Origin of the sequence: Corynebacterium sp. A21 (genome assembly GCF_052266655.1) — a bacterium.
Classification (GTDB): Bacteria; Actinomycetota; Actinomycetes; order Mycobacteriales; family Mycobacteriaceae; genus Corynebacterium.
In genome coordinates, this window is record NZ_JBQPQY010000001.1 from 1 (window position 1) to 57671 (window position 57671).

At 62.5% G+C, this 57671-nt stretch carries 47 protein-coding genes and 1 tRNA gene; 28 read left to right on the forward strand and 20 right to left on the reverse strand.

The genetic code is table 11. From position 1 onward, the window contains the following. Window positions 1–262 precede the first annotated feature (262 nt). The 4 genes from ACTU46_RS00005 (at window position 263) to ACTU46_RS00020 (ending at window position 3245) form a co-directional block, all read left to right on the forward strand. A tRNA-Pro gene (locus ACTU46_RS00005) sits at window positions 263–336 on the forward strand. Window positions 337–394: 58 nt separating this feature from the next. Further along, window positions 395–1750 carry a trigger factor gene (tig, locus tag ACTU46_RS00010; RefSeq protein ID WP_443377870.1) on the forward strand — a complete coding sequence of 452 codons (1356 nt, stop codon included), beginning with the start codon at window positions 395–397 and terminating at the stop codon, window positions 1748–1750. Between the two features lie 237 nt (window positions 1751–1987). Next, window positions 1988–2587 (forward strand): ATP-dependent Clp protease proteolytic subunit, encoded by a 600-nt coding sequence (locus tag ACTU46_RS00015; protein ID WP_443377871.1) that lies wholly within the window; start codon window positions 1988–1990, stop codon window positions 2585–2587. A gap of 31 nt (window positions 2588–2618) precedes the next feature. Next, window positions 2619–3245: an ATP-dependent Clp protease proteolytic subunit gene (locus ACTU46_RS00020; protein WP_443377872.1), complete on the forward strand. Its 627-nt coding sequence runs from the start codon at window positions 2619–2621 to the stop codon at window positions 3243–3245. Between the two features lie 96 nt (window positions 3246–3341). Here ACTU46_RS00020 and ACTU46_RS00025 read toward each other — a convergent pair whose 3' ends face one another. From ACTU46_RS00025 to benA, 5 genes are all read right to left on the reverse strand, one after another. Beyond that, a complete protein-coding gene (locus ACTU46_RS00025) occupies window positions 3342–6026 on the reverse strand; it encodes a LuxR C-terminal-related transcriptional regulator (protein ID WP_443377873.1) in 2685 nt (894 codons plus the stop codon). A 161-nt stretch (window positions 6027–6187) separates the two neighbouring features. Continuing rightward, complete coding sequence (locus ACTU46_RS00030; RefSeq protein ID WP_443377874.1) at window positions 6188–7018, reverse strand: 1,6-dihydroxycyclohexa-2,4-diene-1-carboxylate dehydrogenase; 831 nt, start codon at window positions 7016–7018, stop codon at window positions 6188–6190. Beyond that, on the reverse strand, window positions 7015–8610 hold the full coding sequence (gene benC, locus ACTU46_RS00035; protein WP_443377875.1) for a benzoate 1,2-dioxygenase electron transfer component BenC: 1596 nt from the start codon (window positions 8608–8610) through the stop codon (window positions 7015–7017). Before benC ends, ACTU46_RS00030 begins: the two co-directional genes overlap by 4 nt. A 26-nt stretch (window positions 8611–8636) precedes the next feature. Further along, the gene (benB, locus tag ACTU46_RS00040) at window positions 8637–9146 is read right to left on the reverse strand and encodes a benzoate 1,2-dioxygenase small subunit (RefSeq protein WP_443377876.1); all 510 of its coding nucleotides are present in this window, start codon (window positions 9144–9146) and stop codon (window positions 8637–8639) included. Window positions 9147–9189: 43 nt separating this feature from the next. Continuing rightward, entirely contained in the window at window positions 9190–10674 is a 1485-nt protein-coding gene (benA, locus tag ACTU46_RS00045) for a benzoate 1,2-dioxygenase large subunit (RefSeq protein WP_443377877.1), read from the reverse strand. Window positions 10675–11512: 838 nt separating this feature from the next. On the opposite strand from benA, the gene catA reads away from it, so the two are divergent. The 4 genes from catA (at window position 11513) to ACTU46_RS00065 (ending at window position 14391) form a co-directional block, all read left to right on the forward strand. Next, complete coding sequence (gene catA / locus ACTU46_RS00050; RefSeq protein WP_443377878.1) at window positions 11513–12367, forward strand: catechol 1,2-dioxygenase; 855 nt, start codon at window positions 11513–11515, stop codon at window positions 12365–12367. 184 nt (window positions 12368–12551) lie between these two features. Continuing rightward, a complete protein-coding gene (locus ACTU46_RS00055) occupies window positions 12552–13673 on the forward strand; it encodes a muconate/chloromuconate family cycloisomerase (RefSeq protein WP_443377879.1) in 1122 nt (373 codons plus the stop codon). A gap of 18 nt (window positions 13674–13691) precedes the next feature. After that, window positions 13692–13988, forward strand: coding sequence for a muconolactone Delta-isomerase (gene catC / locus ACTU46_RS00060; protein WP_443377880.1), 297 nt, complete (start codon window positions 13692–13694; stop codon window positions 13986–13988). 124 nt (window positions 13989–14112) lie between these two features. After that, the gene (locus ACTU46_RS00065; protein ID WP_443377881.1) at window positions 14113–14391 is read left to right on the forward strand and encodes a muconolactone Delta-isomerase; all 279 of its coding nucleotides are present in this window, start codon (window positions 14113–14115) and stop codon (window positions 14389–14391) included. An 81-nt stretch (window positions 14392–14472) separates the two neighbouring features. On the opposite strand, the gene ACTU46_RS00070 is transcribed toward ACTU46_RS00065, so the two are convergent. After that, complete coding sequence (locus ACTU46_RS00070; RefSeq protein ID WP_443377882.1) at window positions 14473–15801, reverse strand: MFS transporter; 1329 nt, start codon at window positions 15799–15801, stop codon at window positions 14473–14475. A 485-nt stretch (window positions 15802–16286) separates the two neighbouring features. Between ACTU46_RS00070 and pcaH the strand changes: the two genes are divergently transcribed. The 5 genes from pcaH to ACTU46_RS00095 all read left to right on the forward strand — a co-directional run bounded on the left by pcaH (window position 16287) and on the right by ACTU46_RS00095 (window position 20486). Further along, window positions 16287–16979: a protocatechuate 3,4-dioxygenase subunit beta gene (pcaH, locus tag ACTU46_RS00075; RefSeq protein ID WP_443377883.1), complete on the forward strand. Its 693-nt coding sequence runs from the start codon at window positions 16287–16289 to the stop codon at window positions 16977–16979. A 60-nt stretch (window positions 16980–17039) separates the two neighbouring features. Then, complete coding sequence (gene pcaG, locus ACTU46_RS00080; RefSeq protein ID WP_443377884.1) at window positions 17040–17660, forward strand: protocatechuate 3,4-dioxygenase subunit alpha; 621 nt, start codon at window positions 17040–17042, stop codon at window positions 17658–17660. Window positions 17661–17671: 11 nt separating this feature from the next. After that, window positions 17672–18805: a lyase family protein gene (locus ACTU46_RS00085; protein ID WP_443377885.1), complete on the forward strand. Its 1134-nt coding sequence runs from the start codon at window positions 17672–17674 to the stop codon at window positions 18803–18805. 22 nt (window positions 18806–18827) lie between these two features. Then, complete coding sequence (gene pcaC / locus ACTU46_RS00090; RefSeq protein ID WP_443377886.1) at window positions 18828–19223, forward strand: 4-carboxymuconolactone decarboxylase; 396 nt, start codon at window positions 18828–18830, stop codon at window positions 19221–19223. Window positions 19224–19292: 69 nt separating this feature from the next. After that, window positions 19293–20486 carry a 4-hydroxybenzoate 3-monooxygenase gene (locus ACTU46_RS00095; protein WP_443377887.1) on the forward strand — a complete coding sequence of 398 codons (1194 nt, stop codon included), beginning with the start codon at window positions 19293–19295 and terminating at the stop codon, window positions 20484–20486. 91 nt (window positions 20487–20577) lie between these two features. Here ACTU46_RS00095 and ACTU46_RS00100 read toward each other — a convergent pair whose 3' ends face one another. The 6 genes from ACTU46_RS00100 to ACTU46_RS00125 form a co-directional block, all read right to left on the reverse strand. Beyond that, on the reverse strand, window positions 20578–24171 hold the full coding sequence (locus ACTU46_RS00100) for an AAA family ATPase (protein WP_443377888.1): 3594 nt from the start codon (window positions 24169–24171) through the stop codon (window positions 20578–20580). A 296-nt stretch (window positions 24172–24467) separates the two neighbouring features. Continuing rightward, window positions 24468–26699, reverse strand: a complete 2232-nt coding sequence (locus tag ACTU46_RS00105) for a LuxR C-terminal-related transcriptional regulator (RefSeq protein WP_443377889.1) — start codon at window positions 26697–26699, stop codon at window positions 24468–24470. A gap of 93 nt (window positions 26700–26792) precedes the next feature. Next, window positions 26793–28103, reverse strand: a complete 1311-nt coding sequence (locus ACTU46_RS00110; RefSeq protein ID WP_443377890.1) for a benzoate/H(+) symporter BenE family transporter — start codon at window positions 28101–28103, stop codon at window positions 26793–26795. A 44-nt stretch (window positions 28104–28147) separates the two neighbouring features. Next, the gene (pcaD, locus tag ACTU46_RS00115; RefSeq protein ID WP_443377891.1) at window positions 28148–28906 is read right to left on the reverse strand and encodes a 3-oxoadipate enol-lactonase; all 759 of its coding nucleotides are present in this window, start codon (window positions 28904–28906) and stop codon (window positions 28148–28150) included. A 6-nt stretch (window positions 28907–28912) separates the two neighbouring features. After that, entirely contained in the window at window positions 28913–30151 is a 1239-nt protein-coding gene (locus ACTU46_RS00120; RefSeq protein ID WP_443377892.1) for an acetyl-CoA C-acetyltransferase, read from the reverse strand. Between the two features lie 26 nt (window positions 30152–30177). After that, window positions 30178–30954, reverse strand: coding sequence for an IclR family transcriptional regulator domain-containing protein (locus ACTU46_RS00125; RefSeq protein WP_443377893.1), 777 nt, complete (start codon window positions 30952–30954; stop codon window positions 30178–30180). A 118-nt stretch (window positions 30955–31072) separates the two neighbouring features. Between ACTU46_RS00125 and ACTU46_RS00130 the strand changes: the two genes are divergently transcribed. Further along, window positions 31073–31816, forward strand: coding sequence for a CoA transferase subunit A (locus ACTU46_RS00130; RefSeq protein ID WP_443377894.1), 744 nt, complete (start codon window positions 31073–31075; stop codon window positions 31814–31816). Further along, window positions 31816–32466 carry a CoA transferase subunit B gene (locus tag ACTU46_RS00135; RefSeq protein ID WP_443377895.1) on the forward strand — a complete coding sequence of 217 codons (651 nt, stop codon included), beginning with the start codon at window positions 31816–31818 and terminating at the stop codon, window positions 32464–32466. Before ACTU46_RS00130 ends, ACTU46_RS00135 begins: the two co-directional genes overlap by 1 nt. Window positions 32467–32621: 155 nt before the next feature. Here the strand turns inward: ACTU46_RS00135 and ACTU46_RS00140 are convergent, their stop codons facing one another. The 3 genes from ACTU46_RS00140 to ACTU46_RS00150 are packed head-to-tail and all read right to left on the reverse strand — an operon-like array spanning window position 32622 to window position 36138. After that, entirely contained in the window at window positions 32622–33998 is a 1377-nt protein-coding gene (locus tag ACTU46_RS00140; protein WP_443377896.1) for an MFS transporter, read from the reverse strand. Window positions 33999–34009: 11 nt separating this feature from the next. After that, window positions 34010–35008: a PDR/VanB family oxidoreductase gene (locus tag ACTU46_RS00145; RefSeq protein WP_443377897.1), complete on the reverse strand. Its 999-nt coding sequence runs from the start codon at window positions 35006–35008 to the stop codon at window positions 34010–34012. A gap of 2 nt (window positions 35009–35010) precedes the next feature. Beyond that, a complete protein-coding gene (locus tag ACTU46_RS00150) occupies window positions 35011–36138 on the reverse strand; it encodes an aromatic ring-hydroxylating dioxygenase subunit alpha (protein WP_443377898.1) in 1128 nt (375 codons plus the stop codon). A 293-nt stretch (window positions 36139–36431) separates the two neighbouring features. Here ACTU46_RS00150 and ACTU46_RS00155 point away from each other — a divergent pair, with 293 nt between their 5' ends. Together ACTU46_RS00155 and clpX are read left to right on the forward strand one after the other, a co-directional pair. After that, entirely contained in the window at window positions 36432–37016 is a 585-nt protein-coding gene (locus tag ACTU46_RS00155) for a PadR family transcriptional regulator (protein ID WP_443377899.1), read from the forward strand. Between the two features lie 291 nt (window positions 37017–37307). Further along, entirely contained in the window at window positions 37308–38582 is a 1275-nt protein-coding gene (gene clpX / locus ACTU46_RS00160; RefSeq protein WP_443377900.1) for an ATP-dependent Clp protease ATP-binding subunit ClpX, read from the forward strand. Window positions 38583–38705: 123 nt separating this feature from the next. On the opposite strand, the gene ACTU46_RS00165 is transcribed toward clpX, so the two are convergent. Then, a complete protein-coding gene (locus tag ACTU46_RS00165) occupies window positions 38706–39458 on the reverse strand; it encodes a TetR/AcrR family transcriptional regulator (RefSeq protein ID WP_443377901.1) in 753 nt (250 codons plus the stop codon). Window positions 39459–39887: 429 nt separating this feature from the next. Between ACTU46_RS00165 and ACTU46_RS00170 the strand changes: the two genes are divergently transcribed. The 6 genes from ACTU46_RS00170 to ACTU46_RS00195 all read left to right on the forward strand — a co-directional run bounded on the left by ACTU46_RS00170 (window position 39888) and on the right by ACTU46_RS00195 (window position 47999). After that, entirely contained in the window at window positions 39888–40862 is a 975-nt protein-coding gene (locus ACTU46_RS00170; RefSeq protein WP_443377902.1) for a malate dehydrogenase, read from the forward strand. 118 nt (window positions 40863–40980) lie between these two features. After that, the gene (locus ACTU46_RS00175) at window positions 40981–42510 is read left to right on the forward strand and encodes an Hsp70 family protein (protein WP_443377903.1); all 1530 of its coding nucleotides are present in this window, start codon (window positions 40981–40983) and stop codon (window positions 42508–42510) included. A gap of 65 nt (window positions 42511–42575) precedes the next feature. Then, window positions 42576–45308, forward strand: a complete 2733-nt coding sequence (locus ACTU46_RS00180; RefSeq protein WP_443377904.1) for a valine--tRNA ligase — start codon at window positions 42576–42578, stop codon at window positions 45306–45308. Then, complete coding sequence (gene folC, locus ACTU46_RS00185; RefSeq protein ID WP_443377905.1) at window positions 45308–46879, forward strand: bifunctional tetrahydrofolate synthase/dihydrofolate synthase; 1572 nt, start codon at window positions 45308–45310, stop codon at window positions 46877–46879. The genes ACTU46_RS00180 and folC overlap by 1 nt, the downstream gene beginning before the upstream one ends. Beyond that, entirely contained in the window at window positions 46876–47298 is a 423-nt protein-coding gene (locus tag ACTU46_RS00190) for a DUF4233 domain-containing protein (RefSeq protein ID WP_443377906.1), read from the forward strand. Before folC ends, ACTU46_RS00190 begins: the two co-directional genes overlap by 4 nt. Window positions 47299–47411: 113 nt before the next feature. After that, a complete protein-coding gene (locus ACTU46_RS00195) occupies window positions 47412–47999 on the forward strand; it encodes a hypothetical protein (RefSeq protein WP_443377907.1) in 588 nt (195 codons plus the stop codon). Window positions 48000–48736: 737 nt separating this feature from the next. Here ACTU46_RS00195 and ACTU46_RS00200 read toward each other — a convergent pair. Genes ACTU46_RS00200 through ACTU46_RS00210 form a run of 3 tightly spaced genes read right to left on the reverse strand, consistent with a single transcriptional unit; the run spans window position 48737 to window position 50601 of the window. Beyond that, window positions 48737–49207 (reverse strand): carboxymuconolactone decarboxylase family protein, encoded by a 471-nt coding sequence (locus tag ACTU46_RS00200; RefSeq protein ID WP_443377908.1) that lies wholly within the window; start codon window positions 49205–49207, stop codon window positions 48737–48739. Further along, window positions 49208–49564: a GNAT family N-acetyltransferase gene (locus ACTU46_RS00205; protein WP_443377909.1), complete on the reverse strand. Its 357-nt coding sequence runs from the start codon at window positions 49562–49564 to the stop codon at window positions 49208–49210. A 2-nt stretch (window positions 49565–49566) separates the two neighbouring features. After that, on the reverse strand, window positions 49567–50601 hold the full coding sequence (locus tag ACTU46_RS00210; protein WP_443377910.1) for a pirin family protein: 1035 nt from the start codon (window positions 50599–50601) through the stop codon (window positions 49567–49569). 120 nt (window positions 50602–50721) lie between these two features. On the opposite strand from ACTU46_RS00210, the gene ACTU46_RS00215 reads away from it, so the two are divergent. Both ACTU46_RS00215 and ndk read left to right on the forward strand, forming a co-directional pair. Continuing rightward, window positions 50722–51039: a hypothetical protein gene (locus ACTU46_RS00215; protein ID WP_443377911.1), complete on the forward strand. Its 318-nt coding sequence runs from the start codon at window positions 50722–50724 to the stop codon at window positions 51037–51039. 80 nt (window positions 51040–51119) lie between these two features. Next, complete coding sequence (gene ndk, locus ACTU46_RS00220) at window positions 51120–51530, forward strand: nucleoside-diphosphate kinase (RefSeq protein WP_443377912.1); 411 nt, start codon at window positions 51120–51122, stop codon at window positions 51528–51530. 165 nt (window positions 51531–51695) lie between these two features. On the opposite strand, the gene ACTU46_RS00225 is transcribed toward ndk, so the two are convergent. Then, a complete protein-coding gene (locus ACTU46_RS00225; protein ID WP_443377913.1) occupies window positions 51696–52436 on the reverse strand; it encodes a hypothetical protein in 741 nt (246 codons plus the stop codon). A 234-nt stretch (window positions 52437–52670) separates the two neighbouring features. Between ACTU46_RS00225 and ACTU46_RS00230 the strand changes: the two genes are divergently transcribed. The 3 genes from ACTU46_RS00230 (at window position 52671) to rpmA (ending at window position 57497) form a co-directional block, all read left to right on the forward strand. Next, window positions 52671–56669: a translation initiation factor IF-2 N-terminal domain-containing protein gene (locus ACTU46_RS00230; RefSeq protein ID WP_443377914.1), complete on the forward strand. Its 3999-nt coding sequence runs from the start codon at window positions 52671–52673 to the stop codon at window positions 56667–56669. A gap of 195 nt (window positions 56670–56864) precedes the next feature. After that, complete coding sequence (gene rplU / locus ACTU46_RS00235) at window positions 56865–57170, forward strand: 50S ribosomal protein L21 (protein WP_443377915.1); 306 nt, start codon at window positions 56865–56867, stop codon at window positions 57168–57170. A gap of 45 nt (window positions 57171–57215) precedes the next feature. Beyond that, window positions 57216–57497, forward strand: a complete 282-nt coding sequence (gene rpmA / locus ACTU46_RS00240) for a 50S ribosomal protein L27 (RefSeq protein ID WP_443377916.1) — start codon at window positions 57216–57218, stop codon at window positions 57495–57497. Window positions 57498–57671 lie beyond the last annotated feature (174 nt).

A 57671-nucleotide genomic window follows, 5' to 3' on the forward strand; every position in this document is an offset into this window, starting at 1 on the left:
TGTACACTTTACCTCAGCCTTCCAAGCTGAAGACGCGGGTTCGATTCCCGTCATTCCCTCCAAATTTAAAGACAGGCACCTCAAACGACCACCGTTTGAGGTGCCTGTCTCTTTTGCTTCTCGGCTTCATTCTGAATTTGGAATCATAATGCCAGCTCAAGGGGGTTGCGGGGGCCTTAGTGTGCCCCGGTGTAACCATGCTTTTCCATGGCCCGCTAAACTGACATCTCGTATCCACCTCTGCGGAACAGCAGAGTGAATACGGGGCGTGGCGCAGCTTGGTAGCGCACCTGCTTTGGGAGCAGGGGGTCGCAGGTTCGAATCCTGTCGCCCCGACGTATGGGCCACCCGGTCCTAGCTGAGGGAAATCAATAAGTATCCAGGAGAGTGACTCGTGAAGAGTTCCGTCGAGAAGCTGAGCGACACCCGCGTGAAGCTCACGGTTGAGGTCCCGTTCGAGGAGCTCGGCGTCGAGATTGAACAGGCTTATGCCGCACTTGCACAGCAGGTGTCCATCCCCGGTTTCCGTAAGGGGAAGGCGCCTCGCCAGCTTATCGACGCCCGCGTCGGCCGCGGTGCGATCCTGGAGCAGGTCGTTAACGACATGCTGCCTAGCCGTTACGAGCGTGCCTGCCAGGAGAACGAGCTTACCGTTCTCGGGCAGCCGAATATCGAGATCAGCAAGATCGAGGACAACAAGCTCGTCGAATTCACCGCTGAGGTTGATATTCGTCCCGAGTTTGAGGTTCCGGACTTCGCTGCACTGTCCGTCGAGGTTCCGGCCGTCAAGGTCGACGAAGAGGCCATCGACGAAGAGCTGGGCAGTCTCCGTGCCCGCTTCGGTGAGCTCAAGGACACCAAGCGCAAGATGAAGACCGGCGATTTCGCCATTATCGATATCAAGGCCACCGTCGACGGCGAGGTCGTCGAGGAGGCTTCCACCGAGGGGCTTTCCTACGAGATCGGTGCCGGCGATCTCATCGACGGTCTGGATACCGCACTGCGCGGTCTGAAGACCGACGAGGATGCCGAGTTCGCCAGCACCATGGCCGGCGGCGAGCAGCAGGGCAAGGAAGCCACCATTAACGTCCACGTGGTGCAGACCAAGGAGCGCAAGCTGCCGGAGCTCGACGACGAGTTCGCTCAGCTGGCTTCTGAGTTCGACACCATCGAGGAACTCCGCGAGTCCACCAAGGCTCAGGTGGAGGAGTCCAAGAAGAACCAGCAGGCGGCCGCCATCCGCGACGCCGTCCTGGAGCAGGCCCTCGGCGAGGCTGAGTTCGAGCTGCCGGAAACCATCGTTGATGAGCAGGTCCACGCCCAGCTGCACCAGCTGCTCGGCCAGATGGCTCATGATGATTCCGCACTGGATTCGATCCTGGCGGAACAGGGCACCACCCGCGAGGAGTTCGACGCTCAGACCCGCAAGGATGCTGAGAAGGCCGTGCGCACCCAGCTGTTCCTGGACACCCTGGCGGAGCAGGAGAACCCGGAGGTTTCCCAGCAGGAGCTGACCGACCACATCCTGTTCACCGCCCAGAGCTACGGCATGGATCCGAACCAGTTCGTCCAGCAGCTGCAGCAGTCCGGCCAGATCGCGAACCTCTTCGCTGATGTGCGCCGTGGCAAGGCTCTCGCCTCCGCCATCTGCCGCGTTTCCGTCAAGGATGACGAGGGCAACGAGATCGACCCGAAGGAATTCTTCGGCGAGGTCGAGGCAGAGGACAACGCAGAGAACACCGAGGATTAATTTCCGGTTGTCATGATGTTGAAGGGAGGGTCCGGCACTGTTGCCGGGCCCTCCCTTCGGCGTCGCCGTGACGGATCCCGCAGGCTTTGCGCCGAGGGATCCGGGATGGAAAACACCAGTTGGTGGCACCTTCCGGAGGCCGTTCGACGCTGACAGCGAACAGAGCGGCATTCGCGGTTAACCGGCAGGTAACCTTGAGATCATCGATCAAAAAGAAGAATCTAGGAGTTGTATTTCATGACTGATCAGATCCAGATGACGTCCCCGGGAGCCGGGGCCGGATTCGGCAGCGACATCTACGACCGCCTGCTCCGTGAGCGGATCATCTTTCTCGGCAGCCAGGTTGACGATGAAATCGCCAACAAGCTCTGCGCCCAGATTCTCCTGCTCTCCGCGGAGGATCCGACCCGCGATATTTCGCTCTACATCAACTCCCCGGGTGGTTCGGTGACCGCCGGTATGGCGATCTACGACACCATGAAGTACTCGCCCTGCGATATTGCCACCTACGGCATGGGCCTGGCAGCTTCCATGGGGCAGTTCCTCCTCGCCGGCGGGACCAAGGGCAAGCGCTACGCCCTGCCGCATGCCCGCATCATGATGCACCAGCCTTCCGCCGGTGTCGGCGGCACCGCAGCCGATATCGCCATCCAGGCTGAGCAGTTCGCCCAGACCAAGCGCGAGATGGCGGAGCTGATCGCTGAGCACACCGGTCAGACCTTCGAGCAGGTCACCCAGGACTCTGATCGCGATCGCTGGTTCACCGCACAGCAGGCCAAGGAATACGGCATCGTTGATCACGTGATCACCCTTGCTCAAGGTCCGATCAGTAACTAGGCACACGAAAGTACCAAGGAGAAATTAGAACATGAGTAACGGATTCCAGATGCCGACCTCTCGGTACGTGCTGCCTTCCTTCATTGAGCAGTCCGCTTATGGCACCAAGGAGACCAACCCCTACGCCAAGCTCTTCGAGGAGCGCATCATCTTCCTGGGCACCCAGGTCGATGACACCTCCGCGAATGACATCATGGCGCAGCTGCTGGTGTTGGAGGGGATGGACCCTGACCGCGACATCACCCTCTACATCAACTCACCCGGTGGTTCCTTCACCGCGCTGATGGCGATCTACGACACCATGCAGTACGTCCGTCCCGACGTGCAGACCGTCTGCCTCGGACAGGCCGCCTCCGCGGCTGCAGTGCTGCTGGCTGCCGGTGCCCCGGGCAAGCGCGCCGCGCTGCCCAACGCACGCGTGCTGATTCACCAGCCCTCCACCCAGGGAACCCAGGGTCAGGTTTCTGACCTGGAGATCCAGGCAGCGGAGATTCAGCGCATGCGCCGGCTGATGGAGACCACCCTCGCCGAGCACACCGGCAAGACTGCGGAGCAGATCCGCATCGACACCGACCGTGACAAGATCCTCACGGCCGCTGATGCCCTCGAGTACGGCATCGTCGACCAGGTCTTCGACTACCGCAAGCTGCGCGGCTAACCCCACGCCCCAGTACCACTAGGAAGGCCCGTCACACTATCTCATAGTGTGGCGGGCCTTCCTGCGCGCTATCCAGCAGGCGTCGATCAGTGGGGGTCAGAGTTCCCGGAGCACCCGGGGCAGCTCATTGCGGGTGCGCACCCCGAGCTTCCGGTAGACGCGGGTCAGGTGGTACTCCACGGTCTTGGAGGAGAGGAAGAGCTCCCGGGCAACCTCGCGGTTGGTGGCGCCCTCAGCGACCAGCTTGGCGATCTCCTGCTCCTGCGGGGTCAGCCCCCCGGCCCCGGTGACTCGGGTACCCAGACCACCAGCGCGGCGTTCGCGGTTGCAGCGGTTGACGAACTCGGTGGCCCCCATCGCCTCATAGACCTCACCGGCGCGGGTGAAGATCTCATCGGCCTGTCGGCGACGGCCGAGGCGGCGCAGTACCCGACCGTACTCGTAGAGGATGCGGCTCTGATAGGAGGGCATGGCCAGGGTCTCGATCTGTTCGAGGGATTCCTCGAAGACCTGGATGCCCCCCTCGATATCACCACGTTGCATGAGGATGCCCGCCCGCGGGACCCCCAGCTTCGCCTTGATGGAGGCGATATTGGATCCGGCGGCGATCTCCTCGGCCTTGGAGGTCACCTCATCGGCTTCGTCGATCTTGCCGGCATGGAGCAGCTGTTGGGCCCAGACATCCTCCCAGGGCCAGAAGCCGGGTTGGGTGATATCGGTTTCCCGGTTGATCGCCTCCAGGGTGCGGCCGGCCCGCATGGCGGTGGACATGTCATTGTCGAGGCTGGCGAGCAGCAGCCGGCACATCGCGGAGGGCACCCGCTGGAGGGCGAAGGCATCATGGCTGAAAGTCAGCCGGTTGACATAACTGCGTGCCAGGTCCTTCTCACCACGGTAGGAGGCGATGGAGGCACCGGTCCACAGCAGCAGCGGCTCGAGGAAGCGGATACCGTAGCGCTCGGCGCGGGAGAGTCCACGCTCCACAGCGCGGACCCCGGCCTCCCACTCGCCGAGGATGAAGTAGGTGCGGGCCAGCCAGGCATCCATCCAGAGGGAGATGCGCTCGGACCCCTCGGCACCGGAATAGCCCTGCAGACGTTGGCGGGCGCTGACCGGGTCATCGTGGACCAGGGAGAGCCACCCTAGGGCCATATTGCGGCGCTGCGCGAGGATCGGGGTCTCTCCGGGCAGCGGGATATCTTCCGGAACCCGGCCCTCCATGGCACCTTCGCCGATCAGTGAGATATAGCGGGACTCAATCTGGGTGGGGGAGCCGGGTAGCGCCCACTTATCGGTGATCTTCGCCCATTTGATGAGCTCAGCGGGCTGCCAGCTGTTCAGGTTGAGCAGCACCTGACGGGAGGCGACGCGGGCGCGCATCACCCGGTCCTCGCTGGCGCTGTTCTCGAGGGTCTGCCAGGCGCGGTTGATGTGGCCAGCGGCCTCAGATCGGCGGCCCTCATGGAGCGAGAGATAACCGCGCATTGAGTCGACCTTGACATCTTCTGAGTCATGGCCCAGCGAGCCGGCGTAGAGCCGGGCCTGGGGGAGGTCTGAGGCAGCGATGAGCGCCTCAATGCCGTCGAGATGACGGTCGTGGGAGTCAGTGGGGTGCGAGGAGATCTGGGAGGAAAGCTGGTAGGCCCGGGCGGCCCGCCGCCAGTGCCCGCCCGCGCCGAGCTGGAGACCACGGGCGGCCAACGCCGCCGCCGTCTCATCATCGCTGCCGGCGGTGCCCAGGGCCTCGTGGAGCAGAGCGGAGTCGAGATCGTGGTGCTCGCGGAAAAAACCTGCGGCCTTCTTGTGCAGTGCTGAGGACTGCTGCGGGCCCGTTCTGGTACGCACCACTGCCAGGTCGGTGGGGTAGACGAAGGTGAGGTGGTTAGCGCCGTGGCGGGGCAGCAGTTCCAGCAATCCGAGATTCACCGCGGTATCGATGGTAGCTCCAGATGGATCCTCGGTGAGGTATTCCAGGAGCTCAGGGGTGCCGCCCTCCGGGAGGATCGCGCAGGCGGTGAGAACTTTGTTCAGGATGGCAAGGTCGGGGCTCTCTCCGATCCGCCGGGTCAGCGCTGCCCGCCAGGTATTCGGAACGGGGATTCGCGGGTCCTGACTGCGCCAGTGGTCGGCGGGGGCCGCCTGCAGGACCTCCCGGATCCGGTTGGGGCGCCCGCCGGTGAGATCCCGGAGTTCAGCGGCGGCGAAGGGGGCAAGTTGGGCACCGACGGTGGCCAGGGCGAAGGCCCGGACATCCTCGACATCCATCGGCGGGATCATCAGGGTGACATCGGCCATGTCGCGGAGATCATTGGTGTTGGGTCGACCCACGGAGACCTCAGTGTCCGAGGCCGTGAAGATCAGGGCGAGACGGCCGTGTTTCATGGACCCGACGGTCTCGATCAGCTCCCGGACGGAGCCCTGGTCCGCCCAGTGAATATCGTCCACCACGATGGCGGTGGTGGAGCCTTCGGCATCAACCAGAGATCTCAGGTCCCCCTCGTGATTGGCGCGGCTGAGGATATGACGCAGCAGGGAGCCCTCATCGGCGGCGTGCCAGGAGAGGGCGGTCACCCGGATCCCGGACCAGCCGGGAAGATTCTGCACAAGTTCCCGGACAAAGCTGGATTTCCCGGAGCCACCGGGGCCGGTGACCACACAGAGGAGACCGTTGCCGGGAGTGAGCGCCCGGACCATCTCGTTGATCTTGCGAAAAGATGAACGCGTATTCTGCTGCGGCGAATGAGTAGGGTACACATGGCTGACCATACCCGCGGAGTTCATGTTCAGCCTAGCTTGCCCCTGACTGACCCCTCATAAACCCCCGGGCCAAACTCGGGTGGTGCTTATCGACGACGCGGTGGCCGCGGCCGTCGCAAAGCAGGCAGGGTGGGCAACAGAAAGCGGCCCTTCCCCGGGGAGGGGAAGGGCCGCCGTGCTCGTGCTTAGCCCTGGTCGCCGCCGGCGACCGGGAGGACGGAACCGTTGATGTAGCTGGCCTCCGGGGAAGCCAGGAACACGATCGGTGCCGCTTGCTCATCAAGCGTGCCATAACGCTTCATCAGGGAAGACTCAGTGGTCTGATCGACAATCTCCTGGTACCACACCTGCGCCTGCTCACCTTCGGGGCCTGGACCGCGGGCGACCTTGCGCTCCGGCGCCAGGGTGCCACCCGGGGCGGTGGCCACAACGCGCACGTTGTGGTGCGCGGCCTCCTTGGCCAGCGCACCGGTCAGGGCATTGACGCCGCCCTTGGATGCCGCGTAGGGCACGCGGTTGATGCCACCGGTGGCCACCGAGGACACATTGACGATGCTGCCGCCGCCGTTTTCGATCAAGGCCGGAAGTTCTGCGCGGACCGACCACAGGGTGGTGAACAGACTACGATAGACCTCCTTTTCGATCTCTTCGGGAGCGTAGTGCTCGAAAGGCTTGGCCCAGATGGTGCCGCCGACATTGTTGATCGCAACATCGATGTGGCCCAGTTTCTCCTTGGCCGCGGCGACCATGGACTCGGCGCCTTCCCAGGTCTCGAGGTCCACAGTGGCGGAGCCGACGGTGACACCGGTGGCCGACGCCAATTCCGCGGCGAATTCGTGGACCAGGTCAGCGCGATCGACGAGGAAGACATTGCCGCCCTCATAAGCAATACGCTGGGCCACCGCCTGGCCGATGCCCTGAGCCGCACCGGTTACCAGGACGTTCAAGCCCCGGTAGCGGTTCGGGGTGAAGATCGACGGGGCGCCGGTGATGCCGTCTCCGATAGGTGCGCTCACTGGTCCGCCACCTCTAGTTCACCCTTCTCGGCCTGCTCCGCGATGGCGGAATCCATCGTGTCGATGGCATGCTCATTGTGGTTACGGAGCAATTCGCGCACCTTTGCCTGGTCCTTGTTCCGAAGGGCCTCGATGAGATCCAGGTGTTCCTGAGCGATATTGGGCTGCATCCAGGTGGCGTGAGCCAGCCGCTTGTTCATCACATCGACGATGTGGAGGTTGCGGTAGGCAGCCAGCAGTGCCGGGTTACCGGTGCGGTGGAAGAAGAACTCGTGGTACTCATTGTTCGCCTCGGTGTAGGCGATCGGGTCGAGGAGCTTCTCCCCGTCAATGAAGGAGTTGGCCTTGAGCGCCAGCTCAGTCAGGTGCTTGAAGTCCTCTTCCTCCAAGGTATGCAGGGAGAGTTCCACGGCGCCGAGCTCAAGGGCCATGCGGGCCTCGAACTGGGAGCGGGAGTCAGCCTGGGCGTTGTGGACTTCACCGGTCTCGATGCCGGGGGCGGAGACCGTGACACCGGAGCGGGTGGCATCGCCCTCGCCCTTTTCGGAGCGCTCGACGACGATAGCGTTGTTATCGTTCGTGCCGGCAGCGGAGGAGAACTTCTCGTAGTAGAAGTTCTGCGGCGGGTTCTCCTGGTTGTTCAGGAACTTACGCACCGCTTCAACCATCGGCGGCGGGCCACAGAGGTAAACGTCGGCGCCACCGTCGTGCAGATGCTCTTCGGTCATGTGGTCGGTGACATAGCCCTTGCGCGGATGGTCAGAATCCGGATCCGAGACCACGGTGAAGTAGTCGAAGTCGGGCAGTCGATTGCGGAAGGTTTCCAGCTTCTCCAGTTCAACCAGGTCGTAGTCGAAGGTGGCGCCATAGATCAGTCGGACCGGAACATCAAGTAGTTCATCTTCGGAAAGCTTTTCCAGGATGGACATGACCGGAGCCAGGCCAGTGCCGCCGGCGAGCAGCAGAATCGGGTCCAAGGGTTCGCGGAGGAAGAAGGAACCCATCGGGCCGGTGAGGTTGATGCGGTCGCCTATCTTGGCCTCATCAGTGAGGTATTCCGACATCAGGCCACCGCGGGTCAGCTTAACCAGGAAGGTGACGATGTCTTCCGAGGGGCCGGAAGAGAAGGAGTAAGAACGGTGCTGCTCCCAGGCGGGAACAGCGACGTTCATGTACTGACCTGGCAGGTAGTTGAGCTTATCGCGGTCCTCGATCTTGACGGAGAACTTTACGGTGGACTCTGAGAGACGCTCGAGGGTCTCAATGGTGCCGATCAGGGTGGATGCGCCGGTTTTAGCCAGGACCGAGGTAGTGGCAATCTGCACCACCATGTCGGTCTTGGGCTTGGCCTGACAGGTTAGGAAGTACCCCTCAGCGAATTCTTCGTCAGAAAGTGCATCTTCAATGAACTCTCCTTCGTCGAAGTCGCCAGACTCGCAAAAGGACTTACAGGTGCCGCAGGCGCCGTCACGGCAGTCAAACGGAATATTGATTCGTGCCTGATATGCGGCATCTGCGACGGTCTGGTCTTCCTCGCAGGGAATGAATCGGGTGATGCCATCCTCGAACGCGAGTGCAATCTGATGGGTCATGAGGGGAACCTCCTGGTTGAAGTGAATTAGAGCTGGTAGATGTCGATCACGTGGTGAATGAAGTCATTCTTGAGAATGATCTTCTTCTTCGCGATCTTCGGAGTTTCCCCGGTCACATCAAGGGTCAGCTTGGTGGTGCCGAAGTAGTGATCGGTGGTCTGGTAGCGGAAGTAGTAGGTGATCCAGTTGTAGGTCACGTCCACTTCGCCCTCACGACGCTCGAGAATCTCGAGGTTGGTGAGGTTGTGACCGGTGCGCGGCTCCGGGAGGGAGGTTGCGGAAGAACGCTCGGTGCGAATACGGAAGATGCGGTCCTCAAGGCCACCACGGTTGGGGTAGTAGATCAACGAGATCTCGCGCTGCGGGTCCTCGGTGAGGGTACCTGCATCGTCCCAGGCCGGCATCCAGTACTCGGCATCTTCGCGGTAGCACTCAAGCCACTCTTCGAACTTACGGTCATCGAGCAGCCGGCCCTCGCGGAAGAGGAAAGCTTCGATTTCTTCCCGAGTGATTGCTGCGGTATCTGCAGTGGTCATATTCTCAATCTCCTGTAATTGACTGGTGTTGGGTGAGGGGAGACTAGCCGCGGGTACGACGGCGGCGGCGGGGGGCGTCGCCCTCGGACTTAGCGGCGTCCTTGGCGGCGGCGCGCTCAGCGGCGAAGGCTACGGTTGCTGCTGCGGAGGCCTCGTCATCCTTGACGCCCTTGACAGAGCTGTCCTCGGCTTCGACTGCCTGACGCATGACCTCTTCCCAGTAGCCGTGCTGGATCGGGTACAAGCCCTCGTCCTCGGCCTTTTTGCCGGAGGAGAGCACACTGTTGAGTCCCAGAGCCTTGGCCTTGTCGTTCTGGCCCTCGACCTGTTGCGTGAGTCCACGGGTCATGTCATTCCACGGGAAAGAGCTGGCCTGGTAGGTCTTCTGGCAGGAGCGGAACTCTTCCAGATCATCCGGGGTGGCCATGCCGGTGGCGTTGAAGAAGTCCTCGTACTGACGGATGCGTGCGGCACGGTTCTCATCGGATTCACCCTTGGGGGCGATGCACCAGATGGTGACTTCGGTCTTGTCCACGGAGATCGGCTCAAGGCGGCGGATCTGAGTGGAGAACTGGTCCATCACGTAGACATTCGGGTAGATGCAGAGGTTACGTGAAGCGCCGACCATGAATTCGCCGCGCTCGTCGCCGTGCAGCTCCTTGAGATCTTCCAGCCGGTCGTAGATCGGGCGGTCCTCCGGGTTGCCCCAGGTGGTCCACAGAGCCAGGTGGCCATTCGGGAAGGAGAAGTAACCGCCGCCCTGCTCGCCCCAGGAGCCGGCATCCATGGCCTTGGTCTCGTTGGCGGACTCGCCGGTGCCACGACGGGAGGTAGTGGCAGCGTAGTTCCAGTGCACCGAGGACACGTGGTAACCGTCAGCGCCGTTTTCGGCCTGCAGCTTCCAGTTTCCGTCATAGGTGTAGGTGGAGGAGCCGCGCAGCACCTCCAGGCCCTCCGGCGACTGGTCGATCAGCATGTCGAGCATGACAGTGGCATCGCCAAGGTGCTCTTCGATGCTCGGAACATTCGGGTTCAAGGAGCCGAAGATGAAGCCGCGGTAGTTCTCGAACTTCGGGATCCGGCGCAGGTTATGGGAGCCGTTGGAGTTGAACTGCTCCGGGTATCCTCCGCTGGCCTCGTCCTTAACCTTCAGCAGGGTGCCATCGTTGGAGAAGGTCCAACCGTGGAAGGGGCAGGTAATGGTGGTGCGGTTGTCCACCTTCTTACGACAGAGCATGGCGCCACGGTGGGAGCAGGAGTTGATCAGGCCGTTGAGCTTGCCATCCTTGGAGCGGGTGATCACAACGGGCTGATTGCCCATGTTGGTGGTGAAGTAGTCACCCGGGTTCGGGAGCTGGGACTCATGGGCGAGGAAGAGCCAGTTGCCCTCGAAGATGTACTTCATTTCCAGGTCGAAGAGCTCCTGGTCGGTGAAGACCTCACGGTTAACACGGACGATTCCGTCATCAGGCCGGTTATCGAGAGCGCGTTCGATGATGTCGCGGGCGCCGGCGGTAGGGCTGGTCATTGGGTGAACGTCCAATCTGTTCGGTCGACTTCTCGCCCGGGCTCTGCCTGTGAGAGGGGAGCCGGCGCGTCGATCAATGGAATGGTGATGTCAATCACCTGCGGTGATCGCTGTCTACAACTATGCCGACCAATGTGCTGGGTCACACTAGGGAAAGACCTAGGAAGGGTTCGGGGGTCGGGGTTCGGAGCATGTTTGGGGTTAAGCTATTCGCGTATATACCTGCACCGATGGGACTTTTTGGGGGAATGTGGGAGTTTGGGGATTACCTGTCGGGAAGGCGTCTGGATGGGGGTAAATGGGGGTGCCTTTGGGGTCCTGGCGGTGGCGCGGCATGGATGTCGAGCGTTTCAGCGGTCGTTGTGTGGATCATAAGCCTTCGGGGGGGTGACCGTCTGGAGGGCGGGCATGTGGGGGCGTCGCCACTTGGGGCGGGTGGGTGCTGTGGCCACTTTCGGCGGCCGCTGGGGTTCGGTGCATTTCTCCTGAAATGCCTGTGACCTGCAGGGTTTCCCTGGGCTCCGTGGCACCTCCGGGGCGGGGGTAGGATTCGGGGGTGAAGCGTCTCCGGAACTGGGCTCCAATCGTGGGGGGTTGCCTAGGTTTGGTTCGGGGGTTGCCTTTCTGAAAGTGAATCAAGGGTGGTGGATTCGGTGCTTGAGCTGGGGTTTTGCGGGCCGGGCCCTTGGCGTCCTAGGGTAGGGTTGCCTAAGTGGGCCCTTGCCGTGTATTGCGTTTCTTCGTGAGGGGGGACACAGTAGTGACAGGCCAACGCGCTGAATCACCCGGTTACGTTGGAGCTCTACATTCCAGTCCATTTGCACGAGGAGAACTCACAATGACTCAGGCTGAAGTCAACCCCACCGCTCACGACTCCGGTAACAAAGCGACCGACAAATTCAAGAATGAGTCGGTCAAGTCTGATACCTCCAAGGAGCGCGCTAACGCCATCTACAAGGATGTCCTGGCAGCTTTCGGCGAGATCGCCGAGAAGCACGAGGTTACCTATGACGAGTACCGCGTCCTGAAGAACTGGCTGATCCAGATCGGCGAGTACGGCGAGTGGCCGCTGTGGCTGGATGTCTTTGTCGAGCACGAGATCGAGAAGGTCAACTACAACCGCCACCACTACACCGGCACCAAGGGCTCCATCGAGGGCCCCTACTACCTCGAGAACTCCCCGGAGCTGCCGGCCGAGTGCGAGATGCCGATGCGCGACCAGGACAAGGCTGCACAGCCGCTGTTCTTCCGTGGCCAGGTCACCGACGTGGACGGCAAGGGTCTGGGCGGTGCCACCATCGAGCTGTGGCACGCTGATGAGGATGGCTACTACTCCCAGTTCGCCCCGGGTATCCCGGAGTGGAACCTGCGCGGCACCATCATCACCGATGAAGAGGGCAAGTACAACATCAAGACCCTGCAGCCGGCTCCCTACCAGATCCCGGCCGACGGCCCGACCGGCTGGTTCATCGAGTCCTACGGTGGACACCCGTGGCGCCCGGCTCACCTGCACCTGCGCGTGAAGTCCCCGGGCTACCGCGAGATCACCACCCAGCTCTACTTCAAGGGTGGCGAGTGGACCGACAACGATGTCGCTACCGCTGTGAAGCCGGAGCTGCTCCTGGACCCGAAGACCGACGATAAGGGCAACAACATCGTCAACTACAGCTTCGCGCTGGACAAGGAGGACTAGTCTCCCCCTGAAAAGGAAGACTGAGTCTCCCTGATTGCTCCCACTTCCCTAGACTCAGGGGAGTGGGGGCTTTCCCATTGGTGGGTCCGGGTTCCCTGGGCCCGCGAGGTTGTACCCATTGCTAAATCCCCTTTTCCGGGTCTGCTCCTGCAGGCCCGTATTGATGGACTTTAAGGAAGAAAACATGGCTGAACTGACCATTGAGAAGGTCGAGACCCGGATCCTCGACGTACCGCTGATCCGTCCGCACGGTTTCGCCACCATGACCGCGACCGCACAGCCGATCCTGCTGGTCACCGTCACCCTGGAAAACGGTGCCGTCGGCTATGGCGAGGGCGTCGTCCCCGGCGGCCCGTGGTGGGGCGGCGAGTCCGTCGAAACCATGCAGGTGATCATTGAGCGCTACCTGGCACCGGTGATGATCGGCCGCCGGGTCAACGAGCTCTCCGGCATTCTGAGTGATTTCGAGAATGTCGTGGCCAATGACCGTTTCGCCAAGGCCGCCGCCGATATCGCCATGCACGATGCCTGGGCCCGTGCCCTGAATGTCCCGTTGAGCGATCTGCTCGGCGGTGCCTTCCGTGATGAGCTCGATGTCACCTGGGCACTGGGTGTGCTCCCGCTGGATGAGGCTATCGCCGAGGTTGAGGAGCGCATTGCCTCCCACGGACATAAGAGCTTCAAGCTGAAGATGGGGTCCGGTGACCCGGATGTGGACACCAAACGTATTTCTGAGCTTGTCGGCGCCCTCGGCCACAAGGTCGGCTTCCGCATCGACGTCAATGCCCGGTGGGACCGTCTGACCGCTCTGCGTTACCTGCCGCGTCTGGCTGAGGCCGGCGTCGAGCTCTTCGAGCAGCCGACCCCGGCCCATGATCTGGACACGCTGCGCGAGATCACCACCCGCATCGGTGTTCCCGTCATGGCTGATGAATCGGTGTGTTCCCCGGCAGATGCCCTGGCAGTGGTCAAGAAGCAGGCCGCAGATGTCATCGCGCTGAAGACCACCAAGGTCGGTGGCCTGCGCGAGTCGGCCAAGATTGCCGCTATCGCCGAGGCCGGCGGACTAGCTTGCCACGGTGCCACCAGCCTGGAGGGCCCCTTCGGTACCGCCGCGTCGCTGCACTTCGCTGCCGCCAACCCGGCGATCTCCTTCGGTACCGAGCTCTTTGGTCCGATGCTGCTCAAGGAAACCTATGTTGCTGAGGACCTGGTGTATGCCAATGGCGTAGTCAAGGTTCCGGAAGGCCCCGGCACCGGCCTTGAGCCCGACTGGGACAAGATCAACCACTTCACCCGAAACTAGTACAGGAGTATTAGAGAGATGCTGTTTCTCGCACGTATGGATGTCAACTTCCCGGTTGACATGGATCCCGAGACCATGGCCGATTTCCAGGTCCAGGAGAAGGCCTACTCCGGCAATCTGCAGGAGAAGGGAATCATGAAGGCCATCTGGCGCGTCGTCGGTGAGTACGCCAACTACTCCATCTATGACGTCGATGACCACGATGAGCTGCAGGCTGTCATGGCTGGTTTCCCGATGTTCAAGTACATGGACGTCAAGCTCACTCCGCTGGCCAAGCACCCCAATGCGCTGAGCTATTACCTGCACGAGCAGTAGTACCAGAGCTCTATTAACGAGGAGCCGGGCTCTCCGGGCGCAGATTTAGTGCGCCGGGAGAGCCCGGCTCCTGCGCGTTATGGGATCCTGAAATCAACATCCCACCCAAGTTCAAGGAGTGATCATGGCGATCTTCCACTGCCGCTTCACCGAGGCGCTGCCTTCAGACATGGACCCGGAGATCCGGGCGGACCATCTCGAACGCCACCGCAGGGCGCTACGTTCCCTGCAAGATGAGGGTATTTTGCGGCACTGCTGGCGAGCCGCCGGCACCCGCACCGACATCCTCGTCCTCGAGGTCGCTGACCCCGGGGAGTTGCACGAGAGGTTGCACGCCTTGCCCCTCTTTCGGGTTGCCGAGGTCGAGATCTCAGCGTTGGTGCCGCACCCCGACCTGAGCTGAGGCGGCTGGAATGACAATGCCCGCGACGGGGAGCGTCGCGGGCGTCGTCAAGCAGCAGGCGTCAAGGAAAAGCTGCGGAGGTTAAGCATTGACCTTTTCCGGGACAACCTCTGAGACCTGCTCGGTGGCGGGGCGCATGCCCACCAGGACGAAGGCAGTCAGTGACACCACTACTGCGGCACCGAAGTAGAGGGCAGTGGGGGTCCAGCCGCCGTCGAAGAGGTAGCCGACGATGACCGGGCCAGCGACCGCGCCGATGCGGCCAGCCGCCAGGGCCACACCCACACCGGTGGTGCGCAGCGTGGGGGAGTAGCTCTGCGGAGTGATGGTGTACATGCCGGTGATGCAACCGTTGAGAAGCATGCCCACACCCACACCGGCGGCAAAGGCGAGAGCCGGGACGGAGGTCGAGGTGATGAACACGACCAAGACCACCGCGGAGAGCAGGGAGAAGGAGATCAGGGTGCGGCGGGCATCCAGCTTGGTGGTCAACGCACCGTAGATGAGCGAGCCGACGGCGCCACCGAAAGAGAGCATGATGCCGCCGATGATGCCTTGCTCGGCGGTCATGCCGGACTCGGTCAGCAGCCTCGGGGTCCAGGAGTTGGCGAAGTTGAAGCCGAAGTTGATCAGGCAGAAGGCGATCCACAAGCGCAGGGTGATGGCGATATAGCGCTTGCTCAGCAGGTCGCGGATGCGGGTCTCACCCTCGGTCCGCGGGGGCCGTCCCAGGGTGACATCGCTGCCGTGGCCGATGCGGAGGGCAATCGCCTGAACTCGCTCGGCGTCGCCCGGGGCGCGTCGGGTGCGTAGATAGTCGGTGGATTCCGGCAGGAAGAGCACGGTCAGGATCATGGCCACCAAGGTCAGGCCGGCGCCGACGAGGAAGACGGACTGCCAGCCGTGGCTGGGGATGAAGTTGCTCGCGACCAGTCCGCAGAGTGAGGCACCGAGGCCGTAGCCGGCGGAATAGATGCTCATCGCCAGGCCGCGGAAGCGGCTGTTGGAATACTCGCTGACGATCACGGTCACGCAGGCGAGCACGCCGCCCACGCCGATTCCGGTGAAGAAGCGGAAGATCATCAGCTCGGTGTAGGAATCTGCCCCGGCGGAAAGCAGCAGCCCCACCAGGTCAATGGCGGTGGCGATCAGCAGGAGCTTCTTGCGGCCCCAGCGATCGGCCAACGGGGCCAGGATCAGTGAACCCACGCCCACGCCGATCAGGGCGGAGCTGAGTAGCCAGCCGAGCTGCGTGCCTGAGATGCCGAAGTCGGCACTGACGGCATTGGAGGTGAAGGCCATGGCGACCAGGTCGTAGCCGTCGAGGGCATTGAGGAAGGCCGCAATGGCGATGATGAGCCACTGGTAGCGGGTCATGGGTGAGGTATTGATGCGCTGTCGGATGTCCACAGGTCGCCTTTCCGTGAGGGGTGGACGAAGTTGAGTGTGGATATGGCAGCTGCACTCGGTCCCTCGGATCCGGGGCTCCGGGGAGGGACAAAGAACAGGAGGCATATTCAACGGCCCGGTAGTTGTACCGAGCTGTCTATGGAAACTAGCGCATCTGGGCGGGTGGGCAAACAATATGGGGAAATATATTCACGATCAATTCAGTGAATAACTAAGCATTTAGTGGCTGCTTGGAAGGGGTTGGCGGTGCAGCATAGGGCCCTCCCGGGGTGCGCTCGGCGTCGTGTCCGGCACCACCCCCGCCTGGAACCCTGAGATACACCCCTAAGTACACCCTGGGTTGGAATTCTTTCGAGATTAGTGCAGGTCAGGGACGTGGCCCGGGAAAATGCCCGTTCGCTGGGTGAACCCCTTGGGAAACTGTGATTCAGCTCCTAGATTGGTCGCAATACCTCCTCTCATCACGGAACCGAAAGGCATGGAAAATGTCACTTCCGCTCACCAGCCCCACCGAGGGTGCATATGCACCGCTGATCTTCCCCCGGTACAAAACCACCCTCAAGCGCAACCCGAACAATGACTTGATCATGGTTCCCGAGCGGATGGGTGAGCTCACCGGCCCGGTCTTCGGCGAGCGGGACTTCGGCGGCGTTGACAATGACATGACCCTGGCCAACGGCGGCGAGGCCGTGGGCCAGCGAATCTTCGTTCACGGCCGGGTCCTCGGTTTCGACGGCAAGCCCGTCCCAGAGACCCTGGTTGAGGCCTGGCAAGCCAACTCCGCCGGCCGTTACCGCCACAAGAACGACTCCTGGCCGGCCCCACTGGATCCGCACTTCAACGGTGTCGCCCGCACCCTGACGGACAAGGACGGCAACTACAGCTTCTACACCGTTATGCCGGGTATGTACCCCTGGGGGAACCACCGCAATGCGTGGCGTCCGGCGCATATCCACTTCTCGCTCTTCGGCCGTCAGTTCACTGAGCGTCTGGTCACCCAAATGTATTTCCCGGGCGACCCGATGTTCTTCCAGGACCCGATCTACAACTCCGTGCCCGCCGGTGCCAGGGAGCGGATGATCGCCACCTTCGACTATGACGAGACCCGCGAGAACTTCGCGGTGGGCTACAAGTTCGACATCGTGCTGCGTGGCCGCAATGCCACCGCCTTCGAGTGAGTCCTTTCCCTCATCCCAGCATCCCATCCACTTTCGTAGAACCAGCCCAGGAGAATCCCCATGACCATTGACAGCGATCCGCATAACGAGCAACGCTGGGACGTGTCCACCATCAAGGACCAGAGCGAGGCCGAGTTCGGCCTCACCCCTTCCCAGACCGTCGGCCCCTATGTCCATATCGGCCTCACCCTCAAGGACTCCGAGTTGCTGGTCGAGCCCGGTACCGGGGGAGCCATCGAGGTCAGCTTCTCGGTCACCGACGGCAATGGTGACCCGGTCGGGGATGCCATGATCGAGCTCTGGCAGGCCAACAGCGAAGGCGTGTTCAACTCCCCGCTGGATCCGCGTGCCGCCGCCACCGTCGAAGGCTTCCGTGGCCTGGGCCGTGGCATGGTCGACGCAACCGGAAGCGTCACCTTCACCACCCTTCGCCCCGGTGCGCATGATGAGGAGGAGGCTCCGCATGTGAAGGTCGGTGTCTTCGCTCGCGGTATGTTGGAGCGTCTCTACACCCGCCTCTATTTCCCGGATCAGGACAACTCTTCCGATCCGGTGCTCAATGCGGTGCCGGAGTCCCGTCGTCCGCTGCTCATTGCGCAGCCGACTGAGAAGGGCTACCACCTGGACATCACTGTCCAGCATGAGGATCCGAATCTCGAGACCCCTTTCTTCGGTTTCTAGGGCGGTCCGGGATGTTCCTGAGCAGATCCGATTATGCTGACCTCGCCGGCGGCGACACCAGCGCACACCGCCACCTCTCCGATGAGGCCTTCCTGCGCCAGATCCTGGTCTTTGAAAAGAACTTGGCGACGGCCGCCGGTGCCGCCGGAGTGTTGGCGAGCGCCGAGGTTGAAACCGCGCACGCCACCATCGACAGCTTTGAGCTGGATATCGCCGAGATTTCAGCAGCCTCCGCCGCCGGCGCCAACCCGGCGATCCCGATCGCCACGGCACTCAAGGCCATTGATCCGGTAGGTATCCATCCCGGTGCCACCAGCCAGGACGCCATCGACACCGCCCTGGTCCTCTGCCTCAAGAGCGCCGGCGGGCCGCTGCTGGAGCTGCTGGCAAACATCCGGACGCTTCTGGCACAGCTGTGCCAGGACCACCGAGATACCCCGATGATCGGCCGGACACTCGGACAACAGGCCACCCCCACCACCTTCGGTGCGGTGGCCGCAGGCTGGTTGGAAGGTCTGCAAGCTACCAGCGCTGAGTTGGCGCACACACTTTCGGACCTTCCGGTCCAATACGGTGGTGCCACCGGAACTCTGGCCGCCACCCATCCCCACGGGCTGCTCATCCATGATGAACTGGCTGAGCTGCTGGGGCTGAAGGCCACGCCGATCGTCTGGCACACCAACCGTTATCCGCTGGTCCGGGTGGCCACTGCACTGGCTGCCACGGCAGGGGCGATCCGTAAGATCGCCGGCGACATCGTCTGGCTCTCGGCCTCGGAGATCTCTGAGCTCCGGGAAGCCACCCCAGGTGGATCCTCAGCCATGCCGCACAAGGCCAACCCAGCTGCCGCAGTGGCCTGCGACGGCTACGCCCGGCGTGCCCCGGCGCTGGCCGCCACCATGCTCGATGCCATGGATTCCCGACATCAGCGAGGGGTGGGCAGCTGGCATGCGGAATGGCCCACCATCCGGGAGTTGGCCGCCACCACCGCCTCGGCCGCCGCCCGACTGCACGCCAGCCTGGATGGCATCACCGTGGATGTCGCGGCAATGGCACAGAATCTGGCGCACTCCGCCACCGGAAACCAGTCCGCCGGCCATGCCGGAGACCTGGTGGACACCGTGCTGGAAAATACCCAGCCCTGAAGAATTGGAAGGAAGAAGACACATGAGTGACAAGTACCAGGAGGGCCGCGAGGCTTCCTTCGAGACCGGAATGCGCAACCGCCGGGCCGTGCTCGGTGACACGCACGTGGACGCGGCCGTCGCAAAGCAGACCCCGACCACCGAGATCTTCCAGGACTTCATCACCCGCACCGCCTGGGGCGATGTCTGGAACCGAGAGGCTCTCGATCACACACAGCGTCGCCTGCTAACCATCGCGATCCTGACCGCCGTGGGTAATGACGGTGAGCTGGACATGCACATCCGGGCCGCGCTGCGCGCCGGGGTAGACCAGGACACCATCGCCGAGGTGCTGTTGCACACCGCGATCTACGCCGGAGTCCCGAACTCCAACCATGGCTTCAAATTGCTTGACGCCGCCGTGGCGGAGCAGTCCTAGATCTTTTCTGACATACCTGTATCAATTCAAGCCAGCCTTCAAACGTATTGATCCAATAGGAGAATCGCTGTGAATCACGTGCCTGTCGCCATCATCGGAGCCGGACCTGCGGGTCTGACCCTGTCCCATCTGCTGCACCAGCATGGTGTGGAATCCATCGTCTTTGAATCCCGGACCCGCCAGCAGGTGGAGGAGACCGTCCGCGCCGGCATCCTGGAACAGGGCACCCTCAACCTCATGCGGGATACCGGGGTGGGGGAGCGGATGGACCGCGAGGCGGATATCGATGAAGGCATCGATATCAGCATCAACGGCCAGCCCACCCGCATCCCGCTGACTGAGCTGACTGGTCATCACGTCGCGATCTGGCCGCAGCACGAGTACCTCAAGGACTTCATCGCCAAGCGCCTCGAGGATGGCGGCACCATCCTCTTCTCCACCACCGTTGATGATGTCAAGGGCCACCTGGGGGACAAGCCGACCCTCACCTACACCACCGAAGGCGGTGCGGCTGAGACTCTCAGCGCGGACTATGTCATTGCCGCCGATGGTTCATCCTCGCCCTACCGCAAGATCATCACCGAGGGCACCGGCGCTGGAATCCGTGCCCGCCATGAATACCCCTACGCCTGGTTCGGCATCCTGGTCGAGGCCCCGAAGACCCAGAAGGAACTGATCTACGCCACTCACCCGGAGGGCTTCGCCCTGATCTCCACCCGCAGCGAGACGATCCAGCGCTACTACCTGCAGTGCGACCCGGATGACACCGTGGATATGTGGTCTGATGAGCGGATCTGGGAGCAGCTGCACCTGCGGGCGGACTCCGAGGAAGTCAAGGTCACCGAGGGCAAGATCTTTGATAAGGCGGTGCTGCGCTTCCGTTCCGCAGTGACCGAGCCCATGCAACAGGGACGTCTCTTCCTGGCCGGCGATGCCGCCCACACCGTCCCACCGACCGGTGCCAAGGGCCTGAACCTGGCGGTCGCCGATGCCGCGGTGCTGGCACCGGGCCTGGTCCGGGCGCTCAAGCGCAAGGACACCGGACTACTTGATGACTACACCTCGCTGGCGGTGCCGCGAATCTGGAAGGCCCAGCACTTCTCCTACTGGATGTCCTCCATGCTCCACGCCGTCCCGGGTGAGGATCACTTCGCCACGCAGCGTCGTTTCGCGGAACTGCGCTCCGTGCTGGAGTCCGAGGCCGGTCAGCGTTACCTGGCCGAGCAGTACGTGGGTAAAGACCTGCCGAAGTTCGAGGTCTAGTCTCACTGCTTATCGACGCCGCGGTGGTGGGGCTGCGAAGTCAACTATCGGTGGCCTCAGGGCTACGGAAGATCTGGTCTTACTTGGGCAATCACCGATTCACCTTTTGGTCGATTCGACGAGCTGCCTGCTCGACCAGAGTTGAATCGCCTGAAGACTCATAGGTTGAGATGGACTCAAGCGTTGAATCGGTCAGATCCCGCCATTCTTGGGGAGACAGCGGTCTCCCCTGCGCATGCAACCAGCCGTGTAGCCCGCTGAGCTCCATGGCTGCGCTGCGCTGGACTGCCGACAGCGCATGCAGCTCGTATATGAGCACCGGAAGCTCCCGTTCCAGCGGTCCGCCCAGGGACCGCTCCAAGGGGAGCGGCGCTTTCCGGGATTGATCTATGCTCCGCTTTCGCCTGGTGAGGAACCATTTGATGGCACTGTAGAAACCGAAGAACAGAATCGCGAATGAAGCGAGCACCAGGGTAATCCCAATTGCATCAGCTCCAGCTGCTCCGATGAAAGCACCGATCCAGAACACGAGGAACGCAGCCATCATCGAAAATCCGAATCGGCGGCCATAAGCTGGCTGAGGCTGCTGCTCGATATGCTCCGGTGCGGCGACAGCCCCCAGACGCTCAATGAGTTCGGCCCGTGATCGACACAACCACGCGGTTTCGCCGGCGATCAGTGCAAAAGCATCATCCGGCCGATTGAATTCATTGAAGGTCCGTCCTCGGAACAGTTTCTCCATGATGTTGAGTGTGGGCTCCGAGGTCGGGGGCGCAGCATCCACAGGTTGAGGTGCAGGATCCACAAATTCAGGTGATTCCACGACTTCGGGAGCAATCACCTTATTGTCATGATCGTGTCCGGTGACTTGGGAGGAGACTTCCTTAACGTCCAGTGGTGCATTCTGAGGCGAGGAAATGGGGAATTCCTCGAGCTCAGAAGGTGCAGAGATCTCGGTGGACTCACTCTGTTCCGACAATCGCGGAAGCGCCCAGCGCTGAAACTCATCCATCAGGACAACTGGTTTGCCGTAAGAAGCCGCCAGTTTTGCCTTTCCGTCCATGGCCTCGGGATCATCAGAGATCAAGACATCGCATCGGGTACGGGTCACGGCCTGCTTGTACTCGAGTCCAAGATTGCGGCACAGCTGTTGGAGCTGTTCACCGTGAGCATAGCGCTGACCCTCAATGTAGACAGATCCTCTGAAGGCGACCCGGCAACCCGCTTCCAGTATTTCCACAGGGGCCCGAGAACTCGGCCCGTTGATCACGGTTGGCGCGGTGGAGTCCTCAACAACAGCCGGAACAATCTCGGATGGAGCAGCAGTGCTGTCATAGGTGTCCGGTAGTGGCACCTCAGCGAGGCTCCCGGTGGAAGGCACCGCAGGCTGTGGGTTGTTATACCAGGACTCAAAGTCGGCGGCCGACACCACCGGTTTGCCGTATTCACGTGCTGCCTGAGCCTTCCGGGACATGCTCGCAACATCGCCCGCAACCAGAAGATCACACTTTGATTTGGACATGGACTTCTTGTACTCGAGACCCAGATCAGTGCAGATAGGCGCCAGCTCATCGTCTTTTCGCAGCACCTGACCGTTGAGGGAGATTTGGCCGGTGAATGCGACCCTTGTTCCGGGCGTAAACAACTGAGCCGGATCAACGGTCAACATCTGGGGATCTGGAAGATCCACTTCACCTTCAATGGTCCGGCTAGCTCGCTTCAACAGTTCCTGGTGTTGACCGGGCCCCCACCCGCCGCGGGAAATGGCCCAGTCAGACATGATCTCAAGCGCTTCGACGACCTCTGCTCTGGAATCTGCCCGCCGTGCCGCACCGGACAGCGACGCCCAGGCGATATCAGAGTCAGTGGCTCGGGCTGGGTCGAGCATCAGGGATTCCTTTGGAGCCCAATCAGGGATGTACACCGAACCTTCGGTGTCTAAACTGGCGTTGGGTACCGTCACTCCCCGGTGCGGGGTGAAATCGCCCCGAAGATAAGCGTCCGCCATGTCATATACCCGTGCGACAACGCCGTCTCCTCGTGGTGTGTACTCGAGATCGGAAATGTCATAGCCGATCCCGAGACCAATCTCCATGCCCTTCTCCTGGTGACGAACGGCCCGCTCAAACATCGCCAATTTGTCGGCGATGACGAGCCCGCCCGCGGCCTGGCGCAACAATAGCGGCCAGAATTCTCCAAGTGAGGGGGCCAGAGCGAGTCCAGCGTTCGGAATAGCGTGTTGTTCTCCGAATGTTCCCAGATCGCTCATCGGGTTGATCCATGTGCCGAAGTCGGCGACCTTTCGATCACCCTCGATGATCACCACATGGACTCTCGCGATGTGTTTTGACACTGAAAAGTCGACGCCGTCGAAGGACATGAAGACCATCCGGGAGGTGTCGGCCTCGGCCGATGACTCTCGTTGAATCATCCGCACCAGACTTCCATCCGCATTGATGTTCTTCGCCAGAACCTGTTGATTGAACCGTAGGTTCTCCAAATCGACAGCACGTGAAAGTGCCACATAGAACTGTCCTTCTGTGGTGGTCCCGCCCTTGAGGTTGATGAAACACTTTGGAATTGTCTTGCCCTGGCTCTTATGGATGGTGATCGCCCACGCCAGAATGATTGGGAACTGTCTGATGGTACCGACAACCTCGCTGGACAGCCGCCCGCCTTCCAATGAGGGGCGCTTACTTTCCCAGAGGTGTTTTTCGACCACTACCAGCTTGCCGTCATCGAGAGCGATGGAAATTTCCTTCTCAGTGGCATCAGTGATGACTCCGAAGCTACCGTTGACGAAATCACCACTCGAGTCATTGACAACCGTCATTACGCGGGCACCGCGTGCATAGTCCAGAGACACGTTTCCGGGGAAGTCCTTGACTTCCACTTGGCCCTGGGTTTCCGCTACGGAGCGGAATTTTTCACCTGCCAATGAGGACAGCCGTTCCTGATTTATCTGTTCCACAGTGCTGCGACGGCTGGTCAGGGTCACCCACTCTTCGTCGGGAACAAAATCAGGGTCGACTCTGTGGTTCAGAAGTTCCAACACTTCCTCGCTCACAGATCCTTCCCTGACTTGGTTGAGTACCTCAACGAATTCCGGATCGGTTTGGCGCCAGACCTGTCGAAGTTCGACCTGTGTTAGCTGCAGCTCCTGATAGCACTTTGCAGAGAAGAAGTATGGGGTATCCCAGAACTTCAGGAACATATCGCGCTCATAATCGGGAAGAACTGGCGGCAACTGCAGTAGATCGCCGACGAGTACAAGTTGCACGCCGCCAAAGGGAGTATCGCTGGTTCGAATTCTGCGAAGGGCAATATCCATCATGTCGAAGAGGTCCGCACGGACCATGGAGATCTCATCGACGACGAGGACATCGACGGCCTCCAATACAGCAGTGACCCGTGCACTGGGGAAGTAGCTGCCACCAGGTTGCAGGTCGTCTGGGTAAAGTCCGGGTCGGAATCCGAAGGTCTTGTGTATGGTCGTGCCTCCGATATTCAAAGCGGCTACACCTGTTGGAGCGGTGATGAGCAGGTTTCGATGTGTATTGCGCTCGATGAACATCCGCAACAACGTTGACTTACCGGTTCCGGCCCGCCCTGTTAGCAGGACATTCTTCCTGGATTCGAGTGCCTCAAGTGCATGCTTGAATTCCTCGGTTATGTGGATTCCCATTAATGTTTCCTATCGCATGGAATCATGAACAATTCATGAAAGCTGAGTATTTGTTATATGCGATTTAATCATTGCGACAGGACGCGGGTGGATCCAGAGAGGGTGCTGTTCGAAAGGTGAGCGACTTTTCCGGGCGTAAAGATCCCGGACAAAAATTGAATGGTGAATGCTATCAGCACAGTTCATCGAGTAGATACTGAGAATTGTTCTCAGCTTAATATTGAGCTTGCCACAAAAATTCAGTGGGATGAAAATCGAATACCATCACCTGGAATTCTTCCTGATGGAGCACCCCCTCACCGCCGCAGCAACGCCTGCGGCAGCTCCGCGCGGGAGGCGAGCCCCAGCTTCTTGTACACCCGGGTCAGGTGGTATTCCACCGTCTTGGTTGACAGGGATAATTCCTGGGCGGCCCCACGGTTGGTGGCCCCCTCGGCCACGAGAACCGCGATCTGTTCCTCCTGCGGGGTCAACCCCAATCGGTTGGGGCGACGTCCGCCCATTCCCCCGGCGCGACGCTCCACCTCACAACGGTGCACCATCGTGGTGGCACCCATCATGATGAACACTTCTTCAGCGCGGGCGAAGAACTCCTCCGCCCGGGAACGCCGACCGATCCGGCGTAGCACGGAACCGAACTCGAAGAGGATGCGGGCCTCATAGGCGGGCAGGTTCATGCCGGAGATCGAATCCACCGCATCCTCCAGACTGGATACCCCGGCGCGGGTCATGCCGCGCTGGATCTGGATGCTGGCCCGGGGCACAAGGTTCTTCGCGTGCAGGGAGACGATGCCGCTGTCGCGGTAGCGGGCCTCCGCTCCCGTGATGACCTCATCGGCGGCATCCACATGCCCGGCCGCGACCAGGGAGTTGGCGTAGATATCCTCCCAGGGCCAGAATCCGGGCTGCTGGGTGTCCTGCTGCCGGACGATGTCACGCAGGTTCTTTCCGGCACGCAGCGCATCGCCGAGTTCAGCGGAGGTGGAGGTGATGATCATCCTTCCCATCGCCGCGGGCAGGCGTTGGATGAGGAAGGAGTCCTCGGAGGTCTGCATCCGGGACAGGTAGTGGCGGGAGAGCTCCAGGTGTCCGCTCATCGCGGCGATCTGGGCCCCAGTCCACAGCAGCAGCGGGTTGAGCAGTGGTGTCTCGCAGGCTTCACTGAGTGCGAGACCGCGCTCGACCACGGCGGCGGCCCGGGACCATTCGCCGAGCACGTAGTGGGTTCGGGCCAGGAAACCAGCCTGCCAGAGCCCCACCAGATCGGAGTCACCGCGCACGCGCCGGGAGAGCAGCTCCCGGGCACGGACGGCATCATCGAAGACCAGGGAGACCCAGCCCGCGATCAGGTCGGCCTTCTGCTGCTGGCGTGGGTCCTCATAATGCAGTTTTCGGGGCTGGGTGCCATGGTCCACCGCCGCCAGGAATCCCTCGAAGATATCCCGGTCTGCGGAGCGTGCGGTCCAGGCCCGGATGCCACGCATATCCCAGTTGGCCAGTTGGTGGAAGATCTGGCGATCCGCCAGGGTGGGGGAGAAGGGGGCGTGTGCGAATTCGCGTCCCGCGAGTTGGCGGTGCCCGGCATAAGCGGCCAGGTAGCCGCGTAGTTCGGAGACTTCTTCGGCGCTGCTCTCCAATTCCAGGCGGGCGGAGCCGAGGTCGGCGGCCTCGGCGAAGGATTCCGCCCGCTCCAGGGCGCTGCTTCTCGACGCCGCGACCGGCAACCCGAGTCGTTCCCGCAGGTTCGCCTCCAAGCCTGGTGGGGTGTCCGCCCGGGTGACGCTGCGGTGCTGGGGGCGGCGGAAGCGGAGTCGGCCATGGACATGCTCCAGGACCCCGGCGGCGACGAATTCATCGGCGCGGATTAACTCCGCGGCGTCGAGCAGGCTGCTGTCCAGACCCTCCGGTGGGAGGGCAATTAGACGGAGAACATCATCGCGGAGATCCCGGTCGCGCCAGTAGTTCGGCAGCGGGATGGTGGGGGCGGGGCGGGACCAGTGGGTCAGTTCCGCGGCGTCGAGAAGCTCCCGGATCAGCTGGGGTAAGCCACCGGTGACGTCGTGGATGCGGTGGGCGGTGTCGGCGTCGCAGACCCCGACGATCTGGCGGGCCAGTTCCGCGGTCTCCGGGACCGAGAGTGGCGGCAGGGAGAGGACATCGGTGGCGGAGTCCAGGCGGATCGGGGCGCTGCCGAGCAGAATCAGTCGGGGACCGTCGGTCTGGTGCACCCGTGCCAGAATGCGGTTGAGATCGGCTGGCTCAGCCAGGTGGATATCATCGATGAGAAGAATGGCATCTGCCTGGATCTCCCCCGGCAGGCTCGCTAGTGCGCTGGTGCCTGGGAGGGCACGGGTGGCCGTCAGTACATAGGCGGGCAGCTCGGCGGCGAGTTCCCGGAGGAAGTGTCCTTTGTTGACTCCTGAGGGGCCGGTGACCAGCAGGAAGCGGCCATTCTCGGACTCTCTGAGTTCAGCGAGGATACGGCGCAGGAGCAGCAGCCGCCGAGGTAAGAGACCGGTGGTGAACATGGTGTCAAGGCTACCGGGAAAACCGAGACCGGCCCTGCTTCCCGTGGCGGGAGGCAGGGCCGGTCTCGGTGGAACTGCAGTAATACTGTCGTATTAGTTAGCGGGCTTTTCCGCCAGTTGTTCCACTGGTTTCACGGATTCCCCGCGATCAGACTTCGCCGCCTTCGGTGCACGATCCAGCAGGAAGGCGATGATGCCGCCGAAGACCAGCCCCCAGAAGGGTGCGGTGATATTCCAGATGGTCAGTTCCGAGACGGTGACCAGGAAGCACACCAGCGCACCGGTGGAGAAGGGTCCCTTGAAGCCGGCGAGGAAGGCGTTCTTCAAGGGGGTGAGCATCGCGATACCGGCCAGCGCCGCAATGAAGGAGGCCGGCATCGCCAACATGAAGCCGACGAAGGCCGGGGAGACGAGTCCCACCAGCACTGCACCGAAGCCGGTGACCATGGCGGCGGTGTAGTGGCGCTCCTTGTTTGAGCCAGCCACGATCAGGGCATTGGTCGGGCCGGTCAGACAGGTTGAGGTGGTACCCAACAGTCCCATCGGAACCGAGGCGATACCGGAGACTGCTGCCGAGAGGTTCGCCCCCTGGCGGTGTCCGGCGGCACTGAGTACCGTCGTGCCCTGGCCGTTCTGGACGATGACCACGGTGATCGCCAGTGGGACCACCAGTTCGGCCATCGCGGCGAAGGAGAACTCCGGGGTGGTGATCAATGGCTGGGCGAAGATCCCGTTGTCCAGGATGCCCGGGGCCAGCTGACCAGCGGCGATCGCTACGACGGTGCCGACGAGCGCGGCCACCGCCACCGGCGGAGCCATCTTCGCCACCGCCGGTAGCGCACTCAGCGCGACGAAGACGAGGATCATCGGGATCGAGATCAGGGGATCATCGGTGGCGGAGCCGACCAGATCCAGACCGAAGCGGAGGAAGATGCCGGCCACCATCGCCATGACGATCGTCGGTGGCAGGGCCGCCATGATCTTGCCGATCAGGCCGGTCCAACCCAAGAGGAAGATCAACACCGCGGTGGCCATGTACGCACCGATCACCTCCCCGAAGGAAAGATGGGTCAGAGCATCACCGACGATCACGGTGCCCGGGATTGTCCAGAAGTACGCCTGCGGTGAACGGTAGAGATAGGTCAACAGCAGGGTCAGTAGACCATTGCCCAGGAAGGCCCCGAAGATCCAGGACGAGGTCTGCTGGCTGTCGAGATTTCCGGCGGCCGCAGCCTGCAGAATCACCGCGATCGGACCTGAGGCCGAGAAGATCAGGGCAACAAGTCCATTGCCGATCTCCTGCGGGCCCAGATCCCGGGCGATCTCACGCAGCGTCGGACGGGCTAGCTCGGGGCGCTCAATGGCCATGAGTGCGCCTACCCCCGAGGTTCTTTCCTTGGTCATCTTGAGACCTCCACGATCACGGTGCACAGCAGGGAGACGGGTGTTTAGCCAGCGAAGTGCTTGAGCAGCAGTTCGTTGACTGCGGTCGGTTGCTCGACGGTGGGCACGTGGGCGGCCGGGGAAAGGACCTCGGCGTGGCCGTTGGCGACACCGTCGGCGATGCCCTGGAGCACTTCGGGCGGGGTGGAGGGATCATCGGCGCCCGCGATGGTGAGCACCGGTACGGTGATCTCGGCGAGCCGCTGAGTGAAGTTCCAACCGGCGAGGGCATCGCAGCAGGAGGCGTAACCTTCGTTGTCGGTGGCGGCGATCATCTGGCGGTAGTGCTGGGAGGTGGCGGGCTTCTCCGCGAGGAATCCGGGGGAGAACCAGCGGCCCACGATGGCATCGGCCAGGGAATCGACACCGGCGGTACGGGCGGCGGCGGCGCGCTCGAACCAACCGGCCGGCTCACCGAACTTCGGGGAGGTACACAGGAAGACCGCCTGAGTAACGCGCCCGCTGGTGGCTGCCAGGTACTGGGCGACTGCGCCACCGAGGGAGAGGCCGGCGACCTTGAAGGACTCGATACCCAGGGAATCGAGGGTCTTGAGGACATCATTGGCCAGGTCGTCGATGGTGGCCGGGCCCGGGATGACCGGGGAGCCGCCATGACCGCGGTGATCCAGTGCGATGACGCGGTGCTCATGGGAGAGCGCGTCGAGCTGCGGTAGCCACATGTCGGTGGTCGAGCCGATGGAACCGAGCAGCACGACGGTGGATTTGTCGTTGGTGCCGTAGGAAACGTGATTCAGGATGGTCATGTTGTACTAGTTCTCCTTCTCGATGACGGCGGCCAGGCCCTGGCCACCGCCGATGCACATGGTCACCAGGGCGCGGTTGGCGTCGGTGCGCGCCATCTGGTGGGAAGCGGTCACCAGCATGCGGGCGCCGGTGGCGCCGACCGGGTGGCCCAGGGAGATGCCGGATCCCAGCGGGTTCAGGCGCGGATCTTCCTTGTCGATGCCCCACTCGTTGAGCACGGACAGTGCCTGGGCGGCGAAAGCCTCGTTGAGCTCGATCAGGTCCATGTCGTCCAGGGTCAGGCCCAGGCGCTTGAGTAGCTTGGCGGTGGCCGGGACCGGGCCGATACCCATGGTCTCCGGGGCGACACCGGCGACGGCCCAGCCGCGCAGGGTCACGGCCGGGGTCAGGCCCAACTCAGCAGCCTTGGCACGGGTGGTCACGATCATGACGGCGGCACCGTCATTCTGGCCGGAGGCGTTTCCGGCGGTGACGGTGGCGTTCTCGTCCTGGCGGCCCATGATCGGGCGCAGCGAGGCCAGCTTCTCCAGGGTGGAATCCTTACGCGGGTGCTCGTCCTTGTCGATGGTGACAGCCGGATCCTTGCGACGACGACCGGGCACGGTCACCGGTACGATCTCGGCGTCGAAGATGCCGTTTTCCTGGGCGGCGATAGCCCGGGCATGGGAGGTGGCCGCCATCGCGTCCTGCTCCTCGCGGGGGATGGAGTACTTCTCACGGAGATTCTCGGCGGTCTCGATCATGCCGCCGGGGATCGGGTGGTTCTTGCCACCGGCGGTCTCGCGGGCCTCGGCGAGTCGGTCACGGAAGACCATGTTGCCGCCCTTGACACCCCAGCGGACATCGGCGTCGACGGTGTACTCGACCCGTGACATGGACTCGGCGCCACCGGCGATGATCAGATCCGCAGCACCTGCGGCGATGTGCGCGGCGGCAGTGGCCACGGCCTGCAGGCCGGAACCACAACGACGATCCAGCTGCATGCCCGGCACGGACTCGCCCAGGCCGGAATCCAGGGCGACGACCCGGCCCAGCGCCGGGGCGGCACCGTTCGGGGAAGCCTGTCCGAGAATCAGGTCATCGACATCCTCCGGCTTGATGCCGGTGCGCTCGACGAGGGCCTTGACCACGATGGTGGCCAGCTCCTGGACCGGGATCTGCGTCAGTGCGCCGCCGTAGCCGCCGACGGGGGTGCGCAGCGGGGAAACCAGGACGATGTCGTTGTCATTCTTTTCAGTGCTCATTGCGGTAGTACCTTCCTTAGACTTGGTTAGAACAGTTCCGTGGCGGCCAGATCCGAGGAGATCTGCCGGGCGGAATCAGTGATGGCGGGCAGGAAACGACGGTGCAGTTCATCGAGATTGTGCACCGCCGACTGGGTGGAGATGTTCACCGCGGCCACGATCTGGCCGTCGGGGGAGTAAATCGGGGCGGCGAGCGAGCGCAGTCCCGGCTCCAGCTCCTGGTCCACGATGCACCAGCCCTGGGTGCGGACCTTGGTCAGCTCTGCCCGCAACTCCTGCTCATCGTGCATTGCTGAGGGAGTCAGCGGGATGAGCTCAGCCCGGGAGAAGTACTCGGAGAGTTCATCTTCGGGCAGTCCCGCGAGCAGGATACGGCCCATTGAGGTGGAATAGGCGGGGAATCTGGTGCCGATGGTGATGGACACCGTCATGATCCTGCGGACCGGAACCCGGTTGACGTAGACCACGTCATCGCCGTCGAGCACCGACATGGAGGAGGACTCTCCCAGGGTGCGGGAGAGCTCCTCTAATCGGGGCTGGGCGATGGCCGGAAGTCCAAGTCCCGACATGTAGCTGTAGCCGAGTTCCAATACTTTCGGGGTGAGCCAGAACTCGGTGCCGTCGGTCCCTGCGTAGCCGATTCCCACCAGGGTGTGCAGGAAGCGGCGAGCGGTGGCCCTGGCCAGTCCGGTGGCTTCCGCCACCTGTGCCAGTGTCTGCCGGGGACGTTCCGCATCGAAGGTCCGGATGACGGACAATCCTCTGATCAGTGACTGGACCCGGGGGGATTCAGGCGTCGTCAATGGACGCTCCTTTCAGGTCTGAAATTCGGGTGAACCCAAGGATACGCTTTGGATCGCTCTAAATGTTCACAATGCGAACCCTTGTGCATCCCGTGAACATGAGTGTACAGTGAGCGCCATGATTGACAAGACGTTTTCCTCAATAGATTCGGCGGTGGCCGATATCCACGATGGCGCGTCAATCGCCGTCGGTGGTTTCGGTCTCGTTGGTATTCCGACTCTGCTCATCAACGCCCTACGCGCTCAAGGAGCCGGTGATCTGACGATCATCTCCAACAACTGCGGTACCGATGGCCAGGGCCTCGGACTGCTGCTGGAGGATGGTCGCATCACCAAGACCATCGGCTCCTATATCGGCTCCAACAAGGAGTATGCCCGTCGTTACCTCGAGGGCGAGTTGACCGTGGAGTTCACCCCGCAGGGCACCCTCGCCGAGCGCATGCGCGCCGGTGGTGCCGGTATCCCGGGCTTCTACACCACCGCCGGTGTGGGCACCCAGGTTGCCGAAGGTGGCCTGCCGCAGCGCTACAACACGGACGGCTCCGTCGCGATCGTCTCCAAGCCCAAGGAGACCCGCGAGTTCAACGGTGAGCTTTACGTCCTCGAGGAAGGCATCCGCGCCGACTTCGCCCTGGTTCACGCCCACAAGGCGGACCGCTTCGGAAACCTGGTCTTCTACAAGACCGCCCGCAACTTCAACCCGGATGCCGCCATGAGTGGCAAGATCACCATTGTCCAGGTCGAACACCTGGTGGATGTGCTGGATCCCGATGAGATTCACCTGCCCGGCATCTACGTTAACCGCGTGGTTCACGTCGGCCCGCAGGAAACCGGTATCGAAAATAGGACGGTGTCTAACTAATGACTTGGGACCACAACCAGATGGCTGCGCGCGTCGCGCAGGAACTGGAAGACGGACAGTACGTTAACCTCGGCATCGGCATGCCGACCCTGATCCCGGGCTACCTGCCCGAGGGTCTTGAGGTCATCCTGCACTCCGAGAACGGCGTCCTCGGCGTCGGGCCGTACCCCACCGAGGATGAGCTCGACCCCGAGCTGATCAACGCCGGCAAGGAGACCATCACGGTCAACCCCGGTGCCTCCTACTTCAGCTCCTCTGATTCCTTCGCCATGATCCGCTCCAAGTCCGTGGACGTCGCCGTCCTCGGTGTCATGGAGGTCTCCCAGTACGGCGATCTCGCCAACTGGATGATCCCGGGCAAGCTGGTCAAGGGGATGGGCGGCGCGATGGACCTGGTCCACGGTGCCTCCACGATCATCGCCATGACTGACCATGTCACCAAGAAGGGCGCCCCGAAGATCCTCGAGGCCTGCCGCCTGCCGCTGACCGGCGCCAAGTGCGTGAACATGATCGTCACCACCCACGCGGTCTTCGACGTCGACCCGATCGAGGGACTGACCCTGATCGAGTGTGCTGAGGGTGTCACCGTTGCAGAACTGCGCGAGATCACCGAAGCCGACTTCAAGCTCGGCGAGGGTGTGCAGGAGTAGTACAACCTGCTGCGTTCAACCGCGAAAGGGTGCCCCGGGGGATTATCCCCGGGGCACCCTTTCCTTTTTTGGCAGCTTATCGACGCTCAGGCCCGGCAGTCTCCCGCGCCGGGGTATCCCGGGCCCGTCGATAAGCGGCCGCTGGTTGCGTGAGGCTAGTGCGCGGCACCTGCCTTGGCTGGCTCCGTTGCCGTGAGTCCGGCGGTGGCAGCCTGGGATTGCGCGTGGGTCCGCAGCCCGATGAGGCTGGTGGCACCGGCGATGACGATCACAGCGACGCAGATGTAGAGCTGGGTCGGGCTCCAGCCGCTGTCGAGGAGGAAGCCGACGAGCATCGGGGCCATGATGGCACCGATACGGCCGACACCGATTGCGAAACCGACGCCGGTGGTGCGGATCCCCGGGGCGTAGACCTGCGGAGTGATGGTGTACATGCCGGCGACACAACCGTTGATCAGCATGCCGACCACAACTCCACTGGAGAAGGCCAGCAGTGGCAGCGAGGTGCTCATGATGAACAGCACCAGCAGAACGCCGGAGGCCACCATGAACACCATCAGGGTGCGGCGGGCATTCCACCTGGTGGTCAGGGCACCGTAGAGTAGCGAACCGAAGGTGCCTCCGAGGGTCAGTGCGAGGCCGCCGATGATGCCCTGCTCGGCGGTCATACCGGATTCGACCAGGAGCTTCGGGGTCCAGGAGTTGGCGAAGTAGAAGCCGAACATCACGATGAAGAAGGCCGCCCAGAGGCGCAGGGAGCTGGCCAGGACGCCAGGAGCGAGCAGCTGGCTGAGGCCGCTGCGCTGCTTCCCGCCCGACTGGGTGGTGGCATCGGCGGGGGAGTCGAGATCGATGCGGTAGTTTCCGGGATGCCCGATGCGGGCGGCGATCTTATTGAGCTTGGACTCCGCACCAGGAGAACGTCGGGAGTAGAGGAAGTCCACGGATTCCGGCAGGAAAACGGCGACCATGGCCGTGGCGAGGACGGTGACGAGGGCCCCAACCAGGAAGACCGAACGCCAGCCGAAGGTCGGGATCAACTCAGCGGCACCGAGGCCTCCCAGGGTGGCTCCGAGACCGTAGCCGGCGGTGTAGATGCTGATCGCCATGCCACGGTTGCGGCCATTGGAGAACTCACTGGTCACCACGGTGACGCAGGCGAGAATGCCGCCGATGCCTAGGCCGGTGAGAATACGCCAGAGGGCGAGTTCCAGGGCGGAGCCTGCCACCGAGGAAAGAAACAGTCCCGCAATATTGAGCAGCAATGAGAATAGGAGCAGATTACGGCGGCCGAACTTATCGGCCAACGGGCCGAGGATGAGGGAACCGGCAGCCATGCCCACCAGGCCGGAGCTGAGCAGGAGACCGAGTTGGCCACCGTTGAGACCGAACTCGGCGGAGACGGCATTGGCGGTGAAGGCCATGGCCAGGACGTCATAGCCGTCGAGGGCGTTGAGCAGGACGGCGAGGCCGACAATGAACCACTGGTAGCTCGACATCCGGGAGGCGTCAATGGTTTTACGAAGATCCATGCGTGTGTTCCTTAGTTGAGTGACACGGAGAGGGAGGTGGGGGAGGCGGAGCCGTTACTGCTGGGGCCGGGGACAGCCCGGGAGACGCAGGCACAGATCTTGGTGTTCTGGGCCTTCTGCCGGTCGGAGAGGAAGACATCACGATGGTCCATGGTGTGACCGGTGCTGTCGAGGATCTCGATCTCACAGAGACCGCATTCTCCCTTGCGACAGTCATACATCATGGGGGCACCGGCGCGCTGCAGTGCCTCCAACAGGGATTCATTTTTCCCCACCAGGGTGCGGATACCAAGCTGGGGTACCTCGACGGTGAAGGTCTCGGCACGGAACCAGCCGCTGTTGCCGAAGGTCTCGAAGCGCAGGTTGGTGGGGTCGAGATCACTGGCATACCAGGTTCGGCGCACCGCATCCATCAGCCGGATCGGGCCGCACATGTACAGCTCGGTGTCCGTTCCGAGGGAATCAATGAGCGTGGCGACGTCGAGGGAGGTGCCTTCGGAATCGAGGTGCAGCTCCAGCCGCTCGCCGTGCCGTGCCTTGAGCTCGTCCGCATAGGCCATGGCTTCCGGGGAGCGGGCCGCGTAGATCAGGCGGTAATCAGCGCCGAGGCGTTGCAGCAGGTCGGCCATGGCTGAGATGGCGGTGATCCCGATGCCACCGGCGAGCAGGACATAGGAAGGGGCGCCGACCCGCAGCGGGAAGTTCTGGATCGGGCGGGAGAGGGTGATCTCATGGCCGGGGCGCAGCGTGTGCATGTACTCGGAACCCCCGCGGGAATCCCGGGTGTGCAGCACACTCAGGGCGATCCGCGAGAAGTCCTCATTGGTGTCGATGATCGAGTAGGAGCGGGACTCCATTCCCTTCGCCAGCGGGAGGTGCACCTTCACGTGCTGGCCGGGGTGGACCTTGACCGGGGTAGCGGGCGCGAGTTCGATGCGGCGGATGTGCTCAGCAATCAGCTCAGAGGACAGGACGGTGGCCTGGTTCCAGGCAATGGTGGATTCAGACATGATTAGCCTCGCCCGGTCTTCGTGGCGGGGAAGGTGGTGTCGATGTTGAGGCGGCCCTCGCGGTCCAGTGCCGCTTCCAGGATGCGGCGGACCCACAGGCCGCCGGCATCGATGTTGAGGTTGTAGAACTCGTGGTCAGGGTTGGCGTCGATCGCATCCTGCTGTGCGGTGAGCATCTCCTCGTCCTCGCCGAACACGCCGTGGACCCCCTCACGCAGCTGCGTGGTGATCAGTTGGCTGTCCAGGCGGTAGTTGCGCTGGAAGGACCAGAAGTAGTGCGAGGAACGGTCGGTGTCCGGGGTGATCGAGTTCATGACATAACCGTTGACTCCCTGGCTGCGGTCGCCTTCCATGGCGCCGGTGCCGGCCTTGGCCACGCCGACATCGATGCAGATGGTGGAGGGGTAGTAGTAGTGGATGATCTGCCAGCGGTCGACCTTGCCCTCGAAGCCGGGGAACTTATCGTTCATGTTCTTCTGCCAGAACGGCGGGGCCTCGATCTCGTGCATCCAGCGGGAGACCGTGACGGAATCCTCGGTGTGGGTGACCACGAACTCAGACTCGCTGAGTTCATCCTGGCCGATGGTGGAGGCGTGGACGAACTCCTCATGCGTCAGATCCATCAGGTTGTCCAGGACTAGCTGGTAGTTGGCGGCAGCGGCGATGGTTTTGCCGTCGCCGGTCCAGTCTGGATGGTCCATCTGGTGCATGTCTGGCACCAGGGTCGGATCTGCCAGGGTGGGATCTCCCAGCCAGACCCAGATGTAGCGGTTCTGCTCGACGATCGGGTAGGAGGGCACTGCCGCTGAGGGGTTGAGTGTCTCCTGGGCGGGCATGGACATGCAGCGGCCGGCGGAGTTGTACTGCAACCCGTGATAGGGACACTGGATGCCGTCCCGTCCGACCAGCTTTCCCTTGGACAGTGGGGCCAGGCGGTGCCAGCAGGCATCGGCCAGTGCGACAGCGCGCCCATCCTGGGTGCGGTAGAGCGCCAGCGGTTTGTTCGCGACGGTGCGCGAGAAGATCTCCTTGTTGCTGACCTCATGGTCCCAGGCGGCGACGTACCAGGCGTTCAGGGGGTGCGGCAGGATCTTGGCGGTGGTGGTGAGCTTCGGGGCTGCGGATGTCATGGGATTCCTCGTTTCAGACAAACTTCCGGCTGGTTGAGAACTGGTCCTGGGCTGAATTGGGGCTGGGTCAGCGGCTGGATCGGTGGTGGCTCAGAAGCGGGAGGTCAGGGTGGGGTGGGATGTTCTTCCTGGATTAAATCAACTAACCAAATGACTAAACACTTAGTTAGATTGTGACTTGGGGCATAACTTAATGGCGTCAGTGGCGTGTGTCAATCCATGGCGGGCAGTGTGGTGGCGAAGGGGGAGAGGGTTCTCGCGAAAGCCGGGGCCCTCATGCCATGATCTGAACTGTGACCCTAAGAACTGCACTGCTCTCACTGCTGGCCTCCGGCCCGATGACCGGCTACGACCTTTCCCGAAGATTCGCCTCCTCCGTCGGATTTGTGTGGCAGGCATCGGACTCCCAGATCTATCCTGAGCTGCGGAAAATGGAGAGGGAAGGCCTGCTCGACACCGCCGAGGTGCCCTGGGGGTCCAAGGGGGCGACCAAAACGGAATACAGTCTCAACACCACCGGTCGGGCCTCACTGGCGGAGCGGCAGCAGGAGCCGGTCAGCTACCCTTCGGAGCGTGATCCCGCCCGCTTGAGGGCGGCATATCTGGAATGGGGCACCCCCGAATCGGCTCGTCGCTTCCTGAAGAATCACCAGGTCCACTTCGAACAACTCCGGACCCGGTCCGAGTTAATGATCGAGGAGTTGGAGTCTCGCACGCATCAGACACTCTCCCGCCGCCTGGAGAACTCCGAGCCCGCCGAACATGACCGGATCGTGGCCTTCAAGGTCTTCGCCTACCGGGGGCACATTGCGCGGGCAAACACCGAAATCGCCTGGGCCCAGGAGGGAATCAAGCTCCTGGAGAACCTCGACTGGTGAGCTACTGGTGAGCTGATGGCACTGAATACTCAGGCGCCCGGACAGTTCCCGGCCGCTTCTGCCGACCCCGAGGCCAACGCCCGGGCTCGGGAGGGAATGAAAATCTGCCCCGGCAGGTTTCCCCAGTGGAACTGAGATCCCCTCTCTGCTCCACCCTCGAAAAGTGAATTGCCAGCTCAGCCACGGCGGAGAAGTGTCATTCTCGCCCGAGCTCGGGGATTTGATTAGAGTGGGAGGACAGTCCCTGAACTGCCGCACGACCTCAACTTCGAAGCGAGAACGATTTCCTTTATGGCACGAATGCAAGAAAGCGCAGATCTGCTCAAGTGCTCCTTCTGCGGAAAGAGCCAGAAGCAGGTGAAAAAGCTGATCGCCGGTGGTGGTGTCTATATCTGCGATGAGTGCATTGAAATCTGCAATGAAATCATCGAAGAGGAGATCGGAGCCCAGGCCCAGGAGAATAAGGATGAGAACACCCTTCCGCGGCCTTCGGAGATCTCATCTTTCCTCGACAAGTACGTCATCGGCCAAGATGATGCCAAGCGCATCCTCTCTGTCGCGGTCTACAACCACTACAAGCGCATCCGCAGTGATGAGCAGAAATCGTTGAAGCACCGCGAGGAGGAGATTGAGCTCGCCAAGTCCAATATCCTCCTGCTGGGCCCCACGGGCTCCGGCAAGACCTATCTGGCACAAACTCTGGCTCGGTTGCTCGATGTCCCCTTCGCCATGGCTGACGCCACCTCGTTGACCGAGGCCGGCTACGTGGGTGAAGACGTGGAAAACATCCTGCTCAAGTTGCTGCAGGCAGCTGATTTCGATGTCGCCAAGGCGCAGCGCGGCATCATCTACATCGATGAGGTCGACAAGATCTCGCGCAAGTCTGAGAACCCGTCGATCACCCGCGATGTCTCCGGCGAGGGGGTCCAGCAGGCCCTGTTGAAAATTCTGGAGGGCACCACCGCCTCCATCCCCCCGCAGGGTGGACGCAAGCACCCCAATCAGGAGTTCATCCAGCTCGACACCACCAATGTTCTCTTCATTGTCGCCGGTGCCTTCGCCGGCCTGGAGAAGGTCATTCAGGATCGGGTGGGAAAGAAGGGCATCGGCTTCGGCTCAGAGATCGAGACGGCCGAAGAAAAGGCCCAGCAGGATATCTTCGCCCAGGTCCGCCCCGGCGATCTGGTGAAGTTCGGGTTGATCCCGGAATTCATCGGCCGCCTTCCCGTCGTAGCCACCGTGGAGAACCTGGACCGTGAATCCTTGGTCAAGGTTCTCACCGAGCCGCGTAATTCCCTGGTTCGGCAGTACCAGCGGCTCTTCGAGATGGATGAGGTGGAGCTGAACTTCACCCAGGATGCACTCGGGGAGATCGCTGAGCTGGCCCTGGAACGTGGCACCGGTGCCCGTGGTCTGCGTGCCATCATGGAGGAACTGCTCGTCCCGATCATGTACGACATCCCCGACCGTGCGGATGTCGCCCAGGTGAGCATCACCGCCGCTGTGGTGCGCGGGGAGCAGACCGCGGAACTGACCCTGGATCCGGCAGCGGAGAAGACGGCCTAGTTTTCCCTGGTACCTCAAAGGCCGCCCCGGTCGGAAATCCCATCCCTGACCGAGGCGGCCTTTGGCGTCACTTCCCGCCTGCTCATCGCCGGACCCCGGTGGCTTCACCAGGCCCGTGAGGTGTTATTCCTCGTCCGCGTAGATCCCCTGACTGGAAATGGGGGTGTCCTCCACGGTGGCCTGCACGGTGAGGTAGCTGTCCCGGCCATTGTGCGGGATATTCGAGGTGAGGAAGGCCAGCACGCTGTCGACCACCAGACGGTGGAGACCAGCCTGGTTCTCCTCGGTGTGTAGGTCCACCCCGAAGGACTGGTCAAAGCCCGGCCCATGGGTGACGGGGTAGCAGGAGAGCGCGGAGATCAGGGTGAAGACATCCTCGGCGGCGATGCCGGGGCGGAAGGCCCCGGCATCCTGGCCCAGCATGAGGAGCTTGTCCAGGTGCAGGGTGATGGAGGCATCGTCCTTCAGGGTCGGTACCTCGCTGTAGTCGGCCTGAGGATGCAGATTCTCCAGGACGAACATCCGCATTGCCTCGGGGTGGCGGCGGTACTGGCGGTGGAGGGCGTCGACCACCTTGCGCACCCCTTCCACCGGCACCGTGGAATCCAGCTCCATGTCCTCAGCCTCGGGGTGGAGGCGGTGGAGGGCCTCGGACAGTGCCCGGTGGTAGAGACCCTGTTTGTCACCGAAATGGTAGTGGATCATGCGTTTGGACATGCCCGAGATCTTGGCGATCTGTTCCAGCCGGGTGTCGGGGAAGCCCTTGTCCGCGAACATCTCCACAGCTACATCGATGACCTGCTCCGGAGAGACTGTTTCATCGGCGATTCCCTGGGCATCATCTGCCGAAGAGGTATCGGAATCGTCGAGATTCATGCGGAATCTTCCTTTTCACGTTGTGGTGTATTTCTGCTGCCAAGGTCTCCTGGTCAGGGCCGTGAGGGCTTTTTCACACCTTGGCTCTGCTTTCAAAGCCAGTGCAATCGTCTCCATCGTGCCCGAAAACTCGGGGTCCAGGTGTTCAAGATGTGTGAAATTCTACCCTCCGGCAGAAACTCCCAGCTAGATAGTAGTGCTGTGGGGGTAGTGGGGTGGAGATATCTCCGAAGTCATCAGGATCAAAAGGGGGTAGTGGTGCGCGCCCGCTGACAGATCTGGGCCAGCCGTGAAGCCGCTGCCGTGATCCCTGAAGCGAACTAGGCTCGGAAGGGAACAACCGGAGATCACGTGAGTCTCTTAAAGCTCGTTCCACCCCAAAGATCTCTCCTCATTCAAGACACTTGATCGGTGAAGGAAGGTATTCCCATGACAGTCACCAAGAAGGTTGCGGTGACCGGCGCCGCCGGACAGATCGCCTATTCCATGCTCTGGCGAATCGCTGACGGTGCGGTCTTCGGAGATGATGTCCCGGTGGAGCTTCAGCTCCTGGAGATCCCGGATGCCATGCGGGCGGTAGAGGGGGTGGCCATGGAACTGGCAGACTCGGCATTCCCACTGTTGAAGAAGATCACCATCAGCGATAAGCCGGAAGTGGCCTTTGAGGGGGCCAACTCAGCATTCCTGGTGGGTGCGAAGCCCCGCAGTAAGGGGGAGGAGCGCTCGGACCTGTTGGCCGCCAACGGTAGGATTTTCGGACCCCAGGGTCGTGCCCTTAACGATCATGCCGCAGATGATATCCGCATCCTGGTGGTGGGGAACCCTGCCAACACCAATGCCCTGATCGCGCAGTCGAATGCGCCGGACCTCCCCGCGAGCCGCTTCAACGCGATGATGCGTCTGGACCACAACCGTGCGCTGAGCCAGCTGGCCAGGAAGCTGGACATTGTCACCACCGACATCAAACAGATGGTGGTGTGGGGCAACCACTCGGCGACCCAGTTCCCGGACATCACCTACGCCACCGCGAATGGCACGCCCATCACCGCGCTGGTGGATGAGGACTGGTACACCCGGGAGTTCATCCCGAAGGTGGCCAAGCGTGGCTCGGAGATCATCGAGGTCCGCGGCAAGTCCTCAGCGGCCTCCGCCGCTTCGGCGGCGGTCGATCACATGCGGGACTGGATCTACGGTACGGCGGAATGGTCGACTGCTGCGGTGCCTTCGGATGGGTCCTATGGCATCGATGAGGGACTGATTGCGGGCTTCCCGACGATCGCGGTGGACGGGCAGTGGCAGATCATCCCGGATCTGCGCCTGCACCCGCATCAGCGTGAGCGCATCGAAGCCACTGCCGCCGAGCTTCGGGCGGAGCGCGAAGCGGTGAAAAACTTGCTCGGTTAAACCTGCGTGGGCTTGGTGCCACCGGCGCTGTCATTCCCGGGGGTGGCAGGGCCGCTGTGCTGCAGGAAACTGATTTTTCGCCCGGTTTCGGCCAGGGAACAGTGCTAGGGTCAACGGCATGCGTTTTGGGATTGATTTCGGCACCACCCGCACCATCGCAGCAGTGGTGGACCGCGGAAACTACCCGGTGATGGGGGTGGAGGATGTACTTGGTGATGCCCACGACTACATCCCCTCTGTCGTGGCCCTTGACGGGGACCGCCTGGTGGCAGGCTGGGAGGCAGTGGCGCTCGGGGAAGACCCCCCGACGCTCATACGCTCCTTCAAACGACTCTTGACGGCCGAGGAGGTCACCGCAGCCACGCCGGTCCGGCTCGGTGATACCCATCGCCCCCTGGGCGAAGTGCTCGAGGTCTTCGCCACCTACGTCATCGAGCGGATCCGCCATCACCAGCGGCAGATCGGGGATGATTCCCCGGTGGAAGCGGTGGTCGGTGTTCCCGCCAACTCCCACAGTGCCCAGCGCCTGCTCACCATCGATGCCTTCACCCGCGCCGGGGCCAGCGTGCTCGGCCTGGTCAATGAGCCCAGCGCCGCCGCTTTCGAATACACCCACCGCCACCCGAATACCCTGAACTCCCGGCGCAGCAGCGTCATCATCTACGACCTGGGCGGCGGCACCTTTGACGCCACCCTGGTGCGTATCGACGGCCACGAGCACGAGGTCCTGACCTCGCTCGGCGTCAGCCGGCTCGGCGGCGACGACTTCGATGAGGTGTTGGCTGATCTGGCGCTGAAAACCTCCGGCCACAGCCTCGATGCCTTCGGTGACCGGGCGCGTCGACGGCTGGTGGAGGAGGCCCGGTCCGCCAAGGAGAATCTGGTCCCGCAGTCTCGTCGACTCGTGCTCGAGCTGGGGGACAAGGACATCATCATCCCGGTCTCGGAGTTTTACGGGGCGGTCACCCCGCTGGTCGAGCGCACCTTGGCAGCCATGGAGCCGTTGATCGGCCATGATGCCGAGAACGGTCTCCGGGACACGGACATTGCCGGGGTCTACCTGGTCGGCGGGGCCTCCGGGCTGCCGTTGGTGCCCCGCCTGCTGCGGGAGCGTTTCGGGCGTCGGGTGCACCGTTCGCCTTTCCCCGGGGCGTCGACAAGCGTGGGTCTGGCCATCGCTGCCGATCCCGATTCTGATTTTCACCTGAGTGACCGGCTCGCGCGGGGTATCGGTGTCTTCCGCGAGATCGACGGCGGAAAGGCCGTCAGCTTCGACCCGGTGGTCGCCCCGGACACCGATCCCGGCGAGGACGGCTTCATCCGGGCGACCCGTACCTACCGGGCAGCGCACAACGTCGGCTGGTTTCGTTTCGTGGAGTACGCCGCCGATGACGCCGGTGGTTCCCACCCGGGAGATCTGAGTCTGATCGCCGAGATCATCATGCCCTTCGACCCGGAACTGCAAGCGAATAATCACCTCGCTCAGGTCCCGGTGGAGCGACGTGAGAACGGCCCGCTGGTCACCGAGACCATCACGGTCGATCCCGACGGCATCACCTCGATCCGGATCGAGTACCTGGATAACTCCGGTGTGCCGGTGGTGGTGGAGAGTTCCGTGGCACTACGCCAGGGCTCGGCGGAGGCCTAGAAAACCAGCCGCGACACCCTGCCGCCCAATCCCCGTGGCCGGGGAAGTACGGACGACTGGCTAAGATGGTCGACGTGACTGAGAAGAACGAGGCAAACACCGTAAACCGCGCCGATAAGCTGCCCAAGTCCTGGGATCCGCAGGCCGTAGAGGCCAAGCTCTACCAGGGTTGGGTGGATGCCGGCTACTTCACCGCTGATCCCGCCAGCGACAAGCCCGCCTTCTCCATCGTGCTGCCGCCGCCGAATGTCACGGGACAACTGCATATGGGCCACGCGCTCGACCACACCCTGATGGATGGTCTGGCGCGTCGGAAGCGCATGCAGGGCTTTGAGGTCCTGTGGCTGCCCGGCATGGACCACGCGGGCATCGCGACGCAGACCAAGGTCGAGGAAATGCTCAAGGAAACCGAGGGTAAGTCCCGCTGGGACTACTCCCGGGAGGATTTCATCGCCAAGGTCTGGGAGTGGAAGGAAGAGTACGGCGGCAAGATCGGCGAGCAGATGCGTGCCATCGGCGACTCCGTGGACTGGTCCCGCGAGCGCTTCACCCTGGATGAGGGACTGTCCCGTGCGGTCCAGACCATCTTCAAGGAACTCTTCGATCGGGGCATGATCTACCAGGCCAACCGCCTGGTCAACTGGTCCCCGGTCCTGGAGACCGCGGTCTCTGATATTGAGGTCATCCACAAGGACATTGAGGGCGAGCTGGTCTCCTTCCGTTATGGCTCCATGAAGGATGAGGAGCCGCACATCATCGTGGCCACCACGCGAGTGGAGACGATGCTCGGCGATGTCGCCATCGCCGTCCACCCCGAGGATGAGCGTTATAAGGATCTGGTGGGCACGACGCTGCCGCACCCCTTCCGGGAGGATCTCAATCTGCTGGTCATCGCCGATGACTATGTCGATCCGGAGTTCGGCTCCGGTGCCGTGAAGATCACCCCGGCGCATGACCCGAACGACTACGCCATGGGCCTGCGCCACAACCTCGAGATGCCCACCATCATGGACACCACCGGCGTCATCGTCGACACCGGCACGGAGTTCGATGGCCTGAGCCGCGAGGAGGCCCGTCTCAAGGTGCGCGAGGCGCTCGCCGCCCAAGGCCGGATCACCAAGGAAGTCCGCCCCTACCTCCACTCCGTCGGACACTCTGAGCGCTCCGGCGAGGCCATTGAGCCGCGGTTGTCCCTGCAGTGGTTTGTGAAGGTCGAGCACCTGGCGCAGCTGGCCGGTGACGCCATCCGTGAGGGCGACACCACCGTTCACCCGAAGTCGCTGGAACCGCGCTACTTCGACTGGGTCGATGACATGCACGACTGGACCATCTCCCGCCAGCTGTGGTGGGGCCACCGCATCCCGATCTGGTACGGCCCCGAGGGCGAGATCGTCTGCGTCGGCCCCGATGATGAGGCGCCGACCGGTGAGGGCTGGCACCAGGACCCCGACGTCCTGGACACCTGGTTCTCCTCCGCGCTCTGGCCATTTTCCACCATGGGCTGGCCGGACAAGACCCCGGACCTGGCGAAGTTCTATCCGACCTCTGTCCTGGTTACCGCCTATGACATCCTCTTCTTCTGGGTCGCCCGCATGATGATGTTCGGCACCTTCGCCGCCCAGATCACTCCGGAGCTGCTCGGCGAGGACACCGAGGGCCGTCCGCAGGTTCCCTTCAGTGATCTCTTCCTCCACGGTCTGGTCCGTGATGAGCACGGTCGTAAGATGTCGAAGTCCCTGGGCAACGGCATTGACCCGATGGACTGGGTGGAGCGTTTCGGGGCGGATGCCCTGCGCTTCACCCTGGCCCGTGGTGCCAACCCCGGTGTGGACCTGCCGGTCGGCGAGGACTCCGCACAGAGCTCCCGTAACTTCGCCACCAAACTCTTCAACGCCACCAAGTTCGCCCTGATGAACGGCGCCGAGGTCGGCCAGCTGCCGGCCCGTGAAGAGCTCAGCGATGCCGACCGCTGGATCCTGGACCGGCTGGAGCAGGTCCGCGGTGAGGTGGACGTGTACTTTGACGGCTACCAGTTCGCCAAGGCCAATGAGGCGCTGTACCACTTCACCTGGAATGAACTCTGCGACTGGTACCTGGAGATCGCCAAGACCCAGATCCCGCGTGATTTCGCCGAAGCCGATGAAGCCACCCAGATTCGTGGCCGGAACACCCAGCTGGTGCTGGGCCGCGTCCTCGACGCGGTGCTGCGCCTGCTCCACCCGGCGATGCCCTTTGTCACCGAGGTGCTGTGGCAGACCCTGACCGATGGCGAGTCCATCGTCATCTCCTCCTGGCCGACCAGCGCCGAGACCAATGACGGCGTCGCCACAGATGAGGTGGCTGCCCGTCGGATCGCCGATGCGGAGAAGCTGATCACCGAGGTCCGCCGCTTCCGCTCTGACCAGGGCGTCAAGCCCTCCCAGAAGGTGCCCGCCACCGTGGACTTCACCGCCGCCGATCTGGCAGGCCAGGAGGGGTTCATCCGTTCCCTGGCCAAGCTGGAAGTCCCGGCCGCAGACTTCACCGCCACCGCCGCCATTGAGGTCCGACTCTCCCAGACCACCGTCACGGTGGCCTTGGACGCCTCCGGCACCGTGGACATCGCCGCTGAACGCAAGCGTCTGGAGAAGGATCTGGCGGTGTCCCTCAAGGAGCTGGAGACCACCGCTAAGAAGCTGGGCAATGAGGCCTTCCTGGCCAAGGCCCCGGATGCGGTCGTGGAAAAGATCAAGTCCCGTCAACAGATCGCCCGCGAAGAAGTCGAACGTATCACCCAGCGACTGGAAGGTCTGAAATAATGAGCCGCAACGAAGAGGGCGACCCTCAGGAGCTCCACGAGGAAGACCTGCTCGCCGAGGCCCTGGCGGCAGCACGTGGGGCAGACACCGGAGACAAGGATGTCTCGATGGGCGATGTCACCCTGAACAAGGCGGGACTTTCCCTGCCTATCGATGTCGACGCCGGCGTGGAGAAGCCCGCCTCCGTGGAGATCACCCCGGCGGATCTCGCCGAGCTGGCCGCCGTGGAGGCGGAGCTGGACACCCGCTGGGGCGAGACCCAGATTGATCCCTCCTTGGAGCGGATCGAATTGCTCATGGATCTGCTAGGCAACCCGGAGCGTTCCTTCCCGGTGATTCACGTCGCCGGCACCAACGGTAAGACCTCGACGGTCCGGATAATTGAGTCCCTGCTTCGTGCCTTCCACCGTCGTACCGGTCGCACCACCAGTCCGCACCTGCAGCTGGTCACCGAGCGCATCGGCATCGACGGGGTACCTATTCATCCCCGCGAGTACGTCCGTATCTGGCGGGAGATCCAGCCCTTCGTGGAGATGGTGGATGCCCGCGACGGCATCCGGATGAGCAAATTCGAGGTGCTGGTGGGCATCGCCTACGCCGCCTTCGCCGATGCCCCGGTCGACATCGCGGTTGTCGAGGTCGGCATGGGTGGGCGTTGGGATGCCACCAACGTGGTGGACTCCGAGGTCGCTGTGGTCATGCCGGTCGGAATGGACCACACCAATTACCTGGGCGAGACGATCGAGGAGATCGCCGCAGAGAAGGCTGGCATCATCAAGGCCCGGCCGGACTCCGATGATCCTCTCAAGCCGACCGAAAATATCGCCATCATCGCGGAGCAGGATCCGAAGGCGATGGAGGTGCTGTTGCACCAGGCCGTCGAGGTTGATGCCGCCGTCGCTCGCGCCGGAGTTGAATTCGGCGTAGTTTCTTCCACCATCGCGGTAGGCGGTCAGCAGCTGCACCTGCGTGGCCTCGGCGGCGAATACGAGGACATCTTCCTCCCGCTCTCCGGGGAGCACCAGGCACATAATGCCGCGGTAGCCCTGGCTGCGGTGGAGGCCTTCTTCGGGGCCGGATCCGGGCGCACCCTGGACCTGAACACCGTGAAGGAGGGCTTCGCCACGGTGGAGTCCCCGGGTCGTCTAGAGCGGGTCCGTTCCGCCCCGACGGTCTTCATCGATGCCGCCCATAATCCTGATGGTGCCCGATCGCTGGGCGCCGCCCTCGAGAGAGACTTCGAGTTCAACCGGCTGATCGGTGTGATCGGGGTACTCGATGACAAGGATGCCCTGGGCATCCTGCGGGAGTTGGAATCCCACTTCTCTGAAGTGGTGATCACCCAGAATTCTTCGCCGCGTGCCCTGGACGCCTATGAATTGGCGGAATCCGCCCGCGATATCTTCGGTGAGGAGCGCGTGCATGTCTCGGCGACACTGCCGGGAGCGGTGGAGCTGGCGGTGGAGCTGGCGGAAGACGCTGAAGTTCAGTCAGGTTCAGGGGTGGTGATCACCGGTTCGGTGGTTACTGCAGGTGAGGCGCGCACACTGTTCGGAAAGGAACCGGCATGAGCAAGGAAGAGAACCTCGAATACGGACCGCTCGGCCCCGGGCATGCCCCCACGAAGGACCCGCTGAAGGGGCTGCGTGGTGTGATGGCCGGGACCCTGATTATGGAGGCGATCACTCTTTATCTCGTGCTCACCGTGATCCTCCAGGTCAGCGATGGCGTCTATTGGACCACCTTCAACTGGGTCTATGTCACTGCGGTGGCCACTGCACACCTGGTGATGGCCTTTCTACAGAAGCTGCCCTTCGCTCTGCCGGTCAACCTGATCCTGCAGGTGTTCGCCTTGGGCGGATTCTTCGTGCATCCCTCGATGGGGATCATCGCGATCATGTTCATTGCGGTGTGGTGGTTCATTCTCCACCTGCGCAGCACCCTGATCGAACGCATGAAACGCGGCTTGCTGACCACTCAGCACACCTAAAAGTGCATGGTCTAGACACCTCCTCGCATGGCTTTGGCCGGCGGGGAGGTGTCGTGCTTGGGGGCGTCGAAAAAGTGCTGTCTGCCGCGGTCTCTGCGGGCTAAGCTGGACTTATGAACTGGCGGGACTTCGGGATCATCGGTGTGGTGCTGCTATCAACCGGGCTAATTGTGGCGCAGCTGGTGCGCCCGGTTGAGCCGGAGTACCCCTATGCCCACCAGGGGCCACGGAGTCCTAACACGGCGGAATATGTCACGGACGGGCCCAGCTTCGCAGCGGTCCGGGCGCTGGTGGAACAGAAGGTGTCCCACTACCGGGGAAAGTATCAGGATGGCACTCTCCAGAGTTTCGCGCCGGATGGGGAGACCGTGGATCTGCACTATAACCAGGCTTTCCTGGCGCTGCTGATCGATATCAAGAGCAGCATGGGGATCCGGAGCTATTGGCCGCGGCCGGAAGGATCCGTCTGGCTGATCGAGACCGAGCAGAAGGTGCTGGAATTGGAGCGACGTTTCCTTGCGGGGGAGGAATTGGGTGCCATCGTCTATTTCGAGACGATGGATGGCTCGGTTCTGGTTCTCGATGGAATATATGCCGGGGAGGCACCGACATTCTCGCCCGAGCGGCGGGAGATCAGGCTCTGGGATAGTGGCACCAATGAACGGGACCTGCAGCGTGGCGCGCCCACCGTCGCATCATAGAACCAGGAATCCAGGGCCGCGCTGACCCTGCCCCGCAGAGCGCTTCTCGACGGCGCGCCCGGGGCGGGCAGGGCGTCGAGAAGCGGCCCGGGGCAGGAAATACAGGATCTGGCCCCTGCGAGGAGAGAGAACCGAGGTCCTGCCTAGCAATCAGGCCTTTAACGTTCTGTTGACTGATTAAAGAAAAGAGGACCTTCTATTGAAGAGGAGTTCTGGCAAAACAAACTGCGAGTTTCCTAGACCTAGAACGTGAAGTGGGGGACTGCCCCATTTTCAAGAAAGAGCTCTCCGGAGTGGGAAGTTGAAGATTGTCTCTTCACTGTTGCTTGCGGTTTGTCTCTTAGTCGCAGGGATGGCTAGTTACTCGGCTTTTCCGGAGCGCAATCAGTTGGATCAATATTCCTGAGCATAGTTCTGACAGTATTTTTGGTATCAACTCTTCTGGCCTGGAAGGTTCTCTCAAATAGAATTTAAATAAACTTAAAGATTCTATTATAGAGATTTTGTCAGTGGAGAAAATGTTATGTGATGGTACTAAGCATCGACGCGCCCCTAATCCCAGTCTGCTGAATCTGGGTATCGGGTCGCTCTGTGCTTCATGGACGATGATGGTTCCTCGGAGTCTCGGGCGCAGCTGGAGCGGATAGGGGCCGCGGGGCGGAGGTGACGCGCTACTTCCTCGCCAGGGAGGATCCAGACAGCACCGTCACCACCACCGCAGGAACCATCACAGCAGATTAGCCCTTTCGCTTGGCGATCAGCGGATGCCCGCTGGCAATGGAGATGCGGTTGAAGGCGTTGATGGTGATGATCGCCCATTCCAGGGCGGCGACCTGTTCCTCGGCGAAGACTTCGCAGGCGGTCAAGGCGGCCAGGTGGCCCTTGCCCTCCTGCAGCAGGGTGAGGGATTCGGCCAGCTCCAGCGCGGCGCGCTCCTTTTCGCTGAAGTCGTTGACCATCCGCCAGGAGGCCAGGACATCGAGTTGCCACTGGGGCACGCCGGCCTTGAGCGCCTGGGGCACATGGATGCTCAGGCAGGTGCCACAGCCGTTGATCTGCGAGACCCTGACATTGAGCAACTCGATGAGGCTGTCCGGAAGGTCCACCTCAGGGTAGATCTGCCGCAGGGTCTTGGTGACGTTGAGCATGGCCTTGTAGGGCTCGGGGAAGAATTTGTCGATATAGGGCGGGTGGGGACTCTTGCTCATTTAGTTGCCGGCCCCCAACTCGCGACGGATCCAGCTGATATCAGCCGGGGTGGGGTTACGGTAGGCACCTTCGTGTCCCTTGCGCTCCAGGTGGGACTTGACGAAGGGGCAGACCGCGACAATCTCGAGTCCGGCCGCCGTGGTGGCGATGAGGGCTTCGGTGACCAGAGTGCCGGCCAGTCCGCGGCCGCCGAAAGCCTCATCGATCTCGGTGTGGAAGAAGACCCGCTCATCGCCGTGGTCGCGGTATTCGGTGAATCCCGCCAGCTCGCCGGTGCCGGGATAACTGAGAGTGAAACGACGACCCTCAGTGTCCTGGGCGACCGTTACCTCGGTACCTTGTTTATCCTGTGTCATGACTAGTTCCTTTCCTTGGGGCGAGCCTTGGGCTCGGGGTTTTTGCGCGGTTTGATGGCGGCGTTGGGAAGCTTGGGGGCGGGGAGGCGGTCCGGTCCCGCGGGGTCGAGGCCCACATAGCCTTGAGTCTCGCCGAAACGATCACCGTGCTCCTCCCACTCCTGGCGGTAGCGGCTGATCTCCTCGTGGTTACGGCCGATGAAGTTCCACCACATCACCACCTCCTCTGTGAAGGGGGTGCCGCCGATCAGCATGAGCAGGGCCGGGGTCTGGCCGTTGTTGCGGATGCGCAGGCGGGTCTCCCCGATGCCGGTGTAGGCCAGCTCGGTGGGGGCGACCTTGACTCCTTCGAGGTCGATGTCACCGGAGTCGACGAGCAGCCCGTGCTCATGTTCGGGGTTGACCTCGAGCTCGAGGGAGCCACCGGCATCGAGCCGGATCTCGGCGCCGACCAGTGGGGTGAAGGTCTTGACCGGGGACTCATATCCCAGGAGCGATCCCAGGAACACCAGGGCCTGGCCGCCGGGGAAGTGCACGGGTTTGGGGGCATGGTGGTCGAAGCGGCGCGGCCCCTGGCGGTCAGCATCGGGGAGGACGGTCCACAGCTGCACACCATGCAGGGTCGTGGTTTCCGGGGTGGAGACCTCCGAGTGGCAGATGCCGGCTCCGGCAGTCATCAGGTTGACCTCACCAGGTTGGACCCGGGCATGGACATCGCCGGAGTCGTGGTGTTCGACATCGCCCTCGAAGAGCCAGGTCACGGTCTGTAGACCGGTGTGCGGATGCGGGGCCACATCCATGCCATCGGTGAGCGAGACATCGTCGGGACCGTAGTGGTCGACGAAGCACCAGGCGCCGATCAGTGAGCGTTGGCGCTGGGGGAGAGTGCGGCGGACCAGCATCGCCCGGGGCCCGCCGAGGGGAACTTCACGGGACGTGATGATCTCCACATCAGCACCACCCTCACAGTGAATGGTGCCACTGCTCGGCTCTGGGCTGAGCGCAAACTCAGCCGGTTGAAGCTCAGTGTTGGACATGATTCTGCCTTCCTCTATGCGTGATGTCTTCGATCCTAGAGTGATACCCCTCAGGACATGTTGGTGATACGTCACCAATATAGCGTGCGGGTGGATCAGGGCGCGGGTAGGCTCAGCCCCATGCGTGCTCTCTATCTAGGTCTGGCAGCGGTGTTCTGCGTCGCGGCCCTGGCAATCAACTTCCTCGACGTGCCCCGAGGTTTCGCCATCCTGGCCCTCGTTGTCGCCGGAATCTTCCTGGTCCTGGGGCTGCGGGTGACCGCGGAGAACCAGCCGCCCGCGGTCATCAGATTGGATGAAGAGCAGTCGGGGCAGGTGCGCAGCATGCTGGCTGAGGGACGGGATGGCGCCGCAATCAGTCAGGTTCAGCTGTGGTTCCGCAACACCACCCCGGAGCAGGCCCGGGCAGCTGTGGAGAAACTCCGCAGCCGCCACTGATACCGGCTCACTGCCTCGGGGTGGGTAGTCGGGTGGGTCCCAGCGCGACGGGTGAGCACCTGTTCGGTAGGGTGTTCCACATGACTGAACGCACTCTTATCCTCATCAAGCCGGACGGCGTCACCAACGGCCACGTCGGCGAGATCATTGCCCGCATTGAGCGCAAGGGCCTCAAGCTGGTCGCTCTCGACCTGCGCACCGCGGACCGCGCAACCGCTGAGAAGCATTACGAAGAGCACGCTGAGCGGCCCTTCTTCGGTGAGCTCGTTGAGTTCATCACCTCCGCTCCGCTGATCGCCGGCATCGTCGAGGGCGAGCGCGCCATCGATGCATGGCGTCAGCTGGCCGGTGGCACCGATCCGGTTGCCAAGGCTACCCCGGGCACCATCCGCGGCGATTTCGCCCTGACCGTCGGCGAGAATGTCGTCCACGGCTCTGACTCCCCGGAGTCTGCTGAGCGCGAGATCGGCATCTGGTTCCCGAACCTCTAAACCCTGCGAATTTCCGCACAGTTCCACCCCGCATCACGGACCACATTCCGGTGTGCGGGGTGGATTTTTCTTTGGGCCTAACCTTTTTCGTGCCTGCCTACATGCCTTATGCCCACTGTATTTAAGGACATACCGCTTTGAGGCATACCGCACTGGCCAGCTGGATCAGCGCGGCCGGGACTCCACTAAAGCGCGCAGGCCCACCGGAGTCAGCTCGGTCAGGTGCCGGGAGAGATCCTCGCCGGCGTCAATCCCGGAATTTCTCACCAGACCTAGGTGCGCCAGCTCGCGGCACTCCTGTTGGAGCTGTTCCAGTGGTAGCCCGCTGACCTCGCTCAGCAGCCAGAAGCGCGCCTGAATCCCGTCCACCGCACCGATCTTGACCAAGGCCTGCGTCAACTTCCGGCGCGGGGGAGTGGAGATGGCCTCAATCAGGGGCCGGGTGGCGCTTTCGAGCGGCTCCTTCTTCATCGCCGCCTGCATGCGTTTCCGGCCAGGATGCGTGGAGCTGTTCATGATGCGGAGGAACGCCCAGGCGCTGGTGACTGTCAGTGCAAGGAAAGTCAGCGGCACGGTGATCTCTGGTGCGGTTGCCACAGGTTCCAGCACCCATGAGGCGGCCAAAGCGGCACTTGGGACGAACAGGAATAGCAGGGGATTGCGCTGCTCGTACTCGGCCTCGGAGGTGGTCCGCACCAGAGTGCCTGAGGTGAACATCAGCCGCGGATTACGTCGGACCCGGGGATCAGCAACCAGGCCGACCCCAACGGCCAGGATCAGCATCACCAGGGCCGGTAGCCAGAGCTCGAATCGAAATAGGGCGATGGAGACGCCGAATCCGAGGGCGGGAATCAGTGTCTTTTGCAGCGGCTCCCCGGCGGCCGATGCCCATCTCAACCCACTCACGGTCGCTGAGTCTAACAGGGCCGTGGACATCTCCGACCAGTATTATGCGACAATGGGGTGACGATCCCAGATAAGGTTCGCTCTCCGTACACACGGGGACCCGCTGGACTGGTGAGAGATCGTCCACAGCTGAAGACTTTCATAGTGAGACCCGCGAGTTCCTGCGCGGCGGCGGCAGCTTACTATACCTGCCAGCGCCCGGGAACTCCGCCAAAAAGAACATAGGAGTACCACATGGCCGACAATGCCTTAACATCCGGAAATGAATCCGAAGATGCCACCCAAACCCGTAGGCGCCGCAGTGCCCGGAAGGCCACCACGAAGCCCGCTGTGGTGAAGGAGACGGAGACTGTAACTCCCGCCGCAGCGGAGTCAACCGCCACAGCCGGGGCTGCAAAGGCTCCGGCACGCAAGCGCAGCACCCGGAAGACCACCACGAAGGTGGCCCCGGCGGTGAAGGCTGAAGCCTCCCCGGTGGACACTGCCCCGGACAATAGTTCGGCAGACAACACCAAGGCCGAAAACACGGCAATTCCAGAAGCAGCGACGAAGAACAACCCCCGCCGCAGTACCCGCCGAAGCGGTGCAGCCAAGACAACTACCGCCAAGGCAACTACCGCGAAGGCAGTCCCCGCGAAGACCACTCCGGCCAAGACCACTCTTGCTAAGACCGAGGTTGCTCCCCAAGAGTCATTGGACATCTCCGCAGCAGCGGAAGACAAGGACACCCAGCAGGCTCCAGTGAGGCGCTCGCGCAAACGTGTCCCTCAGAAGCTCGCAGCCGAAGTGGCTCCGGCCACGACTGAATTCAGTACGGAAGACGTAGCTCCTGACACCACCTCAGCTGCTCCCGCGGAGATTCCGGCTTCCGCCGTACTCGCCGCAGACTTCGACCGCTCCCAGTTGAGCCCGAAGATGCGGGTCCACGCCCTGGCGAAACTGTTGGGGATGACCTCCAAGGACCTGATCTCCGCACTTGCCGAGGTCAGCGTGCGCAAGGTCGCGCAGTCGAACCTGAGCCTGGAGGAATCCCATAAGCTTCTCGACGCCCTGGGCAAGCCTGCCCAGGAGGCACCGGGGACCCCGGACGCCCAGCCGGTGGAGAAGATCCGCCAGCGGGTGGAGAAGAACGTCGCCAACGAGATCCATCAGATCGAGGAGAAGGTCGAACGCGAGCTCGCCGAGGTGGCGGACACTACCGAGCCTTCGGTCGCTGAGTCGACCGATCTCTTTGGGGCAGTTACCCAGGATGAGGATGAGCCGCTGGAGGATATGATCGCCGAGATCACCCCGCCGCCGGCCGCGGAGCCGGCCTTCCAGCCGCCGATCTTCCGGGCCGCGAATGCCGCGGAAGCAGCTGCTCCAGCCACCACCGAGGAGTCCGGTGAGGACGAGGACTCCGAAGACTCGGCCGGCACCGCTTCCCGACGCCGTCGCCGTGGTCGCCGCGGGGCAGGGCGGGGCCGTGGGGTCGAGGACACCGCGCAGGCCACCGAGGCCACTGAGGAGGCTGAGGAGGCACAAGACGCTGAGGTAGCCGCAGTGCCGGAGGTCGAGGAGGTCGTCGATAAGCCGGAAGTTGAACAGCCGGAAGCCCCGGTCGAGCCGCTCTCCGATGAGCCGGTGGCCCTGCGGGGCTCCACCCGGCTGGAGGCGCAGCGTCGTCGTCGTACCGAACTGCGGGAGGACAGCAAGAAGAAGCGCCACATCGTCTCCCAGGCGGAATTCCTGGCACGCCGGGAATCCGTGGAGCGCACCATGGTCGTCCGCGAACGCGACCGCCATGATCATCCCGGCATGGTTACCCAGGTCGGTGTGCTTGAGGATGATCTGCTGGTCGAGCACTTCGTCACCTCTGAGGAACAGTCCTCGCTGATCGGTAATATCTATCTCGGCCGGGTGCAGAATGTCCTGCCCTCCATGGAGGCCGCCTTCATCGACATCGGAAAGGGCCGCAATGGCGTGCTCTATGCCGGTGAGGTCGACTGGAAGGCTGCGGGTCTCGGTGGTCGTGGCCGTCGGATCGAACAGGCACTGCGGAGCGGTGACCAGGTGCTGGTCCAGGTGACCAAGGATCCGGTGGGGCAGAAGGGCGCCCGTCTGACCACCCAGATTTCACTGGCTGGCCGTTTCCTGGTCTACGTCCCCGGTGGTCGTTCCGCCGGTATCTCAAGAAAGCTGCCGGCGCCGGAACGTAAGCGGCTCAAGGAGATCCTCAAGGCTGTGGTTCCGGGCGAGGGCGGAGCCATCATCCGTACCGCCGCTGAAGGTGTACCTGAGGAGGCTATTGCCGCGGACGTCAACCGTCTGCATTCCCTGTGGGAGGACATCCAGGAGCGCACCGAACAGGAGAAGAATTCCAAGGGCGCCAAGCCGGTCAGCATGTACGAGGAACCGAATATGCTGGTCAAGGTTATCCGTGACCTCTTCAACGAAGATTTCCAGCGTCTGGTCGTCGACGGCAACAAGGCCTGGAACCTGGTGCACGCCTACGTGAAGTCCGTGGCTCCGGACCTGCTGGAACGCGTGGTCCGCTATCACCATGAGGACCACGAGGGGCAGGATGCCTTCGCCCACTTCCGCATTGATGAGCAGTTGCAGAAGGCACTAGCCCGCAAGGTGTGGCTGCCCTCCGGCGGCTCATTGGTCATCGACCGCACCGAGGCGATGACCGTCATTGACGTCAACACCGGAAAGTTCACCGGCTCCGGTGGCAACCTCGAGGAGACGGTCACCCGCAACAACCTGGAGGCGGCAGAGGAGATTGTCCGCCAGATGAGGCTGCGGGACATCGGCGGCATGATCGTCGTCGACTTCATCGATATGGTCCTCTCGGAGAACCAGGACCTGGTGCTGCGCCGCCTGACCGAGTTCCTCGGCCGGGACCGTACCCGCCACCAGGTATCCGAGGTCACCTCGCTGGGTTTGGTGCAGATGACCAGGAAGCGGCTGGGAACCGGTCTGTTGGAGACCTTCTCCACCGACTGTGAGCATTGTGAAGGCCGCGGCCTGATCCTCCATGAGGATCCGGTCGAGCATGTCGAGGACCGTCCGGTCTACGGCAAGCCCGCCGCCAAGCAGGAAGAGGCCCCGCGGGGACAGGATGCGCTCGAGCGCACCCGATCCAGTGTCCGGAAGCGCTCGGAGCCGCAGCCGGCGGTCACCCCGCCGGCCCGCAGTATTGAGGATCTCGCCGCTGCCGTGGTCATCGTCGATGCGCCCGAGAAGAGCGCTGTCACATCGACTCCGGAGGTGGCACCGGCTGAGGAGCAGAAATTGGAGCGTCGCAGTGGTCGGGGACGGGGCCGTCGTCGCCCGGGCGGTCGCGCCAGGGAGGACATGACCGAGATGGTCACTGAGCGTCGGGTACCGGTGGACCCGGCGCCGGTGGCTCAGGGCTCCGCCCTGGATGAGGATGTCTCGGACACCTCCGACCTGGAGCGCATTGTCGCCGCCGCCCTGGATCTGGCACACCAGGAGGATCCGGATGAACCCAGCGCCTCCGACTACGTCTCGCAGCTACCGGCGGAGCAGTCTGCTCCGGAGCCGATCGCAGTTGAGCCGCGGGCCGCTGAGGGCGACTATGACCAAGCGGTGGCCGAGTTCGAGGCCTCACCGCGACGTCGTCGTCAGACCCGCGGAAACTCGCGTTCTGATCAGCGGCCGCAGCCGGAGGATTTCAAGGCACCGGCACGGAACTCCGGTTCCACCGGTCCTTCCCGACGCCGTCGGGGTGGCCAGGCCGGAAGGGCCGGGCAGCCCGTGCAGGCGGAGTCGGACATGAAGTCGAGCCAAGGGTTTAATGACGCCCCGGTGGCTTCGGCCGATACCGCAGCTACCGAGGTGAAGAATACGAGCCGAGAAGCCACCGTGACGGTCGAGAAGATTTCACCGGCCGGTGGGCGGGGTCGTCGTCGCGTGGTCCGAAGGGTCGCGGTACCGGAGGTCGAGGCGGCAGCACCGGAATCCACCCAGTCGCCGGTGAAACAGCGGGTCGCGGCGCAGCAGTCTGCCGTGCGTGAGGATGCCGCTGGTACCTCTCGCTCCGCCCGGGGGCGCCGTCGTGTGGTTCGCCGGAACACCAATCCGGTGGAACCGCCGGTAGCGCAGCCGGAGCTTTCCCCGGAGACGCCTTCGAAGGAAGCTCCGTCGCGGGAGCAGGAGTCATCGCAGCGCAGTGGTGCTCCGCGAAGAAGTGGACGTCGCTCCACTCGTCGGTCAAACCGTGGGTAGTAGCAGTTTGGAATTTTGCTACCCCTCGCGGTAGTCTTTGACAGTCGCTGTTTTGGGTCCCGGAAGCGTGCTAACGCGCGCGATCGAGCTTTGGCTCTCCGGTAGACTCGAAACGCTATACAGCAATTTTTTCAGTCCATCAGGCTGCTAATTATGGCCGCCTGTGTCGAGTTATAGATAAGGGGTAGCCCTCCTATGTACGCGATCGTCAAGACCGGCGGAAAGCAGTACAAGGTTGCCGAAGGTGACCTCGTCAAGGTCGAGAAGATCGAGGGTGAGCCGGGTTCTGCCGTGGCTCTCACCCCGGTTCTGCTCGTCGATGGCGCAACCGTCAAGTCCAACGTTGATCAGCTCTCCGGCGTCAGCGTCGATGCAGAGATCGTCGAGCACACTAAGGGCCCGAAGATCCGCATCATGAAGTACAAGAACAAGACCGGCTACAAGAAGCGCATGGGTCACCGTCAGAAGCTGACGGTCCTCAAGGTTACCGGTATCAAGTAAGCCTTCGGGCTTCGACAAAGCTTTCTCGCTAAGGAGGGAAACACCATGGCAACTAAGAAGGGTGCCTCAAGCACCGGCAACGGTCGTGATTCTGAGGCCAAGCGCCTGGGAGTCAAGCGTTACGGTGGCCAGCAGGTCAAGGCAGGTGAGATCTTGGTCCGTCAGCGCGGTACCAAGTTCCACCCGGGTGAGAACGTCGGCCGCGGTGGCGACGATACCCTGTTCGCTCTCGAGACCGGTGCCGTCAAGTTCTCCACCAAGCGTGGCCGTCGTATGGTCAACATTGTTGAGAACGAGCCGGCAGTCGCTGAGACCGTCGACGCCTAACTCAGCAGGGCTCCGGCTCTAAAGAGTTAAGACTTCATCCCCGGGCACCGGAAGGTGTACCGGGGATTTGTCTTTTCATCGCTCCGGCAGTGGGGGAGGTTTCCCCTTGCCGGTCAACCGTGGAACAATCAGCGGGAGACGCGAATAACCGTGCTTCACCAAGCGTGGTGTCGC

What these genes read in the sequence shown, in the direction of transcription:
- ACTU46_RS00015 (WP_443377871.1), top strand. Translation starts at nt 1,988, where the DNA reads ATGACTGATCAGATCCAGATGACGTCCCCGGGAGCCGGGGCCGGATTC.
- ACTU46_RS00020 (WP_443377872.1), top strand. Translation starts at nt 2,619, where the DNA reads ATGAGTAACGGATTCCAGATGCCGACCTCTCGGTACGTGCTGCCTTCC.
- ACTU46_RS00025 (WP_443377873.1), bottom strand. Translation starts at nt 6,026, where the DNA reads ATGAACTCCGCGGGTATGGTCAGCCATGTGTACCCTACTCATTCGCCG.
- benC (WP_443377875.1), bottom strand. Translation starts at nt 8,610, where the DNA reads ATGACCCATCAGATTGCACTCGCGTTCGAGGATGGCATCACCCGATTC.
- benB (WP_443377876.1), bottom strand. Translation starts at nt 9,146, where the DNA reads ATGACCACTGCAGATACCGCAGCAATCACTCGGGAAGAAATCGAAGCT.
- benA (WP_443377877.1), bottom strand. Translation starts at nt 10,674, where the DNA reads ATGACCAGCCCTACCGCCGGCGCCCGCGACATCATCGAACGCGCTCTC.
- catA (WP_443377878.1), top strand. Translation starts at nt 11,513, where the DNA reads ATGACTCAGGCTGAAGTCAACCCCACCGCTCACGACTCCGGTAACAAA.
- ACTU46_RS00055 (WP_443377879.1), top strand. Translation starts at nt 12,552, where the DNA reads ATGGCTGAACTGACCATTGAGAAGGTCGAGACCCGGATCCTCGACGTA.
- catC (WP_443377880.1), top strand. Translation starts at nt 13,692, where the DNA reads ATGCTGTTTCTCGCACGTATGGATGTCAACTTCCCGGTTGACATGGAT.
- ACTU46_RS00065 (WP_443377881.1), top strand. Translation starts at nt 14,113, where the DNA reads ATGGCGATCTTCCACTGCCGCTTCACCGAGGCGCTGCCTTCAGACATG.
- pcaH (WP_443377883.1), top strand. Translation starts at nt 16,287, where the DNA reads ATGTCACTTCCGCTCACCAGCCCCACCGAGGGTGCATATGCACCGCTG.
- pcaG (WP_443377884.1), top strand. Translation starts at nt 17,040, where the DNA reads ATGACCATTGACAGCGATCCGCATAACGAGCAACGCTGGGACGTGTCC.
- ACTU46_RS00085 (WP_443377885.1), top strand. Translation starts at nt 17,672, where the DNA reads ATGTTCCTGAGCAGATCCGATTATGCTGACCTCGCCGGCGGCGACACC.
- pcaC (WP_443377886.1), top strand. Translation starts at nt 18,828, where the DNA reads ATGAGTGACAAGTACCAGGAGGGCCGCGAGGCTTCCTTCGAGACCGGA.
- ACTU46_RS00100 (WP_443377888.1), bottom strand. Translation starts at nt 24,171, where the DNA reads ATGGGAATCCACATAACCGAGGAATTCAAGCATGCACTTGAGGCACTC.
- ACTU46_RS00105 (WP_443377889.1), bottom strand. Translation starts at nt 26,699, where the DNA reads ATGTTCACCACCGGTCTCTTACCTCGGCGGCTGCTGCTCCTGCGCCGT.
- ACTU46_RS00110 (WP_443377890.1), bottom strand. Translation starts at nt 28,103, where the DNA reads ATGACCAAGGAAAGAACCTCGGGGGTAGGCGCACTCATGGCCATTGAG.
- pcaD (WP_443377891.1), bottom strand. Translation starts at nt 28,906, where the DNA reads ATGACCATCCTGAATCACGTTTCCTACGGCACCAACGACAAATCCACC.
- ACTU46_RS00120 (WP_443377892.1), bottom strand. Translation starts at nt 30,151, where the DNA reads ATGAGCACTGAAAAGAATGACAACGACATCGTCCTGGTTTCCCCGCTG.
- ACTU46_RS00130 (WP_443377894.1), top strand. Translation starts at nt 31,073, where the DNA reads ATGATTGACAAGACGTTTTCCTCAATAGATTCGGCGGTGGCCGATATC.
- ACTU46_RS00135 (WP_443377895.1), top strand. Translation starts at nt 31,816, where the DNA reads ATGACTTGGGACCACAACCAGATGGCTGCGCGCGTCGCGCAGGAACTG.
- ACTU46_RS00140 (WP_443377896.1), bottom strand. Translation starts at nt 33,998, where the DNA reads ATGGATCTTCGTAAAACCATTGACGCCTCCCGGATGTCGAGCTACCAG.
- ACTU46_RS00145 (WP_443377897.1), bottom strand. Translation starts at nt 35,008, where the DNA reads ATGTCTGAATCCACCATTGCCTGGAACCAGGCCACCGTCCTGTCCTCT.
- ACTU46_RS00150 (WP_443377898.1), bottom strand. Translation starts at nt 36,138, where the DNA reads ATGACATCCGCAGCCCCGAAGCTCACCACCACCGCCAAGATCCTGCCG.
- clpX (WP_443377900.1), top strand. Translation starts at nt 37,308, where the DNA reads ATGGCACGAATGCAAGAAAGCGCAGATCTGCTCAAGTGCTCCTTCTGC.
- ACTU46_RS00165 (WP_443377901.1), bottom strand. Translation starts at nt 39,458, where the DNA reads ATGAATCTCGACGATTCCGATACCTCTTCGGCAGATGATGCCCAGGGA.
- ACTU46_RS00170 (WP_443377902.1), top strand. Translation starts at nt 39,888, where the DNA reads ATGACAGTCACCAAGAAGGTTGCGGTGACCGGCGCCGCCGGACAGATC.
- ACTU46_RS00175 (WP_443377903.1), top strand. Translation starts at nt 40,981, where the DNA reads ATGCGTTTTGGGATTGATTTCGGCACCACCCGCACCATCGCAGCAGTG.
- ACTU46_RS00180 (WP_443377904.1), top strand. Translation starts at nt 42,576, where the DNA reads ATGGTCGACGTGACTGAGAAGAACGAGGCAAACACCGTAAACCGCGCC.
- folC (WP_443377905.1), top strand. Translation starts at nt 45,308, where the DNA reads ATGAGCCGCAACGAAGAGGGCGACCCTCAGGAGCTCCACGAGGAAGAC.
- ACTU46_RS00190 (WP_443377906.1), top strand. Translation starts at nt 46,876, where the DNA reads ATGAGCAAGGAAGAGAACCTCGAATACGGACCGCTCGGCCCCGGGCAT.
- ACTU46_RS00195 (WP_443377907.1), top strand. Translation starts at nt 47,412, where the DNA reads ATGAACTGGCGGGACTTCGGGATCATCGGTGTGGTGCTGCTATCAACC.
- ACTU46_RS00200 (WP_443377908.1), bottom strand. Translation starts at nt 49,207, where the DNA reads ATGAGCAAGAGTCCCCACCCGCCCTATATCGACAAATTCTTCCCCGAG.
- ACTU46_RS00205 (WP_443377909.1), bottom strand. Translation starts at nt 49,564, where the DNA reads ATGACACAGGATAAACAAGGTACCGAGGTAACGGTCGCCCAGGACACT.
- ACTU46_RS00210 (WP_443377910.1), bottom strand. Translation starts at nt 50,601, where the DNA reads ATGTCCAACACTGAGCTTCAACCGGCTGAGTTTGCGCTCAGCCCAGAG.
- ACTU46_RS00215 (WP_443377911.1), top strand. Translation starts at nt 50,722, where the DNA reads ATGCGTGCTCTCTATCTAGGTCTGGCAGCGGTGTTCTGCGTCGCGGCC.
- ndk (WP_443377912.1), top strand. Translation starts at nt 51,120, where the DNA reads ATGACTGAACGCACTCTTATCCTCATCAAGCCGGACGGCGTCACCAAC.
- ACTU46_RS00230 (WP_443377914.1), top strand. Translation starts at nt 52,671, where the DNA reads ATGGCCGACAATGCCTTAACATCCGGAAATGAATCCGAAGATGCCACC.
- rplU (WP_443377915.1), top strand. Translation starts at nt 56,865, where the DNA reads ATGTACGCGATCGTCAAGACCGGCGGAAAGCAGTACAAGGTTGCCGAA.
- rpmA (WP_443377916.1), top strand. Translation starts at nt 57,216, where the DNA reads ATGGCAACTAAGAAGGGTGCCTCAAGCACCGGCAACGGTCGTGATTCT.